At 58.4% G+C, this 56,908-nt stretch carries 53 protein-coding genes and 1 pseudogene (2 of these 54 running past the window's edge); 31 read left to right on the top strand and 23 right to left on the bottom strand.

All coding sequences use genetic code 11. The annotated features are described in order from the left end of the window. On the top strand, positions 1-757 hold the 3' portion of the coding sequence (locus tag AB4Z35_RS19270; RefSeq protein WP_442098701.1) for a hypothetical protein. Its footprint begins 458 nt before the window's first position; the window shows 757 of its 1,215 coding nt (coding positions 459-1,215); its start codon lies off the left edge, out of view; the stop codon is at positions 755-757. After that, complete coding sequence (locus tag AB4Z35_RS19265) at positions 742-2,553, top strand: Hsp70 family protein (protein WP_442098700.1); 1,812 nt, start codon at positions 742-744, stop codon at positions 2,551-2,553. Before AB4Z35_RS19270 ends, AB4Z35_RS19265 begins: the two co-directional genes overlap by 16 nt. Positions 2,554-2,795: 242 nt before the next feature. On the opposite strand, the gene AB4Z35_RS19260 is transcribed toward AB4Z35_RS19265, so the two are convergent. Continuing rightward, on the bottom strand, positions 2,796-4,901 hold the full coding sequence (locus AB4Z35_RS19260) for a hypothetical protein (protein ID WP_442098699.1): 2,106 nt from the start codon (positions 4,899-4,901) through the stop codon (positions 2,796-2,798). A gap of 306 nt (positions 4,902-5,207) precedes the next feature. On the opposite strand from AB4Z35_RS19260, the gene AB4Z35_RS19255 reads away from it, so the two are divergent. Both AB4Z35_RS19255 and dinD read left to right on the top strand, forming a co-directional pair. Continuing rightward, entirely contained in the window at positions 5,208-5,507 is a 300-nt protein-coding gene (locus AB4Z35_RS19255) for a hypothetical protein (RefSeq protein WP_442098697.1), read from the top strand. A gap of 2,313 nt (positions 5,508-7,820) precedes the next feature. Beyond that, a complete protein-coding gene (gene dinD, locus AB4Z35_RS19250) occupies positions 7,821-8,657 on the top strand; it encodes a DNA damage-inducible protein D (protein ID WP_442098696.1) in 837 nt (278 codons plus the stop codon). Positions 8,658-8,699: 42 nt separating this feature from the next. On the opposite strand, the gene AB4Z35_RS19245 is transcribed toward dinD, so the two are convergent. Then, entirely contained in the window at positions 8,700-9,416 is a 717-nt protein-coding gene (locus AB4Z35_RS19245) for a response regulator transcription factor (protein WP_442098694.1), read from the bottom strand. A gap of 169 nt (positions 9,417-9,585) precedes the next feature. Here AB4Z35_RS19245 and AB4Z35_RS19240 point away from each other — a divergent pair, with 169 nt between their 5' ends. Next, on the top strand, positions 9,586-11,118 hold the full coding sequence (locus AB4Z35_RS19240) for a sensor histidine kinase (protein WP_442098692.1): 1,533 nt from the start codon (positions 9,586-9,588) through the stop codon (positions 11,116-11,118). A 216-nt stretch (positions 11,119-11,334) separates the two neighbouring features. On the opposite strand, the gene AB4Z35_RS19235 is transcribed toward AB4Z35_RS19240, so the two are convergent. The 4 genes from AB4Z35_RS19235 to glyQ all read right to left on the bottom strand — a co-directional run bounded on the left by AB4Z35_RS19235 (position 11,335) and on the right by glyQ (position 15,745). Beyond that, positions 11,335-12,114 (bottom strand): lysophospholipid acyltransferase family protein, encoded by a 780-nt coding sequence (locus AB4Z35_RS19235; protein ID WP_442098691.1) that lies wholly within the window; start codon positions 12,112-12,114, stop codon positions 11,335-11,337. Positions 12,115-12,196: 82 nt separating this feature from the next. Continuing rightward, complete coding sequence (gmhB, locus tag AB4Z35_RS19230) at positions 12,197-12,736, bottom strand: D-glycero-beta-D-manno-heptose 1,7-bisphosphate 7-phosphatase (protein ID WP_177323285.1); 540 nt, start codon at positions 12,734-12,736, stop codon at positions 12,197-12,199. A 4-nt stretch (positions 12,737-12,740) separates the two neighbouring features. Continuing rightward, the gene (gene glyS, locus AB4Z35_RS19225; RefSeq protein WP_442098689.1) at positions 12,741-14,795 is read right to left on the bottom strand and encodes a glycine--tRNA ligase subunit beta; all 2,055 of its coding nucleotides are present in this window, start codon (positions 14,793-14,795) and stop codon (positions 12,741-12,743) included. After that, the gene (glyQ, locus tag AB4Z35_RS19220; protein ID WP_003213601.1) at positions 14,792-15,745 is read right to left on the bottom strand and encodes a glycine--tRNA ligase subunit alpha; all 954 of its coding nucleotides are present in this window, start codon (positions 15,743-15,745) and stop codon (positions 14,792-14,794) included. The genes glyS and glyQ overlap by 4 nt, the downstream gene beginning before the upstream one ends. A gap of 81 nt (positions 15,746-15,826) precedes the next feature. Here glyQ and AB4Z35_RS19215 point away from each other — a divergent pair, with 81 nt between their 5' ends. From AB4Z35_RS19215 to AB4Z35_RS19205, 3 genes are all read left to right on the top strand, one after another. Beyond that, positions 15,827-16,384: a DNA-3-methyladenine glycosylase I gene (locus tag AB4Z35_RS19215; RefSeq protein WP_442098688.1), complete on the top strand. Its 558-nt coding sequence runs from the start codon at positions 15,827-15,829 to the stop codon at positions 16,382-16,384. Positions 16,385-16,424: 40 nt separating this feature from the next. Next, positions 16,425-17,312, top strand: a complete 888-nt coding sequence (locus tag AB4Z35_RS19210) for a lysophospholipid acyltransferase (RefSeq protein ID WP_442098686.1) — start codon at positions 16,425-16,427, stop codon at positions 17,310-17,312. Between the two features lie 161 nt (positions 17,313-17,473). After that, on the top strand, positions 17,474-17,713 hold the full coding sequence (locus AB4Z35_RS19205; protein WP_033052655.1) for a hypothetical protein: 240 nt from the start codon (positions 17,474-17,476) through the stop codon (positions 17,711-17,713). Here the strand turns inward: AB4Z35_RS19205 and AB4Z35_RS19200 are convergent, their stop codons facing one another. From AB4Z35_RS19200 to def, 5 genes are all read right to left on the bottom strand, one after another. Further along, positions 17,714-18,028 carry a tetratricopeptide repeat protein gene (locus tag AB4Z35_RS19200; protein ID WP_103396113.1) on the bottom strand — a complete coding sequence of 105 codons (315 nt, stop codon included), beginning with the start codon at positions 18,026-18,028 and terminating at the stop codon, positions 17,714-17,716. It abuts the gene before it with no gap. 159 nt (positions 18,029-18,187) lie between these two features. Then, positions 18,188-19,564: a Trk system potassium transporter TrkA gene (gene trkA, locus AB4Z35_RS19195; RefSeq protein WP_007985091.1), complete on the bottom strand. Its 1,377-nt coding sequence runs from the start codon at positions 19,562-19,564 to the stop codon at positions 18,188-18,190. A 22-nt stretch (positions 19,565-19,586) separates the two neighbouring features. Then, positions 19,587-20,897 (bottom strand): 16S rRNA (cytosine(967)-C(5))-methyltransferase RsmB, encoded by a 1,311-nt coding sequence (rsmB, locus tag AB4Z35_RS19190; RefSeq protein WP_442098683.1) that lies wholly within the window; start codon positions 20,895-20,897, stop codon positions 19,587-19,589. Then, positions 20,894-21,853, bottom strand: a complete 960-nt coding sequence (gene fmt / locus AB4Z35_RS19185; protein WP_442098682.1) for a methionyl-tRNA formyltransferase — start codon at positions 21,851-21,853, stop codon at positions 20,894-20,896. Before fmt ends, rsmB begins: the two co-directional genes overlap by 4 nt. A 57-nt stretch (positions 21,854-21,910) precedes the next feature. After that, positions 21,911-22,417, bottom strand: coding sequence for a peptide deformylase (gene def, locus AB4Z35_RS19180; protein WP_008002295.1), 507 nt, complete (start codon positions 22,415-22,417; stop codon positions 21,911-21,913). A gap of 187 nt (positions 22,418-22,604) precedes the next feature. On the opposite strand from def, the gene AB4Z35_RS19175 reads away from it, so the two are divergent. From AB4Z35_RS19175 to AB4Z35_RS19165, 3 genes are all read left to right on the top strand, one after another. Next, positions 22,605-23,429 carry a hypothetical protein gene (locus tag AB4Z35_RS19175; protein WP_008002294.1) on the top strand — a complete coding sequence of 275 codons (825 nt, stop codon included), beginning with the start codon at positions 22,605-22,607 and terminating at the stop codon, positions 23,427-23,429. An 81-nt stretch (positions 23,430-23,510) separates the two neighbouring features. Beyond that, positions 23,511-24,617, top strand: a complete 1,107-nt coding sequence (dprA, locus tag AB4Z35_RS19170; protein WP_442098680.1) for a DNA-processing protein DprA — start codon at positions 23,511-23,513, stop codon at positions 24,615-24,617. Positions 24,618-24,671: 54 nt separating this feature from the next. Then, positions 24,672-25,229 carry an L-threonylcarbamoyladenylate synthase gene (locus AB4Z35_RS19165; RefSeq protein WP_007985104.1) on the top strand — a complete coding sequence of 186 codons (558 nt, stop codon included), beginning with the start codon at positions 24,672-24,674 and terminating at the stop codon, positions 25,227-25,229. A gap of 116 nt (positions 25,230-25,345) precedes the next feature. On the opposite strand, the gene AB4Z35_RS19160 is transcribed toward AB4Z35_RS19165, so the two are convergent. Further along, on the bottom strand, positions 25,346-26,323 hold the full coding sequence (locus tag AB4Z35_RS19160) for an NADPH:quinone reductase (RefSeq protein ID WP_442098678.1): 978 nt from the start codon (positions 26,321-26,323) through the stop codon (positions 25,346-25,348). Between the two features lie 163 nt (positions 26,324-26,486). On the opposite strand from AB4Z35_RS19160, the gene hemF reads away from it, so the two are divergent. After that, on the top strand, positions 26,487-27,401 hold the full coding sequence (gene hemF, locus AB4Z35_RS19155) for an oxygen-dependent coproporphyrinogen oxidase (RefSeq protein WP_442098677.1): 915 nt from the start codon (positions 26,487-26,489) through the stop codon (positions 27,399-27,401). Positions 27,402-27,414: 13 nt separating this feature from the next. Beyond that, positions 27,415-28,236: a shikimate dehydrogenase gene (gene aroE / locus AB4Z35_RS19150; RefSeq protein WP_442098676.1), complete on the top strand. Its 822-nt coding sequence runs from the start codon at positions 27,415-27,417 to the stop codon at positions 28,234-28,236. Between the two features lie 176 nt (positions 28,237-28,412). Here aroE and AB4Z35_RS19145 read toward each other — a convergent pair whose 3' ends face one another. The 3 genes from AB4Z35_RS19145 to betC all read right to left on the bottom strand — a co-directional run bounded on the left by AB4Z35_RS19145 (position 28,413) and on the right by betC (position 32,559). Then, positions 28,413-29,981: a SulP family inorganic anion transporter gene (locus AB4Z35_RS19145; protein ID WP_442098675.1), complete on the bottom strand. Its 1,569-nt coding sequence runs from the start codon at positions 29,979-29,981 to the stop codon at positions 28,413-28,415. 126 nt (positions 29,982-30,107) lie between these two features. Further along, on the bottom strand, positions 30,108-31,028 hold the full coding sequence (choX, locus tag AB4Z35_RS19140) for a choline ABC transporter substrate-binding protein (protein ID WP_442098673.1): 921 nt from the start codon (positions 31,026-31,028) through the stop codon (positions 30,108-30,110). A 16-nt stretch (positions 31,029-31,044) separates the two neighbouring features. Beyond that, the gene (betC, locus tag AB4Z35_RS19135) at positions 31,045-32,559 is read right to left on the bottom strand and encodes a choline-sulfatase (RefSeq protein WP_442098671.1); all 1,515 of its coding nucleotides are present in this window, start codon (positions 32,557-32,559) and stop codon (positions 31,045-31,047) included. Positions 32,560-32,673: 114 nt separating this feature from the next. On the opposite strand from betC, the gene AB4Z35_RS19130 reads away from it, so the two are divergent. Further along, positions 32,674-33,624 (top strand): choline sulfate utilization transcriptional regulator, encoded by a 951-nt coding sequence (locus AB4Z35_RS19130; RefSeq protein WP_008002282.1) that lies wholly within the window; start codon positions 32,674-32,676, stop codon positions 33,622-33,624. A gap of 61 nt (positions 33,625-33,685) precedes the next feature. Beyond that, positions 33,686-34,012, top strand: coding sequence for a DOPA 4,5-dioxygenase family protein (locus tag AB4Z35_RS19125; RefSeq protein WP_008002280.1), 327 nt, complete (start codon positions 33,686-33,688; stop codon positions 34,010-34,012). Here AB4Z35_RS19125 and AB4Z35_RS19120 read toward each other — a convergent pair whose 3' ends face one another. Continuing rightward, positions 34,013-34,414 carry a GFA family protein gene (locus tag AB4Z35_RS19120; protein WP_116262449.1) on the bottom strand — a complete coding sequence of 134 codons (402 nt, stop codon included), beginning with the start codon at positions 34,412-34,414 and terminating at the stop codon, positions 34,013-34,015. A gap of 418 nt (positions 34,415-34,832) precedes the next feature. Between AB4Z35_RS19120 and AB4Z35_RS19115 the strand changes: the two genes are divergently transcribed. The 9 genes from AB4Z35_RS19115 to AB4Z35_RS19075 all read left to right on the top strand — a co-directional run bounded on the left by AB4Z35_RS19115 (position 34,833) and on the right by AB4Z35_RS19075 (position 45,129). After that, positions 34,833-36,140 (top strand): CitMHS family transporter, encoded by a 1,308-nt coding sequence (locus AB4Z35_RS19115; RefSeq protein ID WP_442098669.1) that lies wholly within the window; start codon positions 34,833-34,835, stop codon positions 36,138-36,140. An 85-nt stretch (positions 36,141-36,225) separates the two neighbouring features. After that, positions 36,226-36,993: a TerC family protein gene (locus AB4Z35_RS19110; RefSeq protein ID WP_442098668.1), complete on the top strand. Its 768-nt coding sequence runs from the start codon at positions 36,226-36,228 to the stop codon at positions 36,991-36,993. Between the two features lie 287 nt (positions 36,994-37,280). After that, positions 37,281-38,939, top strand: a complete 1,659-nt coding sequence (locus AB4Z35_RS19105) for a Na/Pi cotransporter family protein (protein ID WP_442098667.1) — start codon at positions 37,281-37,283, stop codon at positions 38,937-38,939. 55 nt (positions 38,940-38,994) lie between these two features. Beyond that, entirely contained in the window at positions 38,995-40,371 is a 1,377-nt protein-coding gene (locus tag AB4Z35_RS19100) for a M16 family metallopeptidase (protein WP_442098666.1), read from the top strand. 166 nt (positions 40,372-40,537) lie between these two features. Beyond that, positions 40,538-41,566 (top strand): DUF5924 family protein, encoded by a 1,029-nt coding sequence (locus AB4Z35_RS19095; RefSeq protein WP_442098665.1) that lies wholly within the window; start codon positions 40,538-40,540, stop codon positions 41,564-41,566. 54 nt (positions 41,567-41,620) lie between these two features. After that, positions 41,621-42,769, top strand: a complete 1,149-nt coding sequence (locus AB4Z35_RS19090; protein WP_442098663.1) for an MlaE family lipid ABC transporter permease subunit — start codon at positions 41,621-41,623, stop codon at positions 42,767-42,769. Continuing rightward, on the top strand, positions 42,766-43,569 hold the full coding sequence (locus AB4Z35_RS19085) for an ABC transporter ATP-binding protein (RefSeq protein WP_442098661.1): 804 nt from the start codon (positions 42,766-42,768) through the stop codon (positions 43,567-43,569). Before AB4Z35_RS19090 ends, AB4Z35_RS19085 begins: the two co-directional genes overlap by 4 nt. Position 43,570: 1 nt before the next feature. Continuing rightward, positions 43,571-44,509, top strand: coding sequence for an MlaD family protein (locus AB4Z35_RS19080; RefSeq protein ID WP_442098659.1), 939 nt, complete (start codon positions 43,571-43,573; stop codon positions 44,507-44,509). After that, complete coding sequence (locus AB4Z35_RS19075) at positions 44,506-45,129, top strand: ABC-type transport auxiliary lipoprotein family protein (RefSeq protein ID WP_442098658.1); 624 nt, start codon at positions 44,506-44,508, stop codon at positions 45,127-45,129. Before AB4Z35_RS19080 ends, AB4Z35_RS19075 begins: the two co-directional genes overlap by 4 nt. A gap of 18 nt (positions 45,130-45,147) precedes the next feature. Here AB4Z35_RS19075 and AB4Z35_RS19070 read toward each other — a convergent pair. The 3 genes and pseudogenes from AB4Z35_RS19070 to AB4Z35_RS19060 form a co-directional block, all read right to left on the bottom strand. Then, positions 45,148-45,225: pseudogene (locus AB4Z35_RS19070) on the bottom strand (outer membrane lipoprotein carrier protein LolA); the annotation flags it as partial. Positions 45,226-45,260: 35 nt separating this feature from the next. Next, positions 45,261-45,908: an HAD family hydrolase gene (locus tag AB4Z35_RS19065; RefSeq protein ID WP_442098656.1), complete on the bottom strand. Its 648-nt coding sequence runs from the start codon at positions 45,906-45,908 to the stop codon at positions 45,261-45,263. A gap of 26 nt (positions 45,909-45,934) precedes the next feature. Further along, complete coding sequence (locus tag AB4Z35_RS19060; RefSeq protein WP_442098654.1) at positions 45,935-46,480, bottom strand: gamma carbonic anhydrase family protein; 546 nt, start codon at positions 46,478-46,480, stop codon at positions 45,935-45,937. A gap of 88 nt (positions 46,481-46,568) precedes the next feature. Between AB4Z35_RS19060 and prlC the strand changes: the two genes are divergently transcribed. Next, on the top strand, positions 46,569-48,620 hold the full coding sequence (gene prlC / locus AB4Z35_RS19055; protein ID WP_442098652.1) for an oligopeptidase A: 2,052 nt from the start codon (positions 46,569-46,571) through the stop codon (positions 48,618-48,620). After that, a complete protein-coding gene (locus tag AB4Z35_RS19050) occupies positions 48,617-48,904 on the top strand; it encodes a YheV family putative zinc ribbon protein (RefSeq protein ID WP_442098650.1) in 288 nt (95 codons plus the stop codon). The genes prlC and AB4Z35_RS19050 overlap by 4 nt, the downstream gene beginning before the upstream one ends. Positions 48,905-48,944: 40 nt before the next feature. Here AB4Z35_RS19050 and AB4Z35_RS19045 read toward each other — a convergent pair whose 3' ends face one another. From AB4Z35_RS19045 to AB4Z35_RS19035, 3 genes are all read right to left on the bottom strand, one after another. Continuing rightward, positions 48,945-49,589 (bottom strand): dual specificity protein phosphatase family protein, encoded by a 645-nt coding sequence (locus AB4Z35_RS19045; protein WP_033052651.1) that lies wholly within the window; start codon positions 49,587-49,589, stop codon positions 48,945-48,947. A gap of 130 nt (positions 49,590-49,719) precedes the next feature. After that, positions 49,720-50,268, bottom strand: coding sequence for a hypothetical protein (locus AB4Z35_RS19040; RefSeq protein ID WP_442098648.1), 549 nt, complete (start codon positions 50,266-50,268; stop codon positions 49,720-49,722). Between the two features lie 86 nt (positions 50,269-50,354). Further along, positions 50,355-50,657, bottom strand: a complete 303-nt coding sequence (locus tag AB4Z35_RS19035; protein ID WP_442098647.1) for a hypothetical protein — start codon at positions 50,655-50,657, stop codon at positions 50,355-50,357. Positions 50,658-50,885: 228 nt separating this feature from the next. On the opposite strand from AB4Z35_RS19035, the gene AB4Z35_RS19030 reads away from it, so the two are divergent. From AB4Z35_RS19030 to AB4Z35_RS19020, 3 genes are all read left to right on the top strand, one after another. Beyond that, the gene (locus AB4Z35_RS19030; protein ID WP_442098645.1) at positions 50,886-51,944 is read left to right on the top strand and encodes a PA0069 family radical SAM protein; all 1,059 of its coding nucleotides are present in this window, start codon (positions 50,886-50,888) and stop codon (positions 51,942-51,944) included. 243 nt (positions 51,945-52,187) lie between these two features. Next, positions 52,188-52,919 (top strand): carbonic anhydrase, encoded by a 732-nt coding sequence (locus tag AB4Z35_RS19025; RefSeq protein WP_008002240.1) that lies wholly within the window; start codon positions 52,188-52,190, stop codon positions 52,917-52,919. A 90-nt stretch (positions 52,920-53,009) separates the two neighbouring features. Further along, entirely contained in the window at positions 53,010-54,536 is a 1,527-nt protein-coding gene (locus AB4Z35_RS19020) for a SulP family inorganic anion transporter (protein ID WP_442098643.1), read from the top strand. An 83-nt stretch (positions 54,537-54,619) separates the two neighbouring features. Here AB4Z35_RS19020 and AB4Z35_RS19015 read toward each other — a convergent pair whose 3' ends face one another. Next, complete coding sequence (locus tag AB4Z35_RS19015; RefSeq protein WP_008002236.1) at positions 54,620-55,270, bottom strand: hypothetical protein; 651 nt, start codon at positions 55,268-55,270, stop codon at positions 54,620-54,622. Between the two features lie 370 nt (positions 55,271-55,640). On the opposite strand from AB4Z35_RS19015, the gene coxB reads away from it, so the two are divergent. Together coxB and ctaD are read left to right on the top strand one after the other, a co-directional pair. Then, complete coding sequence (coxB, locus tag AB4Z35_RS19010; protein ID WP_442098641.1) at positions 55,641-56,768, top strand: cytochrome c oxidase subunit II; 1,128 nt, start codon at positions 55,641-55,643, stop codon at positions 56,766-56,768. Between the two features lie 82 nt (positions 56,769-56,850). Then, a protein-coding gene (gene ctaD, locus AB4Z35_RS19005) for a cytochrome c oxidase subunit I (RefSeq protein ID WP_442098639.1) crosses the window boundary here: on the top strand, positions 56,851-56,908 show its 5' end (the start). 1,535 nt of this gene lie beyond the right edge of the window; the window shows 58 of its 1,593 coding nt (coding positions 1-58); it begins with the start codon at positions 56,851-56,853; the stop codon falls past the right edge of the window.

Here is a 56,908-nt window from a genome sequence, read left to right as displayed (position 1 = left end):
ATTCCTGTGCAATTCCATTGCAGCGCTATACAGCAAACGTATCGAACATGTGCGGGCTGCCCTGTCGGCTACAACACTACCGGTGACATCAGACAGCGCAACAGACACCCTTGCTGGCTCGATACTCCTGACCCCGTCCGAACTGACCAGTCAGCGCGACAATCTGCTACTGATCGGTGGGCTTTGGCTACTTGCCAAAGGCAAGAGCGATCCATCTCAGTCGATTATGTTTTTTGCAGAGCTGCTTGAGGAGCGCCAGTCACGCAATCGGAGCAATCGTGACATTGCCCTTTATATAGCCGAGCAGTATGCCAAGCACGAGAGTTTGCTGGCCGACACTCTTGATTATTTCAAGCAACAAGCCAACGAGCAGGCTACGTATGGCAAACGCCTGCAGTCCGCACTTGAGCACAGCGAACAAGAAGCTGCGCGTCTCAGGACACAACTAACTGAACACAAGCGGACGACTGAAGAGCAAGCTCAGCGAGTTTCTACAATGGAGGCGGAAATCACCCGACTGCAGCACATGCTTGAGGAGCAGCAGTTGGACGAGCGAGCCAAACGAACCCACCTGCGCGATAACACTGGGCAGGCCAAAGCAAGAGCTTTCAATCTGCTGACCGGGGATGTGCTTGAACCGCTTAAGCTTTCACTCTCGGCCTTGCAACGCGAAAAGCCAAAAACGGAAGTTGCTGCGCATCATATTGAACTGGCAGTGGAAAGCATTGAAAGGGATATCAAATGGTTCAAAGAATAGGCATTGACTTCGGTACCACCAATAGCCTGATTTCTGTCGTTACCCGCGAAAGCAAGATCTCTTCTTTCGATGATACGGGCCGCCCGCATCCCTCGGTGGTGCGCTACGAGGGCGAGCAAGTAATCTGTGGCCGGCGTGCATACGATCAGTTAGAGCATCGGAACATAGGTGTTTTGGGTAATACCGTGCGCGGCCCAAAGAAACTGCTGGGTAAAGAGCATGTGAGCGTCGATGGACGGATGATGACGCCTATTGGGGTGATTGCCGATTACATCAAACACCTAATTGAGCATGCCCGAGCTTTGGACGAAGAGCAGGTGGCCGACCTTACCCGTGCTGTCGTGACTATCCCGGTTGCCTTGGATGGACGAGGTCGTCAGGACTTGCGCGAAGCACTGCTGCAGGCGGGCGTGCATGTCGATACCTTTGTACATGAGCCGCTTGCGGCCCTCTATGGTTATTTCAAGGATCTGGATAACACTCGCGACGCCTTGTCTTTCTATGAGGGCAGGATGATCCTAGTATTTGACTGGGGTGGCGGAACACTGGATCTCACATTGTGCAAAGTAGTTAATGGTGCTCTGGTGCAGATCCTCAATCGGGGCAACAATTCGGTTGGCGGTGACTATCTGGATGATGCCGTCCTCTCCTATGTCACCGATCAGCACGCGGCCAAATTTGGTTGGACCACCGAGGACAAGCTGCCTGTCAATCCTGGCATGCGAGCCAAACTGCTGACTCAGTGCGAACGTGCCAAGATCACGCTCTCTRCACGTGAAAAAACACATGTTTTTCTACCGGATTACTATCAAGGCGATAGCACCGAAGAAACCGAAATCGATATCTGGCTCACGCGCTATGAGCTTGAAAAAGTCTGTACCAGATTGATCAACCAGGGCATCAACGAAATCGATGCGCTGCTCGCACCTGACAAGGCCGATGTCGACCCGCAAACCCTGGCGCTCTGCCTTGCAACTGGCGGTCTGGTCAACATGCCGCTCATAAAGARCAAACTTACAGAAATTTTCGGTGTTTCGGCCCTCCATATTTCCGATAAAGGCGACCGCATCATCTCAGAAGGTGCCGCCTGGATCGCACACGACAACCTTCAATTGGCATTGGCAAAACCCTTCGAACTGGTCGAGGCAAGGAATTCTTTGTTGACCATCATTCATGATGGAACACGCTTGCCACTGCGCGGTGAGTCCATCCAGAAGAAGCAGTCGATGTACTGTTCTGATCCGCGTGACGGCAAGGCCATTTTTACCTTCAAACGCCCCCAAATGGTCCAGAAGTCTGCGGCTGCAGACCCYAGAACTACCTATGGCAGCCTGGTAGTGGAAGTGAATCCGGCGTTCCCGCCGTTGGGTGAACGCATCGAGCTGACCGTGACGATTGACGACAACCTGATCCTGCATTCTCGGGCAATTGCCAGCGACCGGAAAGATTCGGTCGAGATTCAGTTCTATGATCTTGAGTTCTCGTTGGTAGTCAATGAACAGCTCGTCAATGCGGAGCAAAAAAAAAACCGCGTGAACCTGCGCATTGACACCAAAGGTCCAAAGCAACTCGTAGTTCAAGCCAACGTGACCAATGATTGTGAGCGCTGGGACACCGTCCCCGGGGAATTACTAAAGACTTATAACGACCAGCACATTTACTTGCGCAAACAGCTCTCACCCCGGCAGGAGGAGGAATATGTCAGATACCAGCCATGCTCCAACTGCGGCTCACAGTGGTCGGAAAAGTGCTGTGGGGGCAATGAAGCGAGCGCAAAGGAAGGCCTGAAACCATAATTTGGCCGCATAAACTCTGTTGCTATTTTGATGTGTTAGCTAGCAGTACCAAGTGATTTTCTGCTTAAACCCCCTTCTGCCAATATTTCCTCCAGTAGGTCCTTAGCTCTGCATCGGCCAGCACAATCAGTGGCTCCGACAGATATTCCATTCCGATAACGGTGTGGTGTTCAAGCTCGCTGAGGATGTGCCACTGACTTACTTCCTATTAATTGCCACCAGTTAAAACGTATTAAGCATTTCTAGCAAAAATCCCCGCATAGATCTCTAAATACTTGTTCGATTTTTTCCTTAGTTCTACCTGCCTCGTCAATAATATTATTTACCGCCGTCTTGCCTTCCCGAATAACATTGTCGGGCAGAGCCTTAACAGAGTCAAATGGCCGATTATAAAACTTCTCCGCCTCCTTTTTCGTTTCATCTGCTATATGTTGCCCTTCCTTGGCGGCAAACATAATGTATGACATTAATATCCCTTTGTCGGATAACGTTGGAGGGCCTAGCAGTACTTCAACATCATTGGGGTTTTCGCAATCCTTTCCTTTTATAGATTTCGATATGGCATCGTGCAGAGCCTTCTTGGCCTCTACATTATCTTCAGGTTTCTTATCAGTGGGGGAAATGTCTATACCTGACTCCAACTCTAGCCCGCCGGGCGTTACGGAAATTGTTTTAGGTGAAAGAGTCAGTAGAAAACCTTTTTCAGCAAATCCAGGCTGGTTTTCTTTTTCGTTAGGTTTTAGTGCGGAAATATATTGCGGCGTACTATCAAGCAAAATACTAGGAGCCGAATTTTCACCACCGATGACTTTCTTAAATCTAAATTTTACAGTGGCCACCTTCACAATGTCGAAATCTATTCCTTTATATGATGCGTCCGGAATGGTATCGACATCAACCGGTGTGCACTCCAATATGGTCCGCATGACAAATGCACTGCCAACCGCCGTTGAAACGGCCTCAAGCTTTAGTTGAACTGGTATTGCCGCCTCTGTCGTCCCAGCTACCGCTATATCCAAGCCAACTCCACCACCAATATTTCCTGTAGAAAGATGAGCATGGATATCAGCATTTACGTCTACTTTTGTTACCAGCTTTCCCTCAATTCCGATTGAGGGTTTCCAGTCCAACACAGGAATATCAATTAGGGCAATACCCTTTGCCAAATCGCTAGTTCTCGGTGTTATTTTTACACCCACATCTCCTAGCAAGTTATCCTTCATGATCGATTGATTTGAAATAACCCCAGTCGCGTTATAGGCATGTAGGTTCATTTCGTACTTGGATTTTGCGGGGACTTGGCCAAAGGCGATAAAGGGAAAATCTCCGACAAATCTTAAGCCGGGTACTAGCCTTGGTTTTTTTAATTCATCTAGCATCTCAACAATTGCATTGTTTGAGATTTTTGCTTTTATATTGTCAGTTTGCACTTCATATGGATTCATTTTTTCCTTTATGACGGAGCTATGGGTTTCTAGCCAATTACTCAAGCCTGCATCGTCCAGTGGAAGATTTGGAATTTCTGCCAGATTAAGGCCGCCTAGAAACCATATTCCCGTGGTTGAAATCAGTACATTGTCCGCGTTCAATAATTTCTTTTGCAGCTCACCACCCATTGACTGGCGAAGCGTGTAACCCCCTTCGACTTCAAATTTGGTATATTGTTCGGAGTTGATGTTGGTGTTTATTTCTAGGGCTGACGAAATCGTTGGTACATCGATATAAAGATTGTCATTCATTTTTTCAATAACCTGAGCAGCCGCAATCTGGGCGACCAATCCGCTTGCCTTTAGTGTTAACGGCCATACATTAACTTTTGGCGATATATAAAGAGGAACGATTCGGAAGACTTTTGTAAGTTGTTCGTTTGCTTTATCGCTTGGTGTTGTCCGTTTGCTCGGTTGTAAGATACCAACTATGTCGAACCTCACTACTGAATCAGCCCAGGCCGGTGGGTTCCCATTAGGTATGTAGCTTGCTGTGACTTGAATTGTAGGTGATAACGCCCCATCGGAAACTTTTAGGTCAAATTTGTCAACGACCAGTTTGAAATTTCCTTTTGGTTTGTTCGTGGTGCTGTCAACAGCATCAGGAATCGTGTATTCAGCCCCAATTAGGGCATTAGCTAATTTCTCTATCGCTTTGGCAGGAATGAAAATCGTGGTGGGCCAATCCTCTGGCGCTTTACCAGTTTCAATTATTTGTTCTGCGACCAAAATTGAAATTGCTCTATCGTGGCTGGCTGACTTAGAAATTATTTCCTCCTGTCGTGATGCCCACCAAAGAAAAGCACCGGCGATGATAGCGACCAGTAAAACTAAGTATTTATATTTCAATAGAATGGCCATTTTAGCCTCGTTGAATTTTGCATAGTTGTATTGGCTATCATCACACCAAGTGAAGTATAGGTTAGCCTAACAATCAAATAGCTGAGGTCATATGCGCCGGCTTACACGCAAACGTGAGGCAAAAAAGATGAATCGAAGCCGGGGTTCAGAAGTACAAACCTCAGCGGTGTCAGGTGGGGTCCAGGCAAGCTAGTTCCTGCTATTGAGCTAATCTTCAGCGCGTGCTCCGGAATAATTCATGGACGCACAACGAAACCTGCACCATCTATGTTGACGGGGYGGAGTTAAGCTTAAGAGGGGCATTCTATGGCTGTGCATTACGTGATGATCGATGGACCGGACTGGCAGTACAGCGGCGAGACCTATGTCTACCTGATGGCTACATACATGGTTGCCTGCCCGCCAGACCGAACCTGTCAAGTCGGCATGGGGGCGAACTGGTTCGGTGAACCACGTGGAGAGAAAATCAGGTTCTCAGGTGAACAAGAGATCACCGTTGCCCTAGCCGGTCAGTTGCACTTTCGGGTGGATGACGGGCAAGGGCCTTGCAAAGTGGGATTCGCCCGCAAGTCCGCCGAGCTCATCAAGTGGACCTGGGATATCTGAAATTAATACAGGGGCACTGGCGTCCCTCAAGCGGAGCATGGCGAACGAATGGCGATTCGGTCGATCAACACTTCCCGCATGACGGTGAACTTCTCTGGCCTCCCGCAATGGGCAGCAACCATCCACAGCGCATTAGACAGCGTACTGGAGGTCACGGGGGCCATCGCAGTCACTAGACGTTTCGAAGGCTCGGTTTTTGGCGCTACTGGACCAGCTTCGCCGCGAAAATGCAGTCCCAATAGCATGAGTGCTCCCAGGCCTTATCCGCATTCTCCCGTTCCCATTGCCACTGATGTAGCGGTGGAGTCAACACAGTCGTGGGGGATGGGCAGCGGACTATGATCTGACTCTTGACCGCCTCCGTTTTACCTTCCTTGAGGTAGGTAAAGAAGGCGTTGCCTGGATTCTTTTCGACGAGCCGTGCGGCTGCTACATCAAGACGTGGATCTTGTTGCCCCATGCTCTGCATTAGATACAGTGACACGCCGACCAAGTGCTGAGAATAGCCCGGCCTATTCAGTCGGGAGTCCATGTCCTCAATCGCAGGCCCATAGCCAGAAAATGTGCCTAGGTAACCACGAAGACGCCCATCAGGAAGAGCGGGAAGTCCTGCATTCTCCTGGAGGTATGAGACAGTTGCGGATAGCTGCGCAGCGTCTCCAGGCCGCATCGTGCAGCCTTTTTCCTTGGCATCGTCTGTGCAGAATCGCGGTAGGCCGTCTAACAGACAATGCCCAAAAATCTCCAGGGTGCAGGGTACGTGCGAATCGATCCAAGCCAGCCATTTTGCCGCGCGCGCAACGTCCCTAGTTTTGATGAGATACAGCTGGGCTCCTAAGGCCATGTCAGGGGAGAAATCACTCCCTCCCCGGTCATTCCCATGCTCTCGGATCCTCGGGGATCTGAACCACTGACCTGTGTCTGGGTCCTGCGCTTCGGCGACGCCCACGCACCCCAGCTCGACACCCGCCGCGCAGAGCAAACCATTGAAGAGTGTGATATCGCCATCATCGCATGGCTGGTCAGCTTCACCAGTTGGCCTACTCGGAAAGCGGACTCCACTCGGATTTGTGGTGCACACATACGCCTTAGCTTCCCAGTCTTTGAGCCAATCGGGAAGAGTGTCTGCACTTGCCGAAAGTGAGAGCAACAGAGCCGAAGGAGCGAAAATCCCGGATATGAGGACAAGTTTGAGGAACGGTAACGGGCGCAATTCATCTCTCTCCACGGATTGTATTGGCCAGCCAGAGTAGATAACTACCTCTCAAGTTAGTACGGTGCTTGGCCACCTCAGAGTAGCCACCGCCACACATACTTGCCATTCTGCGGCTGGGTGAGTGTCTGGGAGAGGGTTGAGGAAGGTGCGGATATCATTTTCTGTGAGATCAATAAGTGCCGAAGCATGCGATTCGAGTGCCCTGTTGATCGTATGAGCGTCGCTCATCCAGCCATCTGTTGACACCTATGCCGAATTGACCCACGTGCCGAGGCAAGACTGACCCATCTCCAATCCTGCACAAATCCAGCACAGACAATGATTCGTAAGGAGTCAGACTGGGTCAGTGAAATCTCGGCAACTGGGTCAATTCGGCGTCGACGCCAACAATTTTTCCTAACTTGGTCGACCGGAGCTTTCCAGTGACAACGAAGTAAGTGAAATCCTCGCCGCACGTGCGGGCAGCTTCGCGCACCAACGTGACTGGATCGCGGTTACCTTTCTTGACGCGTGGCTTCGGTATAACGGGTTGTGCCGGGCTAGGGTTGCTAAAATGCATCATGCGAGATTCCTTCTTTAGGGCTCGTGAAACCGACACTACGGGATGTCTGATTTGAGGATCAGTGGCATGCGCTATCCACCAATAAATATGCGTTTCCTTCCTTTATATACACAAACACACTGGATGGACGGTTGAGCGGCTGAAGCCTGAAGTGAGAGCGTTTCTACTCGGACGCATCTATTCTGTGATGAGAGTAGGTTTTTCTCATTTATTTTGTGAATTCCAACCGGAGGACTCACAAAAAAGATGAATTTCTGCAAGCGTTTGCAGGGGGGGCCGAATCATCTATTTTGTGACCCTACAGGTGGGGTTGTAGCTGGCCGTGATGCAAAATTAAGCCCGGAGGATCTCTGATTCACCGGGCTTTTTACTTGTGGGTGTAATTGCTTTGGAGTGACGGCGCTGTCTGTGACCACGGGGTAACTATGTTTGCATTTGTTAATGCACCATTGATTAGTTTTGGTGTCGGTGCAACGCTCAACCTGGTTGCCGAACCGAACCAGTTCTGGATATCTAATCCTGTGGAGGATTACCTTTGAGCGAGCAGCATCAGTTTTTTGAGGGCCTGAAGCACCAGTCGAACGAGGGTTTTGAATACTGGTCTGCCCGAGAGCTTGCGCCTCTGTTGGAGTACCGAGAGTGGCGGAACTTCGAGAATGTCATTGGCAAGGCTATACAGGCTTGTGAGCTCAGTAATCACCTGGTCACCAACCATTTTGTTGACACCACCAGAATGGTTTCCCTGGGGTCCGGTTCCCAGCGGGAACTGAAGGATGTTCGGCTCTCTCGTTATGCTTGCTATCTGATCGTACAGAATGGCGACCCTACCAAGCCGGTTATTGCCGCGGGTCAAACCTATTTCGCGATTCAGACTCGACGCCAGGAACTGGCAGACGACGCTACCTTTCAGAGGCTAAGGGACGATCAGAAGCGCTTGTTACTGCGTAATGAGTTGCGTGAGCACAACAAGCAATTGGTTGAAGCGGCACAGCAAGCAGGAGTTGAAACAGGCTTGGACTTCGCCATTTTCCAGAATCATGGATATCAGGGGCTATATGGCGGGCTTGATCAGAAAGCCATTCACCAACACAAAGGACTTAAAAAGAGTCAGAAAATACTGGATTACATGGGGTCAACCGAACTGGCTGCCAATTTGTTTCGTGCTACACAAGCTGAGGAAAAATTGCGCCGCGATAACGTCCAAGGCAAGCACCAGGCCAATCAGGTTCATCTGGAAGTAGGCAGAAAGGTACGAGAGACCATCGCCGAATTGGGAGGAACCATGCCAGAGGATCTACCTGTCCCGGAAAGCAGTATCAAACAAGTAGAGTCCGCCGCGAAGAAGCTTCATGGAAAGTCGGTGGAAGAATGACCAATAAGACTCAGCCTCCACCAGAACATAAATGCTCATGAGTTAATCGACTATGTGCGCCACACTCTCCAATCGATACCCATACCCATAAATCGTCAGCAACTGCCAACCGCGATCCGCCGTCAGCCCAAGTTTGTTGCGCAGGCGATAGATGTGGGTGTCCAGCGGCCGGGACGACGACATTTCTTCATGGGGCCAGAATCGTTCGTACAGGTAATCCCGCGACAGCGGTCGACCGAGGTTGCTGAACAGGCAATGCGCCAGGCGGTATTCGCGTTCGGTCATGACGATCGGTTTGCCGTCGCGGGTGACGGTCAGTTCGGCGTCGTCGAACACCAGGTCATTGAAGCTCAACCCTTCGGCAGCTATGCGCTGCTGGCCATGCCGGCGCAGTACAGCGCCAACACGGGCTTTCAGTTCATTGGGGCGGAACGGTTTGCTGACGTAGTCATCGGCGCCGGCATTCAGGGCCTGAACGATATCGCTTTCACCGTCGCGACTGGTGAGCATGATGGCCGCAGGCGGCGCTTCCATGTGTTCGCGGGTCCATAGCAGCAATGACAATCCCGTGAGGTCGGGCAGTTGCCAGTCGAGGATCAGCAGGTCGAAGGTTTCCCGACGCAGTTGGCGCAACAGGTCTTCGGCCCGTTCGAAGCTGTGCAGCGACCACGGCTGCTCCCCGGCTTCGGCCATCTGTTGCAGGGTTTGTTCAACCCGGCGCAGTTCTGCGGGCTCATCGTCCAGAATCGCAACGCGCATACACGGTGATTCCTTGTCGCTTGGGCAGCTCTTTATCGACGATAGCGGCTCAATCGACACAGTGAAAGTAAGCGGTCCGCCGTTGGTCGACCTCCGCTATGCTTTTTGGGGTCTATGTCCTCAAACCGGCAATCCATGAACCCCTTTATCCCGCCCTGCCCTATTACCCATGGATAACCTACGCCGCCCTGAAAGTCGTGAGCCGAGCCAGGTTGAGCGGTTGTTTCGGCAATTGGTGCACGAATGGTTGTGGATAAGCCTGGTGCTGCTGCCACTGACTGCGCTGTTGTCCTATCGCGCTCAGGTCAATCTGCATGACGCCTCGCCAGGCTCGAGCGCGTTGCTGTCGATTGGCTTGCTGACGTGCGTTCTCGGGTTGCTGCTGTGGCGCCCGCGATTGGCGCTCTGGCTGACGTTGATTGGCATCGCTTGCACGTTGCTGACCAGCACCGCCCTCGCGGAGCTGCAGAGATGGTGGTCGCCGACACCGGCGGCGTTGGGCATGTTGTTCGGTTATCTGATCTGGAACTGGCGTCGCCTTAGTGTGGTGCTGACCTATTTCGGTTGGGAGCTCGCGCGACTGGACAGTGAGCCGAAGGTTTTTCCGGAGCGCCGTCGGGCTCTGTTTCCCGGTGGCGATCACCTGCAAAAACAGATCATCGCCCTCGAACAAGCCATGAGCCGGGCTCGCGATACACATCGGTTCATCTCCGACGGCCTGGAGTACCTGCCGGTGGCCACGATGATCAGCGATCCCCGCGGAAAGATTTTGCTGGGCAACCGTAAGGCCCGGGACCTGTTTGGCGGAGAATTGGTTGGCGATGATGTGCTGGAGCGCCTGGTAGAGCTTGGCTACCCGAATTTGACCCGCGAGCCGGGTTCGCCTTTGTCGACGCTGCCACTGATGGAGTTTCGCGACCTCAAGGAACGCAGCCTGCGACTGGAGCGCGCCGAGTTGTTACCGGTGGATGGGGAAACCCACGTCGGCTGGTTGTGGAGCCTGACTGACCTGAGTGTCGAACGTGATGCGCAAGAGCAGCGTGCCGTCCTGTTGCGTTTTCTGTCCCATGACCTGCGGGCGCCCCACTCGGCCATTCTCGCGCTACTCGATGTGCATCGCCATCAGGTGGGCGGTGATCTGCAACTCTTCGATCAAATCGAACGGCAGGTGCGCCGGGCACTGAAGCTGACCGATGGCTTCGCTCAACTGGCGAGGGCCGAGTCCGAGGCTTATCAGTTTCAGCCGAGTCTGTTTGCGATGCTGATGCTGGATGTGTTCGATCAGGCGCTGCCCATCGCGCAGTTGAAACAGATCGAACTGGTTCATCACGTGGAAGAAGAGGCACAGGAAAGTCTGGTTCTGGCGGATCAGGCGCTGCTGACCCGGGCGTTGTTCAATCTGCTGGAAAATGCCATCAAGTACAGTGTTTCAGGTACTCGTATCCGTTTGCGCGTCAGTCAATGCGGCGGCTGGCTGATCTGTGAGCTCATCGATCAGGGCAAAGGCATCGCCGCTGAGGAGTTACCCGAACTGTTCAGCCAATACCGGCGCTTTTCTTCCGCCCAGGGTATCGATGGCGTGGGGTTGGGATTGTCGATGGTCAAAGCCGTAGTGGATCGACATGGCGGGCGAATCGAGTGTCAGAGCGAGGTGGGTCGGGGCACGACATTCAGGCTGCAATTTCCACTGTTTACAGAATGAAAGCGAGCGATACAGGTCGCCCTGTCATGTCGACGGTCAGCGATTGCTCCGGGCATAAAAAAACCGGCTATAAAAGCCGGTTTTTTTACGTCCGAAAAAAACTTATGCACGTTTTTATGGTTTTTATCATTTGAAGAAATATGTAAAAAAATCATAAGGTTACGTACAAAAAACAACAGTTTTCAATGAAACGGTACACAGGTTATCCACAGAATCTCAGACAGCCAGCTGATCGTTTGAAAGCGGCGCTTGCGGAGCCGGTGGCAGCGAGCCCATTTCCCGTTGCATTTGCTCATTCCACGCCTGGACCCGGTCGTTCAATTCAGCAATGGCTCGCGGCCCGGAGCCTTCTGCATACATCGGTGCGCCGATGATCACAGTGATGACGCCCTGCTTCTTTGCCCAACCGGTTTTCGGCCAGAACTTGCCAGCGTTGTGTGCAATCGGCAGCACCGGCAACTCGGCGTTGACCGCCAATGCGCTGCCGCCACGCGAGAACTTCCCGATGGTGCCAAAAGGAACGCGCGTGCCTTCGGGGAAGATCAGCACCCAGACATTGTCCTTGAGCAGTTCATCGCCCTTCTTCGCTACATGCTTGAGTGCTGCTTTCGGGTTGTCGCGATCGATGGCGATCGGTCGCAGCATGGCCATGGCCCAACCGAAGAACGGCACATAGAGCAATTCACGTTTGAGCACCTGGCTCAGCGGCGAGAAGTAGGCAGAGAGAAAGAACGTCTCCCATGTGCTCTGGTGGTTCGACTGAATGACGCAAGGCCGTTCAGGTACGTTCTCGGCACCCTTCACTTCGTAGCGGATACCCAGAAACACTTTGCTCAGCCACAAGGCGCAGCGGCACCAGTACACGTTGATAAAGCGGTAACGTGCCTTGAAGGGCAGAAACGGCGCGATAAAAAAGCTCAGGCTGCACCACAGCAAGGAGCTGGTGCCCAGCAGCAGGTAAAAGAGGAAGGTTCTGATGGCCTGCAGTATCGACATGGTGACGTTTACCGTGCGGGCTTTGCCCGTCTATATAAAGCGCACTTCCGATCACTCCCTGGTCAGGAGTCTCGAAAACGCTCTAATTGTGGATAAGTTCTGCGGCAATCGCCGCCAGATCGTCAAAAATCAAGGTGCCTGCTGGTAAGGTCTTGCCCAAGGTTTTTTCGCCTTTTCCGGTCTTAACCAAAACTGGCTGTGAATCGACGGCTTTAGCGGCTTCCAGGTCACCAAGGCTATCGCCGACGAACCAGAGATTAGTCAGCGATACGTTGTAATGTGCGGCGATGCTTTTCAACATCCCGGGTTTCGGCTTGCGGCAATCGCAACCTTCGTCCGGCCCGTGCGGGCAGTAGACGATCAGCCCGACTTCACCACCCTGCTCCGCCACCAGCGCGCGCAAGCGCTCGTGCATGGCGTCCAGGGTGGCGAGGTCGTAGTAGCCGCGAGCGATGCCCGACTGGTTGGTAGCGACCGCCACCGTCCAGCCGGCCTTGCTCAACTGCGCGATGGCTTCGATCGAACCGGGGAGCGGAATCCACTCCTCCACCGACTTGATGTAAGCGTCGGAGTCGTAATTGATCACTCCGTCCCGATCGAGAATCAGCAGTTTCAACAGCAGTCCCTCAACCCAGCARCGAAATGTCGGCGACGCCGAGGAACARCCCACGCAGACGCGCCAGCARCGCATARCGGTTGGCKCGSACCTTTGCGTCCTCCGCGTTGACCATAACGGCTTCGAAGAACGCATCCACCGGCTCGCGCAGGGCGGCCAGGCGTGCCAGGGATTCGCTGTACTGACGCGAGGCGGCCATTGGCTGCACAGCCTGGTCAGCCTGCTGGATCGCCGAGTACAGGGAGAACTCGTTGGCATTGTCGAAGTACTTGGCTTCCACGACGGTAGGCACCGAACCTTCGAGTTTGCTCAGCAGGTTCGATACACGCTTGTTCACCGCGGCCAGGGCAGCGGCTTCCGGCAATTTGCGGAAAGCTTCTACCGCTTGTACGCGCTGGTCGAAGTCCAGGGCCGAGCCTGGTTTCAGGGCACGTACCGACAGGTAGGTCGCGACATCCACGCCTTCGTCTTCGTAACGGGCACGCAGTCGGTCGAAGATGAACTCCAGCACCGAGTCATTGAGGCCGGCAGCCTTGACCTTGGCACCGAACGCGTCCACGGCGAAGGCCACGGCGTCGGTCAGGTCCAGGTCCAGTTGCTTCTCGATCAGGATGCGCAACACACCCAGCGCTGCACGGCGCAGGGCATACGGGTCTTTGCTGCCGGTCGGCAGCATGCCGATGCCGAAAATGCCGACCAGAGTATCGAGCTTGTCGGCAATGGCCACGGCCGCGCCGGTCAGGGTGGACGGCAGTTCAGCGCCGGCACCGCGCGGCATGTACTGCTCGTTCAGGGCCAGGGCGACATCTTCCGGCTCGCCGTCGTTGAGGGCGTAGTAGTAACCGGCGACGCCTTGCATTTCCGGGAACTCGCCGACCATCTCGGTCGCCAGGTCGCACTTCGACAGCAGGCCCGCACGAGCGGCCCACGCAGCGTTGCCGCCGATGCGCTGAGCGATGAACGCAGCCAGTCTGGATACGCGCTCGGCCTTGTCGTAGACGCTGCCGAGTTTTTCCTGGAACACCACGTTTTGCAGGCGCAGGTTGAAGTCTTCGAGTTTCTGCTTCTTGTCTTGCTTGAAGAAGAACTCGGCGTCGGTCAGGCGTGGGCGAACCACTTTCTCGTTACCGGCGATGATCTGCTGCGGGTCTTTGCTTTCGATGTTGGCCACGGTAATGAAACGTGGCAGCAACTTGCCGTCGGCGTCCAGCAGGCAGAAGTACTTCTGGTTGTCCTGCATGGTGGTGATCAAGGCTTCCTGCGGCACATCGAGGAAGCGTTCCTCGAACGAGCACACCAGCGGCACTGGCCATTCGACCAGCGCGGTCACTTCGTCGAGCAGGGCTGGTGGAACGATTGCTGTGCCTTCCTGACGGGTGGCCAGTTCTTCGGTGCGCTTGCTGATGATCTCGCGACGCTCGTTGGCATCGGCCAGCACGTAGGCGGCACGCAGGTCGGCCAGGTAGCTGGACGGCGAACCGATGCGCACGTTTTCCGGGTGATGGAAGCGGTGACCACGGGAATCGCGGCCGGACTTCTGGGCGAGGATGGTGCAGTCGATGACCTGGTCACCGAGCAGCATCACCAGCCATTGGGTCGGACGAACGAACTCTTCCTTGCGCGCGCCCCAACGCATGCGTTTCGGGATCGGCAGGTCGTTCAGGGAATCTTCGACGATGGTCGGCAGCAGGCTCACGGTCGGCTTGCCGGCGATGCGCTGGCTATAACGCAGTTTCGGGCCGCTCTGATCGATTTCGCTCAGTTCGACGCCGCACTTCTTGGCAAAACCCAGTGCCGCTTGGGTCGGGTTGCCTTCGGCATCAAATGCCGCCTGACGTGGCGGGCCGTCGAGGTTGATGCTGCGATCCGGTTGCTGGGTGGCCAGTGCGGTGATCAGCACGGCCAGGCGGCGCGGCGCGGCATAAACGGTTTTGGTCTCGTAGTTCAGGCCGGCTGCTTGCAGGCCCTTGTCGATACCGGCGAGGAACGCCTCGGCCAGGGTGTTCAGGGCTTTGGGTGGCAGTTCTTCAGTGCCCAGTTCAACCAGAAAATCCAGAGCACTCATTGTGCAGCCTCCAGCTTGGCCAGTACTTCATCACGCAGGTCCGGGGTCGCCATCGGGAAGCCCAGCTTGGCGCGAGCCAGCAGGTAGGCTTGCGCAACGGAACGCGCCAGGGTGCGTACACGCAGGATGTATTGCTGACGCGCAGTCACCGAGATTGCCCGGCGCGCATCCAGCAGGTTGAAGGTATGGGAGGCCTTCAACACCATTTCGTAGCTCGGCAACGGCAGCGGCTGGTCGAGTTCGATCAGGCGCTTGGCTTCGCTTTCGTAGAAATCGAACAGTTCGAACAGTTTCTCGACGTTGGCGTGTTCGAAGTTGTAGGTCGATTGCTCCACTTCGTTCTGGTGGAACACGTCGCCGTAGGTCACCTTGCCGAACGGACCGTCAGCCCAGACCAGGTCGTAGACCGAGTCCACGCCTTGCAGGTACATGGCCAGACGCTCGAGACCGTAAGTGATTTCGCCGGTTACCGGGTAGCACTCGATGCCGCCCGCTTGCTGGAAGTAGGTGAACTGGGTCACTTCCATGCCGTTGAGCCAGACTTCCCAGCCCAGACCCCAGGCGCCGAGGGTCGGCGATTCCCAGTTGTCTTCAACGAAACGGATGTCGTGCACCAATGGGTCGAGGCCCACGTGCTTGAGCGAGCCCAGGTACAACTCCTGGAAGTTGTCCGGGTTCGGCTTCAGGACTACCTGGAACTGGTAGTAATGCTGCAGACGGTTCGGGTTTTCGCCGTAGCGGCCGTCAGTCGGACGGCGGCTTGGCTGCACGTAGGCGGCGTTCCAGGTTTCCGGGCCGATGGCGCGCAGGAATGTTGCAGTGTGGAAAGTGCCGGCGCCTACTTCCATATCGTAGGGCTGAAGTACCACACAACCTTGCTCGGCCCAGTATTGCTGGAGGGCGAGGATCAAGTCTTGGAAGGTACGCACGGCTGGCGTAGGCTGGCTCACGAAATTCACCTGTTTCTTGGGCTGCGATTTAAAGAGCGGGAGTATACCCGATTCATTGCTGCGCACGCCCCCTGGAGCCTTATGCCACGCTGCTTTTGGTGTTCCGAAGATCCGCTGTACATGGCTTATCACGATAAGGAGTGGGGCACGCCGCTACGCGATGCGCAGGGATTGTTCGAGTTACTTTTGCTCGAAGGGTTCCAGGCCGGGCTTTCCTGGATCACCGTGCTGCGCAAACGCGAGCATTATCGTCAGGTGATGTTCGGTTTTGATGTCCAGCGTGTGGCGCAGATGAGCGACGCCGAAATCGACGAATTGATGCTCGATCCGGGCATCATCCGCAACCGCCTCAAGCTCAACGCTGCCCGGCGCAATGCCCAGGCCTGGCTGGCGCTGGAGGACCCGGTGGGATTTCTCTGGTCCTTTGTCGGTGGCACACCTGTGATCAATCATTTCAAGGATCGCAGCGAAGTGCCGGCCGTCACGCCGATCGCCGTCGAGATGAGCAAAGGCCTGAAAAAAGCCGGTTTCACCTTCGTCGGGCCGACCATTTGCTACGCGTTGATGCAGGCCTCGGGCATGGTCATGGATCACACCCGGGACTGCGACCGCTACGCGCAGCTGGCGAACGGCGGTTAGAATGGCCGCCTCGCGCACAGCACAAGATCAGGAGTGAACTGTGGATAAGTTGAAAGGCGCCTTGCTGGTAGGCGCTCTGCGGCTGTTTGCCCTGCTTCCGTGGTGGGCCGTGCAGGCCGTGGGCTCGGCGATTGGCTGGGTCATGTGGAAAACCCCGAACCGTTCCCGCGACGTGGTACGGATCAATCTGTCCAAGTRCTTTCCGGAGATGGACGCCGCCGAGCGTGAGCGCCTGGTGGGCCAGAGCCTGAAAGACATCGGCAAGTCCCTGACCGAAAGCGCCTGCGCGTGGATCTGGCCGGCCCAGCGTTCCATCGACCTGGTGCGCGAAGTCGAAGGCCTCGATGTGTTGAAAGACGCCCTCGCTTCCGGCAAAGGCGTGGTCGGCATCACCAGCCACCTGGGAAACTGGGAAGTGCTCAACCACTTCTATTGCAGCCAGTGCAAACCGATCATTTTCTATCGTCCACCGAAGTTGAAGGCAGTGGATGAATTGCTGCAAAAGCAGCGGGTGCAGTTGGGCAACAAGGTCGCCGCTTCCACCAAGGAAGGCATCCTCAGCGTCATCAAGGAAGTGCGCAAAGGTGGTGCAGTGGGCATTCCCGCTGACCCGGAACCGGCCGAGTCCGCCGGGATCTTCGTGCCGTTCTTCGCCACCCAGGCGCTGACCAGCAAGTTCGTGCCGAACATGCTGGCCGGCGGCAAAGCGGTCGGCGTGTTCCTGCACGCCCTGCGCCTGCCCGACGGTTCAGGCTACAAGGTCATCCTCGAAGCTGCGCCCGAGGCCATGTACAGCACCGATACGGCGGAATCCTGTGCGGCCATGAGTAAAGTGGTCGAGCGTTATGTCGGGGCCTACCCGAGCCAGTACATGTGGAGCATGAAGCGCTTCAAGAAGCGGCCACCGGGTGAAGAGCGCTGGTACTGACTTACTTGGCACACTCTGTGGATAACCTTGTAGGAGCGAGCTTGCTCGCGATGGACGTTAACGATGATGCGGGCTGCCTGGCTGAACGCGGCGCCCTTGCATCCATCGCGAGCAAGCTCGCTCCTACGCGTATCCACAACCCGTTCTCAAGGGCGCACAAGATGTCCGAACACCGCAAGTCATTGCGCATCAAGATCAGTCACGAAAGCATCGGCGATTGCCTGGGGCAGACGCGCAACCTGTCGACCACCGGCGTTTACGTCAAGCATCCGCTACTGTCGGCGCTGCCCCGGGGCGCGGTGGTCTACGGGCAGGTGCAGGACTTACCCACAGGCGCGCCGCGGGTGCGCATGGAAGTGGTGCTGGTGGATGCCGAGGGCATCGGTTTGCGTTATCTCTGATCAGTGCGCCTGACGCTCGAGCTTCTTCAGGAACACCGTCATTTCCTTCTCTGCCTGCTTGTCGCCATGGCCGCGAGCAGCTTCCAGGCCTTGTTCCCAAGCCTGCCGCGCGGCCGCAAAGTCCGCCAGCGCCAGATGGGCCTTGCCCAGTAGTTTCCACGCCGCCGAATACTTCGGATCGAATTCGACGCAGCGTTGAAAATGCTCGGCAGCCTTGGCGTTTTCCCCCAGATCCAGATAGCCCTTGCCCAGGCCGAAGCGCAGCAAAGAGTTATCCACACCCTTGGCGAGCATTTTTTCCAGGGATTCGATCATCTTTTGTGCCTTGGCTTATGTGGTGGTTGTGAGATTGCCTTCGCGGGCAAGCCCGCTCCCACAGTAATTGAAGTGAACATACATCTTGTGTACGACCGAAACTCCTGTGGGAGCGGGCTTGCTCGCGATGAGGTCAGTCTGATCACCGAAAAATCCGGATCAGAAGAAGCTCAACCCCACATGGAACAACTTCTCCACATCGCGAATATGCTTTTTATCCACAAGGAACAGAATCACATGGTCGCCAGTTTCGATCACGGTGTCGTCATGGGCGATGATTACTTCCTCATCGCGGATGATCGCGCCGATGGTGGTGCCCGGTGGCAGGCCGATGTTCTCGATGGCCCTGCCGATCACCTTGCTCGATTTCGCATCGCCATGGGCAATCGCCTCGATGGCTTCTGCCGCGCCCCGACGCAGTGAGTGCACGCTGACGATGTCGCCACGGCGCACGTGGGCCAGCAAGGTGCCGATGGTCGCCAGTTGCGGGCTGATGGCGATGTCGATGTCGCCGCCCTGGATCAGATCGACATAGGCAGGGTTGTTGATGATGGTCATCACTTTCTTCGCACCCAGGCGCTTGGCCAGCAGCGACGACATGATGTTGGCTTCGTCGTCGTTGGTCAGGGCGAGGAACAGATCCGCATCGGCGATGTTTTCTTCCAGCAGCAGGTCGCGGTCCGAGGCACTGCCCTGCAACACCACGGTGCTGTCGAGATGGTCCGAGAGATGGCGGCAGCGTGCCGGATTCATCTCGATAACCTTTACCTGATAACGGCTTTCGATGGCCTCGGCCAGGCGCTCGCCGATCTGCCCGCCACCGGCAATGACGATGCGTTTGTAAGTCTCGTCGAGACGGCGCATTTCGCTCATTACTGCGCGAATGTTCGCTTTGGCGGCGATGAAAAACACTTCGTCGTCGGCCTCGATCACCGTGTCGCCCTGGGGCAGGATCGGCCGGTCACGACGGAAAATCGCCGCGACGCGGGTTTCCACGTTCGGCATGTGTTCACGCAACTGCCGCAGTTGCTGGCCCACCAGCGGCCCGCCGTAATAAGCCCGCACGGCCACCAGTTGCGCCTTGCCTTCGGCGAAGTCGATCACCTGCAAGGCGCCGGGATGCTGGATCAGGCGCTTGATGTAGTTGGTGACCACCTGCTCGGGGCTGATCAGCACGTCCACCGGAATCGCTTCGTTCTGGAACAACTGCTCTTCGCGGGTCAGGTACGCGGCTTCGCGCACCCGGGCGATCTTGGTCGGTGTGTGGAACAAGGTGTGGGCGACCTGGCAGGCGACCATGTTGGTTTCATCGCTGTTGGTCACGGCGACCAGCATGTCGGCGTCATCGGCCCCGGCCTGGCGCAACACAGTCGGGAATGAGCCGCGACCTTGTACGGTGCGGATGTCCAGGCGGTCGCCGAGATCACGCAGGCGTTCGCCATCGGTGTCGACCACGGTGATGTCGTTGGCTTCGCTGGCCAGGTGTTCCGCCAGCGAACCGCCGACCTGCCCTGCTCCGAGGATGATGATTTTCATCCAGTCACTCCATTGAATCCATTTAACCGCGAGCGGCGGCGATCTTGATCAGCTTGGCGTAGTAGAACCCGTCGTGACCGCCTTCCTGGGCCAGCAACTGGCGACCATGGGGCTGCTTGATGCCGGCTGTCGTGGCGAGGTCCAGCTCACGGGCGCCCGGCGTGCGGGCGAGGAAGGCTTCGATGACTTCGGTGTTCTCGGTCGGCAGCGTGGAACAGGTGGCGTACAGCAGGATGCCGCCCACTTCCAGCGTGTTCCACATGGYGTCGAGCAGCTCGCCTTGCAGCAGCGCCAGCGCGGCAATGTCGTCGGGTTGGCGGGTCAGCTTGATGTCCGGGTGACGACGGATCACGCCGGTGGCCGAGCATGGCGCGTCCAGCAGGATGCGCTGGAATGGCTTGCCGTCCCACCACGCCTGAGTGTCGCGGCCGTCGGCGGCAATCAGTTCGGCGCTCAGCTTCAGGCGTTCGAGGTTTTCCCGCACCCGCACCAGCCGCTTGGCTTCCAGGTCTACCCCCACGACGCCGGCCAGTTTTGGCTCGGCTTCGAGAATATGGCAGGTCTTGCCGCCCGGTGCACAACAGGCGTCGAGCACCCGTTGACCGGGGGCCAGGTCGAGCAGATCAGCGGCCAGTTGCGCGGCTTCGTCCTGCACGCTGATCCAGCCCTCGGCGAAACCCGGCAGGCTGCGCACATCGGCGGCGGCGTCGAGCACGATGCCGTCGCGGCTGTAGACACAGGGTGTGGCGGCGATACCGGCGTCGGTCAGCAAACCGAGGTAGACATCCCGGGTGTGATGGCGACGGTTGACCCGCAGAATCATCGGCGGATGCGCATTATTGGCCGCGCAAATGGCTTCCCATTGCTCCGGCCAGAACGCCTTCAGGGATTTCTGCAACCAGCGTGGGTGGGCGGTGCGCACCACCGGATCACGTTCCAGCTCGGCGAAAATCGTTTCGCTTTCGCGCTGAGCGTTACGCAGCACAGCGTTGAGCAACGCCTTGGCCCAAGGCTTTTTCAGCTTGTCGGCGCAACCGACGGTTTCACCAATGGCGGCATGGGCCGGGACACGGGTGTAGAGCAACTGATAGAGACCGACCAGCAACAGTGCCTCGACATCGGCGTCGGCGGCCTTGAACGGTTTCTGCAGCAGCTTGGCCGCCAGCGCCGACAGCCGTGGCTGCCAGCGTGCCGTGCCGAACGCCAGGTCCTGGGTGAAGCCGCGATCTCGGTCCTCGACCTTGTCCATCTGCGTGGGCAGAGAACTGTTCAGGGAGGCTTTTCCGTTCAGGACAGCAGCGAGTGCCTTGGCGGCGGCCAGACGCGGATTCATTGAGCGTCCGCCGCTTGACCGAGGACAGTGCCGGTGGCGAATTTCTCGCGGCGGCTGTTGAACAGATCGCTGAAGTTCAGCGCCTTGCCGCCGGGCAATTGCAGACGGGTCAGGCACAAGGCCTGCTCGCCGCACGCGACGATCAGACCGTCCTTGCTGGCGCCGAGGATTTCACCCGGGGCGCCTTTGCCTTCGGCGAGGTTGGCGGCCAGCACTTTCAGTGCTTCGCCATTCAAGGTGCTGTGGGTGATCGGCCACGGGTTGAAGGCACGGACCAGACGCTCCAGCTCAACCGCCGGGCGACTCCAGTCGATGCGTGCTTCGTCCTTGTTCAATTTGTGCGCGTAAGTGGCCAGGCTGTCGTCCTGCACTTCGCCTGCCAGGGTTCCGGCGGCGAGGCCGGCAATCGCCTGGATCACGGCCGACGGTCCCATTTCGGCCAGACGATCGTGCAGGCTACCGCCCGTGTCTTCGGCGCTGATCGGCGTGGCGACCTTGAGCAGCATCGGCCCGGTGTCGAGGCCGGCCTCCATGCGCATCACGGTCACGCCGCTTTCCGCATCGCCGGCTTCCACGGCGCGCTGGATCGGCGCCGCACCGCGCCAGCGCGGCAGCAGTGAGGCGTGGCTGTTGATGCAACCCAGTCGCGGAATGTCCAGCACCACTTGCGGCAGGATCAGGCCGTAGGCGACCACCACCATCAAGTCCGGCTTCAGTGCAGCCAGTTCAGCCTGAGCATCTTCGTTGCGCAGGGTCGGCGGTTGCAGCACCGGGATATTGTTTTCCAGCGCCAGCTGCTTGACCGGGCTTGGCATCAGTTTTTGCCCGCGACCTGCCGGACGATCCGGTTGGGTGTAGACGGCGACGATCTCGTAAGGGCTGCTCAGCAGGACCTTGAGGTGTTCGGCGGCGAATTCCGGGGTGCCGGCAAAGACAATGCGCAGTGGCTCAGTCATGGGTGACGTCTCTTGAAAAGAAAAAGGCTTGCCGCAGCAAGCCTTTGAAGATGGGCATCAGGCGTTCTGGCGATGAAGCTTTTCCAGTTTCTTCTTGATGCGGTCGCGTTTGAGCGTGGACAGGTAATCGACGAACAATTTGCCGTTGAGGTGGTCGCATTCGTGCTGGATGCACACGGCGAGCAAATCTTCGGCGATCAGTTCGTAAGGTTGGCCGTCGCGGTCCAGCGCCTTGACCTTGACCCGTTGCGGGCGATCGACGTTTTCGTAGAAGCCTGGCACCGACAGGCAGCCTTCCTGATACTGACCCATCTCGTCGGTCAGCGGTTCGAACTCGGGGTTGATGAACACTCGCGGTTCGGTGCGGTCCTCAGAGAGGTCCATCACGACGATACGTTTGTGCACGTTGACCTGGGTCGCGGCGAGGCCGATGCCAGGCGCTTCATACATTGTTTCAAACATGTCGTCGACCAACTGACGCACTTCGTCGTCCACTACGGCCACTGGCTTGGCGATAGTGCGCAGACGCGGATCAGGGAATTCGAGGATGTTTAAAATGGCCATAAGCTTGATTAGTGCACGTGTGAAGTAAGGTCGGGTCGATGGCCTGGCGGGTCCGAAGAAATGCAGGCTACCGTTGTAAAACGTAGCTCCCTTCTGTTGACAAGCAAGTTTTGACAAGCAAGCCGGGAGCGAGCCACTGAGGGCTCTGGCGTTTCACGCGAACGTACATAATAAAGGGATTCACCGCATGAGGAAATCACTACTCGCCCTGCTACTCCTGGCCTCGGCCGGTTTGGCCCACGGGCAAGTGCCGCTCAGGGAAGATATTCCCACCATAAAGCTGTCGCCCCAGGTGCGCAGCAGCCCGGTGACCGAGACGATCCCCGGTATTGCGCTGAAATCGATCAACAGCTTTCTGCTGAGCAACCGCATCGTCGACAAGGCCGAGGATTTCGACAAGGCACCCTACATTGTCGCCGGCGATGCCGAGCGCGTGCTCAGCGGCGCCGGTGACCGCATCTTTGCCCGCGGCCATTTCGATCCGGCGCAACCGGTGTACGGCATCTTCCGCCAAGGCAAGGTCTACACCGATCCGCAGAGCAAGGAAATTCTGGGGATCAATGCCGACGACATCGGCGGCGGCGAGGTCGTGGCCATCGAAGGCGACGTCGCCACCCTGGCGTTGCAACGCACGACCCAGGAAGTCCGCATCGGCGACCGCCTGTTCAGCGGCGAAGAGCGCTCGATCAATTCGACCTTCATACCCAACGCGCCGGGCACCGAGATCAACGGCTTGATTATCGATGTGCCGCGCGGGGTCACGCAGATAGGCGCACTGGACGTGGTCACGCTGAACAAGGGGCAACGCGACGGCCTGGCCGAAGGCAATGTGCTTGCGGTGATGAAGACCGGTGAAACCGTGCGCGACCGGATCACTGGCCAGCCGTTGAAAACCCCCGATGAGCGCGCCGGTCTGCTGATGGTTTTCCGTACCTACGACAAACTCAGCTACGGGCTGGTGCTCAATGCATCGCGCTCGCTGGCGGTCATGGACAAGGTGCGAAATCCGTAAGTGTGCTTCACAAGTTACCAACAGAGTTATCCACAGCTTATTCCCGTTTGTACGGGTGCTCATAACGATCAAGGATGATCCATGTCGCTGTCTGCCGTTACACCGGTTTCCCCTGCGGAACTGGAAGCCCGCTTGCGTTTGCATCGACTGCCGGAACTCGGTCCCGCGCGTTTCAAAAAATTGCTCGAGGCCTTCGGTTCGGCATCCAAAGCTCTCAGTGCGCCCGCCAGTGCCTGGCGTGCACTGGGCCTGCCGCTGGCGTGTTCGCAGGCTCGACGTTGCGCTGACATTCGCGATGGCGCGAGCCATGCATTGGCCTGGCTGGAGCGTCCGGGTCAGCATTTACTGATGTGGGACCAGCCGGACTACCCGGCACTGCTGGCACAAATCAGCGATGCACCACCGCTGTTGTTTGTCGCTGGCGATCCGGACATTCTGGAAAAACCACAGCTGGCGATGGTCGGCAGCCGTCGCGCGTCCCGGCCAGGGATGGACACCGCTGCCGCGTTTTCCCGCAGCCTGGCGGGTGCCGGTTTTGTCATTACCAGCGGCCTGGCCCTGGGCATTGACGCCGCCGCGCACCAGGCCGCGCTCGATGTCGGCGGGCAAACGGTCGGTGTGCTTGGTACGGGGCTTGAGAAGTTTTATCCACAGCGAAATAGACGCCTGGCGGACGCCATGATCGCTTCGGGCAGTGCGGTGCTTTCGGAGTTTCCGCTGGATGCAGGCCCCAGCGCCAGCAACTTCCCTCGGCGCAACCGGATCATCAGTGGTTTGTCGCTCGGGGTGCTGGTGGTCGAAGCCAGTGTCGCCAGCGGTTCACTGATCACCGCGAGGCTGGCGGCGGAACAGGGGCGCGAGGTGTTTGCGATGCCCGGGTCGATCCATCATCCCGGTGCCCGCGGCTGCCATCAGTTGATCCGCGACGGTGCGGTGCTGGTGGAAACCATCGAGCATATCCTCGAAGCCTTGCGCGGCTGGCAACGACTGCCGTTATCCACAGAATCCTTTACCCCTGAAACGACTCACCCGCTGTTGAAGTTGCTGCATGCCGCACCTCTGACCAGTGAAGCGCTGGCCGATGCAAGCGGCTGGGCCTTGCCGAAAGTGCTGGCGACGTTGACGGAACTGGAAATGGACGGTCGCGCTATTTGCGAAAGCGGGCGCTGGTTTGCACGGGTGAGCTAGGTTTTATAAACAAGATCGGTAAACTGCGCAGAGCCTTATTCTGGAGTGTTTTTCATGGTCAACAGTTGGCGTGTGCAACAAGCCGCGCAAGCAATTCGCGCCGGGGCGGTGATTGCCTACCCAACCGAAGCAGTCTGGGGCCTGGGTTGCGACCCGTGGGACGAAGAAGCGGTCGAACGTTTGCTGCTGATCAAGGGCCGGTCTGTGGACAAGGGCTTGATTCTGGTCGCCGACAACATCCGTCAGTTCGATTTCCTTTTCGAAGACTTCCCCGAGTTGTGGATGGACCGCATGGCCAGTACCTGGCCGGGGCCGAACACCTGGCTGGTGCCGCACCAGAACCTGCTGCCGCAGTGGATTACCGGCGTGCATGAAACCGTGGCGTTGCGGGTCAGCGATCACCCTCTGGTGCGGGACTTGTGCGCGCTGGTCGGGCCGCTGGTGTCGACGTCGGCCAACCCRCAGGGGCGCCCGGCGGCACGTACGCGGATTCGCGTCGAGCAGTATTTCCGTGGTCAGGTGGATCTGGTGCTGGGTGGCAATCTGGGCGGGCGCAAGAACCCGAGCGTGATTCGCGATCTGGCGACCGGCAAGGTTGTGCGCCCGGATTGAGACCGGGTTGACCTCATTCGCGAGCAAGCCCGCTCCCACACTGGATCTGTGTCGTTCACAAATCCAGTGTGGGAGCGGGCTTGCTCGCGAAGGGGCCCTACCAGTCAACTACCCATTCAGGGCAACAGAACAACCGAACCCGTTGTGCGTCGCGCCGACAACTCGGTCTGCGCTTTCGCCGCGTCAGCCAGTGGATAACGCTGGCTGATGTCCACCGTCAGCTTGCCGCTGATGATCATCTCGAACAGTTCGTCGGCCATGCGTTGCAGGTTCTCGGCGTTGTTCGCATAAGTGCCCAGGGTTGGCCGGGTCACGTACAGCGAACCTTTGCCCGCGAGAATCCCCAGGTTCACGCCGTCCACTGCGCCGGACGCATTGCCGAAGCTCACCACCAGCCCCCGCGGCGCGGCGCAGTCGAGTGAAGTCAGCCAGGTGTCCTTGCCGACGCCGTCGTACACCACCGGGACTTTTTTGCCGTCGGTCAATTCCAGCACGCGTTGTGCGACGTTTTCATGGCTGTAGTCGATGGTCGCCCAGGCCCCGTTGGCCTTGGCCAGTGCGGCTTTCTCCGCCGAGCTGACCGTGCCGATCAGCTTCACGCCCAAGGCCCTGGCCCATTGGCAGGCCAGGGAACCGACCCCACCGGCCGCGGCATGGAACAGGATGGTTTCGCCGCCTTTGAGTTCATAGGTCTGACGCAGCAGGTACTGCACGGTCAGGCCCTTGAGCATCACACCGGCGGCCTGTTCGAAACTGATAGCGTCTGGCAGTTTCACCAGATTGGCCTCGGGCAAGACGTGAACATCACTGTAGGCGCCCAATGGGCCGCTGCCATAGGCCACGCGATCGCCGACCTTGAAGCGGGTCACGTCGCTGCCCACCGCTTCGACCACGCCCGCGCCTTCGGAGCCGACACCCGATGGCAGGGACGGCGGCGGATACAGACCGCTGCGGTAATAGGTGTCGATGAAGTTCAGACCGATCGCCTTGTTGGTCACGCGCACTTCCTTCGGACCTGGCGCGGCGGGCTGGTAGTCCACATATTCGAGCACTTCGGGGCCGCCATGGGCGCGGAACTGGATACGCTTTGCCATCTGAACTCTCCATAGGTCGTTTTACCAAGCTCCCTATCGGACTCCTAAGCTTGATCTTCGTCAACTGCGACGGGTCGACTTGCGATGGTATGCTACGGGCCCATTTGCGCAGGCTGAGCTCCAAGGGAGCACCGCGTAGTTTTGCCCGATTCAAGGTGATGACATGACGACCCGCACCGAGGCCGTAAAGGCCTACCTGCTCGACCTGCAAGACCGTATTTGCGCCGCTCTGGAAGCCGAAGACGGTGGCACGCAATTCGTCGAAGACGCCTGGACCAGGCCGGCCGGCGGTGGCGGTCGCACCCGCGTGATTGAAAACGGCGCGGTGATTGAAAAGGGCGGCGTCAACTTTTCCCACGTCTTCGGCAGCGGTCTTCCACCGTCTGCCAGCGCCCACCGGCCAGAACTGGCGGGCCGTGGCTTTGAAGCCCTGGGCGTGTCGCTGGTGATTCACCCGCACAACCCGCATGTGCCGACTTCCCACGCCAACGTGCGTTTTTTCATCGCCGAAAAAGAAGGCGAAGAGCCGGTGTGGTGGTTCGGCGGTGGCTTTGACCTGACGCCTTACTACGGCAATGAAGAAGACTGCATCCACTGGCACCGCGTTGCCGAACAGGCCTGCGCGCCGTTCGGTCCTGACGTTTACCCGCGTTTCAAGGCCTGGTGCGACAGCTACTTCCAAATCAAGCATCGCCACGAGCCGCGCGGCATCGGCGGGCTGTTTTTCGACGACCTGAACGAGTGGGATTTCGACACCAGCTTTGCTTTCATGCGCGCCATCGGCGATGCGTACATCGACGCCTACCTGCCAATCGTGCAGCGCCGCAAGAACGATGCGTTCACCGCCCGGCAGCGTGAGTTCCAGGAATTCCGCCGTGGCCGCTACGTTGAATTCAACCTGGTCTATGACCGCGGCACGTTGTTCGGCCTGCAATCGGGAGGGCGTACCGAGTCGATCTTGATGTCGCTGCCGCCGCAAGTGCGCTGGGGTTACGACTGGAAGGCCGAGCCTGGCAGCGAAGAAGCGCGCCTGACCGAGTACTTCCTGCAAGACCGCGATTGGTTGGCCGAAGCCTGAACGAGGAATCCTGATGGACCGTTATGTCGTATTCGGTAACCCGATTGGCCACAGCAAGTCGCCGCTGATCCATCGTCTGTTTGCTGAGCAGACCGCGCAGAAGCTGGACTACAACACGTTACTGGCGCCACTTGACGACTTTTCCACCTGTGCCCGGACGTTTTTCCTCGAAGGACGCGGCGCCAATGTGACGGTACCGTTCAAGGAAGAGGCCTATCGACTGGCGAACAACCTGACCCCGCGGGCGCAGCGGGCGGGTGCGGTCAATACCCTGAGCAAGTTGGTCGATGGCAGTCTGCTGGGCGACAACACCGATGGTGCCGGGCTGGTGCGCGACCTGACGGTCAATGCCGGATTCAGCCTCAAGGGCAAACGCATCCTGCTGCTCGGTGCCGGCGGTGCGGTGCGCGGTGCTTTGGAGCCGTTGCTGGCCGAGCAACCTGCGTCGGTGATCATCGCCAACCGCACGGTGGACAAGGCCGAGTTGCTGGCGGAATTGTTCGGCGATCTGGGGCCGGTATCGGCCAGCGGTTACGACTGGTTGCAGGAGTCGGTGGACCTGATCATCAACGCGACGTCGGCGAGCCTTACGGGCGATGTGCCGCCGATTGCACCCAGCCTGATCGAACCGGGCAAAACGGTGTGCTACGACATGATGTACGGCAAGGAGCCGACCTCGTTTTGCCGCTGGGCCAGCGAACACGGCGCGGCGGTGGCGATGGATGGTTTGGGAATGCTTGCCGAACAAGCGGCGGAAGCGTTCTTCCTGTGGCGCGGGGTGCGCCCGGATACGGCGCCGGTGCTGGCAGAATTGCGTCGGCAGTTGGCTCTTTAAAAGCTTCGCGAGCAAGCCCGCTCCCACACTGGATCTGTGTCATGCACAAAACCAATGTGGGAGCGGGCTTGGTCCGGGCGGCGTTCCGACGATGACGGCGGTACATCCAGCATTGATGTGCCAGAAATACCGCTATTGCGAGCAAGCTCGCCCACAGTGATCAGAGTGAAGTCGGGTCAGTCCTCAAACCGGATCGGGCATTTCTCCGCCCCTTCGAGCTTCCTCAACTCTTCCACCACCTGCGGCCGCGCCCGGCGCAAGGTCAGGCTGCGGTCCTGACGCAACAGGCGCCGCGCTTCCTGATGCAGCATTTCCACCCCTGAATAATCGATGAAGTTGATCTGCTGCGCCTCGATCACCACCCGCACGCCATGCATCCGTTGCAGACGCACTTGCAGGTAGTGGCTGGCACCGAAAAAGATCGAACCGCCCACCCGCAGAATATCCTCCTCGCCATCTCGTACATGCTGCACCCGGGGTTGCGATGTGCGTTTGAGGTAGAAAAAAAGCGAGGCCAATACGCCGGCGTAGATCGCCGTTTGCAATTCCAGCAGCAGCGTGGCGACGCAGGTCAGCGCCATGACCACGAATTCAGCGCGGCTGACCCGCAACAACGCGCGAATGCCGCGATGGTCCACCAGTCCCCAGGCGATCAACAGAATACTGCCGGCCATGGCCGGAATCGGGATGTGCGCGATCAGGCTCGCGCCGAAGATCGCAAACAGCGCCACCCACAATGCCGAAAAGATCCCGGCCAGTGGCGAACAGGCCCCCGCTTCATAGCTCAGGCCTGAGCGAGTGAAGGAGCCGGCCGACAGCGATCCGGAAAAAAACGCCCCGACGATATTCGACAAGCCCTGGGCACGAACTTCCTGGTTCGCGTCGAGTAATTGCTGCGAACGTGCAGAAATCGAGCGGGCAATCGACAGGCTGGTGACCAGCCCGAGCATTCCGACCGCCACCGCGCTGGGCAGCAGGCGCAGGATCAGGTCGAGGTCCAGCGGCAACGGACTGAAGGGCGGTAATTGGCCGATGAATGCGTTGACCAGTTGTACGTGCCCGAACATCGATGGCCAGAGCCAGACGAGCAATCCACCAAGGATCAGGGTGATCAACAGCGTCGGCCAGCGTGGCAGCAGCAGTTTGAGGGTCACGCCCACCACCACCGTCGCCAGCCCCAGCACCAGCGAAGGTTTGTCCACTTCGCCGAGATGGCGCAACAACGTGATGAAACTATCCAGCGCGGTGGCTTGGCTGGGCAAGTCCAGCCCCAGCAGGTTAGGCAATTGACCGATGGCAATCACCACGGCAGCACCCAGGGTGAAGCCGAGTACCACCGAGTGCGAGACGAAATTCACCAGCGCGCCAAACCGCAGCAAACCCAGCAGCCACTGAAAGATGCCGGCAAGAAACGTCAGCAACAGGATCAACATGACGTAGTCCTGCGTGGCCGGAACGGCCAGAGGACTGACGCTGGCGTACAGGACAATCGAGATGGCCGCCGTAGGACCGCAGATCAAATGCCACGACGAGCCCCAGAGGCAGGCGATCAGCACGGGGATGATTGCGGCATAGAGGCCGTATTCCGGTGGCAGGCCGGCAATCAGCGCGTAGGCAATGGATTGCGGCAACGCCAGAATCGCGCCGCTGAGGCCGACAATCAGGTCACGACCGACGCTGGCGCGGGTTTGCTTGGGCAACCAACTGAGGAATGGAAAGAGTGAATGGCGGCTTGGCAGGGCCATGGGGCCTCTCGGTGAATAAACGGCGAAAATGTCAGGGTGGTGGGTCAGAACCAGGGCAAGCCCGCTCCCACAAGGATCTCCGAAAACCTGTGGGAGCGGGCTTGCCCGCGATGGCGTCCTTGAACGTTACAACTTGGCTTTCACCGCCGGCAACGCATCCTGCCCATCCACTGTCTTCACCCCATCGAGCCACTTGTCCAGAACTGCGGGGTTGGCCTTGATCCATGCCTTGGCTGCGTCGGTATTGCTGACTTTCTTGTTCACCACCTCGGCCATGATGCTGTTCTCCATGTCCTGGGTGAAACTCAGGTTGGTCAGCAGCTTGCCAATGTTCGGGCAGGCCTGTGCATAACCTTTGCGGGTCAGKGTRTRAACACTGCCSGTGTCRCCGAAGTAYTTCTCGCCRCCCTTSAGRTAATGCATTTTCARCTGCACGTTCATCGGGTGTGGSGTCCAGCCGAGGAAGGTTACGAATTTCTGTTTTTTCACCGCGCGGGACACTTCCGCCAGCATTGCCTGCTCGCTGGATTCGACCAGTTTCCACTGGCCCATGTCGAAATCGTTTTTCTTGATGATCTCTTGCAGCGAGATGTTCGCCGGTGCGCCGGAACCGATGCCGTAGATCTTGCGGTCGAACTTGTCGGCGTATTTGTTCAGGTCGGAAAAGTCATGCACACCCGCGTCCCACACGTAGTCCGGTACGGCGAGGGTGAATTCGGTGCCGTCGAGGTTTTTCGCCAATTGGGTGACATCGCCGCTGGCGACGAATTTGTCGTAGAAGCCCTGCTGCGCCGGCATCCAGTTACCCAGGAACACATCAACCTGGCCATCCTTGAGCCCGCCAAAGGTGATCGGCACCGCGAGGGTGTCAACTTTGGCCTTGTAGCCCATGCCGTCCAGCAAAAACCCGGTGATGGCATTGGTCGCGGCAATGTCGCTCCAGCCCGGGTCGGCCATCTTCACCGTCTCGCAACTCTGATCGGCAAACGCCGATGCACTGCCCAGAGCCAGGAGCCCGACCGTCAGTACTGTGGATAACCTTTGCATGGACTTCCCCTTAACATTATTGGTTTTGGCAGGGTTGTGGATAACGTGCTTTACGCTCCAGATCGTCGAGGTCGATGTGGTTGCGCATGTACTGTTGACTGGCGTCCACCAGCGGCTGGTGATCCCAGCTCTTCAGCTTGCCGAGGGTCAGCGCCTCGGCCACGAACCGCCGACGCCGCTGGCTGGCGAGCACCTGCTGGTGAATCGCCGGGATGTTCCATTTGGTCCGCGCTTCGGCAAGAAAATCGTCGAATAGCCGGCGATGTTGCGGCGAGTGGCTGAGTTCTTCCAGTTCGCGAGGGTCGTTGTGTACGTCGAAGAGTAGGCAAGGGTCGTCTTCGCTGTAGATGAATTTGTAGGCGCCGCGGCGGATCATCATCAACGGACTGATGGTGCCTTCGGCCATGTATTCGCCGAACACTTCGTCGTGACCACCCTGGCCTTGCAGGTGCGGCACCAGCGAACGCCCATCCAGCGGCAAGCCAGGTTCCAGTGAGCCGCCGGCCAGTTCAACGAAGGTCGGCAACAGGTCGGCGGTCGAAACGCTGGCGCTGACCCGGCCGGCACCGAATTGTCCCGGTGCGCTGATCAGCAGCGGCACCCGTGCGGCCATTTCATACCAGTGCATTTTGTACCAGAGTCCACGTTCGCCGAGCATGTCGCCATGGTCGCCGGAGAAGACGATGATGGTGTCGTCGATCAACCCGGTATCTTCGAGGGTTTGCAGGAGTTTGCCGACGTTACTGTCGATATAGCTGCACGCTCCGAAATAGGCGCGGCGGGCATCGCGGATCTTATCCACAGGCAGTGGCTTGTCCCACAGGTCGTAAACCTTGAGCAAACGCTGGGAGTGTGGATCGAGTGAATGCTGATCCGGGGCTGTAGGCAGCGGGATGTCGGCATCGTCGTACAAATCCCAGAAGGCTTTGGGAATGGTGTACGGGTCGTGTGGGTGAGTCATCGAAACGGTCAGGCAGAACGGCTGGTCTCCATCTTCGCGGATATGATCGAACAGGTATTGCTGGGCCTTGAACACCACCTCTTCGTCGAAATCCAGCTGGTTGGTGCGCACGCACGGGCCGGCTTGCAGCACCGACGACATGTTGTGATACCAGGTCGGGCGCACATCCGGTTCATCCCAGTTCACTGCCCAGCCGTAGTCGGCCGGGTAAATGTCACTGGTCAGGCGTTCTTCGTAGCCATGCAGCTGGTCCGGTCCACAGAAATGCATCTTGCCCGACAGGGCGGTGCGGTAGCCGAGGCGGCGCAAGTAATGGGCATAAGTCGGTACGTCGGCGGGGAAATCGGCGGCGTTGTCGTAGGCGCCGATCTTGCTCGGCAACTGGCCGCTGACCAGGGTAAATCGCGACGGCGCGCACAGGGGGCTGTTGCAATAAGCAGAATCGAACACCACGCCTTGTGCGGCGAGGCGGCTGAGATGGGGCAGCTTGATGGGCGACGGGCCGTAGAACGGCAACATTGGCGCGGCCATTTGATCGGCCATGATGAAAAGAATGTTCTTGCGCTTCATGTGATCGCGGCATTCCATAGTGGATGTTTATGCGAGAGTGCTGGCTTCGAGAATGAAACCCTCACGCTTTGCGGTAAAGCCCATGCACGGCAATGACTAGGATAAGCACAGCTTATGTATGACGCCCTTGGTGACCTGTCACTGGATCTGCTTCGCGCCTTCGAAGCGGCGGCCCGCCAGCGCAGCTTCACCGCAGCGGCGGTTGAACTGGGCACGACGCAACCGGCCATCAGCCAGCAGATCAAGCGCCTGGAAGAACAATTGGCGACCCGCCTGTTCGACCGCATTTATCGTGGAATCGGACTGACCGAGGCCGGGCAGATTCTTTTCGAGCAGGTTCAGCTCGGATTGCAGAATATCGACGCAGGATTGAGCGCAATCAGCGCACAGCAACAGCATGAAGTGCTGCAAGTTGCCACGGATTTTGCCTTCGCAGCCTATTGGTTGATGCCGCGTCTGCACCGTTTTCACGCGGCCAATCCGCAGGTAGATGTCAGCCTGGTCACCAGTGAACGCAGTCATAACATGCTACGTACTGATATCGATGTGGCAGTGCTGTTTGGCGATGGCCGCTTCAAGCAGGGTGAAAGCCATTGGCTGTTCAGCGAGGAAGTGTTTCCGGTGTGCAGCCCGCAGTTGTTGAGCGAGCGGACCTTACCCTTGCCGGCCCAGGCATTGCTGGAGTTTCCGTTGCTGCACCTGCGTGGGGAACACAGCAGTAACTGGTTCGACTGGAGTGGTGTGTTCCGCGAGCTGGGCATCACCTCGCCCCCGGCGCCCGGACAGTTGCGCTTCGACAACTACACCCTGCTGATTCAGGCCGCGATTGGCGGTCAGGGCGTGGCCATTGGTTGGCGGCACCTTGTGGATAACTTGCTCGCGCAAGGGTTGTTGTGTCGGCCGATCGGCGAAACGGTGATGTCGAGGCTGGGCTACTACGTGGTTCTGCCCCAGCGCAAACGGCGTGGAGCTTTGATCCAGCAGTTTGTGGATTGGTTGATGGCCGAGCAGGCCAGTAGTGCGGAGTCGTTGTCGGGGTTGTCATTGCCTTCGATTGCGGTGTGAAACGTGAAACGATCACAACTTGTGCCGCGTGATCTGCTCGACCGGATATAGGGGATATCAAATGCAACACATAACGGGCTACCACGCCCATGTCTATTTCGACGCCAGCACCATCGATCAGGCGCGAGCCTTGTGTGAACAGGCGGCGCAATTGTTTCCACTGAAAATGGGCCGCGTGCACGAGCGTCCGGTCGGTCCGCACCCGGACTGGAGCTGCCAGTTGGCGTTCGAACCGCAGGTTCTGGGCGACGTGTTGCCGTGGCTGGCGCTGAACCGCAAGGGTCTGGTGGTGTTCCTGCACCCGGACACCGGCGACGATCTGCTCGACCACACCGAGCACGCGATCTGGATGGGCGCGATTCGGCCGTTGGATCTGTCTATTTTTTGATCAGAGTGTTTCTTCAGCCTCGCCGGGCAAGTGTTCGTCCAGGTGCAGCCACGGCAAGCGGCTGTCGGTCCAGATGTGCCGCTCGGCCGGTGCTTGCTCGGGATGGTCGAGGGTGGCGATGGTCAGGTCGATGGTTTCCGGGCTCAGGTGCGTCACTACCGCCAGTTGCGCCCCACAGTGGCCGCAGAAGTATCGCGCGCAGGTGGATGAAGAGTCGTACCGCGACGGTGTCCCGGCCAACCATTGAAAGGCGGATGCCGGCACGGTGATCCAGGTGGTCACGATGCCGCCGCTGACCCGTCGGCAAATCGAGCAATGGCAGTGGACGATATCGTGCAGCGGCCCGCTGAATTGATAGCGCAGTTGCCCGCAATGGCAGCCGCCGGTGTGAATTTTGTTCATGGCACTTCTCCTGATGCGTCATTACTGACGCCTTCGCGAGCAAGCCCGCTCCCACATCAGCTTTGTGTACGACACAGAACCAGTGTGGGAGCGGGCTTGCTCGCGAAGGCTGTAACCCGGTTCACCTCCCAGCCCCGGTCCGACGACCGGTCGTGCATCCGGTCAAAGCTTTCATCACCGAAAGCTGGCTGAAAGCTTCCCCGATTAGGATCGCCCCCACTACCGGCAACAGACCGGTTGGCCAATGCCAGCGTGTTATCGCTCGCACAGCCCATTTAACAACAACAATGGTGATTCTGATGTCCTCTTCTACCCGCCGCTTCGCTGCAACTCCACCCGTACGCCTCGTGCTTTCCGTTCTGCGCTGATCACGCCCGATCCGCCCATTCCCTAGCCGCGCTACGCCTGGAGTATTCCCATGCTGACTTTCCTTGGCTTCGCCATGGTCATCACGTTCATGTTCCTGATCATGACCAAGCGCCTGTCCGCGCTGATCGCCCTGATCATCATCCCGATCGTTTTCGCGCTGTTTGGCGGTTTTTCGCCGAAGATTGGCCCGATGATGCTCGAAGGCATCACTAAGCTTGCGCCAACCGGCGTGATGCTGATGTTCGCTATCTTGTACTTCGCCCTGATGATCGACTCCGGCCTGTTCGACCCGGCCGTGCGCAAGATCCTCAAACTGGTCAAGGGCGACCCGCTGAAAGTTTCGGTCGGTACCGCCGTACTGGCGCTCGTCGTTTCCCTCGATGGTGACGGCGCGACCACTTACATGATCTGCGTGGCCGCCATGCTGCCGCTCTACAGCCGTATCGGCATGAGCCCGCGGATCATGGCCGGCCTGATCATCCTCGCCGGTGGCGTGATGAACATGACCCCATGGGGTGGCCCGACCGCTCGCGCTGCCAGTGCGTTGCATGTGGATCCGTCCGACATCTTCGTACCGATGATTCCTGCGATGCTGGCCGGTGTGGTGGCGATCCTGGTCATTGCCTACTTCTACGGCAAGCGTGAACGTGCGCGCCTGGGTGAACTGCATCTGGTGGGCGATGAAATCGACCACAGCGAAATCAGCGTTTCGCAGTTCCCGGATGCCCGTCGTCCGAATCTGATCTGGTTCAACGGCGCCCTGACCCTGGCCCTGATGGGCACCCTGATCGCCGGCCTGCTGCCGTTGCCGGTGCTGTTCATGGTGGCGTTCAGTATTGCCATGATCGTCAACTATCCTTGCCTGCAGCAGCAGAAGGATCGCGTCGCGGCTCACGCCGGTAGCGTGCTGGCGGTAGTCGGGCTGATCTTTGCGGCCGGTATCTTCACCGGTATCCTGACCGGCACCGGGATGGTCGACGCCATGTCGAAAAGCCTGCTGGCGGTTATTCCGGACTTCCTCGGCCCGTACCTGGCGGTGATCACGGCGCTGGTCAGCATGCCGTTCACCTTCTTCATGTCGAACGATGCATTTTATTACGGCGTGTTACCGGTTCTTGCCGAGGCCGCCAGCCATTACGGTATAACCGCGGTGGAAATGGCACGTGCCTCGATCGTCGGTCAGCCCGTCCACCTGTTGAGCCCGCTGGTTCCATCGACTTATTTGTTGGTGGCCCTGGCCGGCATCGATTTCGGTGACCACCAGCGCTTCACCCTGAAGTGGGCAGTGCTGGTTTGTATCTGCATACTGATTGCTGCACTGCTGTTGGGGACTTTCCCGATGTTCAGCACTCTATAAGCCCAAGACTCACCACTTCGGGTCCAGGCTTCGCTGTTTGAAGCCTGGGCCCTTTGTGGTTTAACAATCGCTCAAAGGAATACACATGGAATGGCTGACCAACCCTGAAATCTGGGTTGCCTTCTTCACCCTGACCGCCCTGGAAATCGTCCTGGGCATCGATAACATCATCATGATTTCGATTCTGGTCAGCCGCATGCCCAAGCATATGCAGGCGCGCACCCGGATTTTCGGCCTGGCGCTGGCCATGGTCACGCGAATCCTGCTGCTGCTGTCGATCACCTGGGTCATGCGCCTCACGGCGGACCTGTTCGTGGTATTCGGTCAGGGTATTTCCGGGCGCGACCTGATCCTGTTCTTCGGTGGTCTGTTCCTGCTGTGGAAGAGCTCGCAAGAGATGTACCACGCGCTGGAAGGTGAAGACGAAACCAGCGACGAGCCAAGCGGCAAGGGCGGCAACTTCCTCTACACCATCATCCAGATCGCGATCAYCGACATCGTGTTCTCGCTGGACTCGGTGATCACCGCGGTCGGCATGGTCTCCCACGTACCGGTCATGGTCGCGGCGATCATCGTGGCGGTGCTGGTGATGATGTGGGCATCCGGCACCATCAGCGAGTTCATCGACAAGCACCCGTCGCTGAAGATGCTGGCGCTGTCGTTCCTTTTGATCGTCGGTACTGTGCTGATTGCCGAATCCTTCGACGTGCATATCCCTAAAGGCTACGTCTACTTCGCCATGGCGTTCTCGCTGGCAGTGGAAGCGATCAACATCAAGATGCGTACCGCGATTGCGAAAAAGAAGAAGCAGCAGGATCCGGTGAAACTGCGCAAGGACATTCCGGGTCAGTAACCCGGTAGTACGCAACACCCTGTGGGAGCGGGCTTGCTCGCGAAGGCGGAGTGTCAGTCAGCATCAATGTTGCCTGGTACACCGCTTTCGCGAGCAAGCCCGCTCCCACTTTGTTTTGGGCGGGTTGCATGAACGGGATTTCATGACGGTTTTGTTTCAATCCCTTCTTTGGCTATGCGATGCTGGCGCGCAGACCGTTAGCCAACTACAGCTTAAGTACAGAACGTAGAACGTCGCGCGGTACCGTCAACTTGCTCCTTTGGGGCGCTACACCACAGGGGGTCATTATGCTCACCCTGCTCAATTTACTTTCTGCCGTGGCCCTGCTGATCTGGGGCACGCACATTGTCCGAACCGGCATTCTGCGGGTCTACGGCTCCAATCTGCGCCATGTCATTGGCCAGAACATGTCCAAACGCTGGTTGGCTTTCGTCTCCGGGATCGTTGTGACAGCGATGGTCCAGAGCAGCAACGCCACCGCCATGCTCGTCACTTCCTTTGTCGGCCAGGGCCTGATGCTGCTGACCCCGGCGCTGGCCACCATGCTTGGCGCGGACGTCGGTACGGCGCTGATGGCGCGGGTGCTGACGTTCGATCTGTCGTGGCTGTCGCCGTTGCTGATTTTTGTCGGGGTGATTTTCTTTCTGTCGCGCAAGCAGACCCGACTCGGGCAGTTGGGCCGTGTCGCCATTGGCTTGGGGTTGATAATTCTGGCGCTGCAACTGATTGTCGAAGCGGCGCATCCGATTACCCATGCCAAAGGGGTGAAGGTGATTTTCGCCTCGCTCACCGGCGACATCCTGCTCGACGCCCTGGTCGGTGCGCTGTTCGCGATGATTTCCTATTCCAGCCTGGCCGCTGTGCTGCTGACCGCGACCCTGGCGGGTGCCAACGTGATCAGTCTGCCGGTGGCCATCGGACTGGTGATCGGCGCCAATATTGGCAGCGGCGTGCTCGCCTTCCTCAGCACCAGCATGCAGAACGCCGCCGGGCGCCAAGTGGCGCTGGGCAGCCTGCTGTACAAACTGATTGGTCTTTTATTGATCATACCGGTGCTCGATCCGCTAGTGCACTGGCTCGATGGCTTCGATTTCAGCCCTCAGGAAATGGTCATTGGCTTTCACCTGCTCTACAACACCGCGCGCTGCCTGATCCTGCTGCCCAGCATCGAGCCGATGGCCAGGTTTTGTGCCTGGGTGCTGCCGGAGCGCCCGCAGGCCAACGGCACGGCCAAGCCCCGGCATCTTGACCCCACTGCGTTGGTTACGCCCGGTTTGGCGCTGGCCAACGCGGCCCGGGAAACCCTGCGCATGGGTGACCTGATCGACAGCATGCTCGAAGCCATGCTCGACGTGTTGCGCGGCAAGCAAACCGCCGTCACCCAGGAAATTCGACGCCTGACCGACGATGTGGAAGCGCTCTACAGCGCGATCAAGTTGTATCTGGCGCAAATGCCCCGGGAAGATCTCAGTGATCAGGACAGCCGGCGCTGGGCGGAAATCATCGAACTGGCGATCAACCTGAAACTCGCCAGCGACTTGATCGAACGCATGCTGCGCAAGATTCAGCAGCAGAAAACCTCGCAGCGCCGGTCGTTTTCCGAAGTCGGGCTGGACGAGTTGACCGGGCTGCATACTCAGCTGATTTCCAGCCTTCGGCTCGGGATGTCGGTGTTTCTCAGTGGCGACCCGGAAAGTGCCCGTCAACTGGTGCGTGAAAAACGTCGGTTTCGTGCACAGGAACGGCGTCTGGCCCATGCCCATGTCAGCCGCTTGCAACGTAAAATCGTGCAAAGTATCGAAACCAGTTCGTTGCACCTGGAGCTGATCGCCGACATGAAGCGCCTGAATTCGCTGTTTTGCAGCAGTGCCTACGTGGTGCTGGAAACATCGGACACCGGCGCGCTGGTGGTCGACGATTTGAGCGACATCACTCATTCACCCTGAACGTCCACAGTTGCCTGAAGTCTGTTGAACTTACGCTGGCCGTATGGAACCCGTTATGCGTTGTCTGTTGCTCGCCTGCCTGTTGCTTGGTTCATTCCCGTCATTCGCCCTGGATCGCTTCCAGGTCGAGGGCTACACCCTGCGCAATGGTTTGCAGTTGCTGCTCAAGCCCGGCACCGACCATGGGCATGTGGCAATCCGACTGGTGGTCGGTGTTGGCCTGGACGATTTCAACTGCGAAGAAAAGGAGTTGCCGCATTTGCTGGAACACCTGCTGTTCAGCGGCATCGACGCCAGCGGCGAAGGTGGCCTGGAAGAGCGCATGCAGGCCTTGGGTGGTGAGTGGAACGCCTACACCAGTAACGCCGATACGACTTTCGTCATCGAGGCGCCGGCGAAAAACCAGCGCAAGGTGCTCGATCTGCTGCTGGCGCTACTGACCCAGACCCGCTTCGACGACTACGCCATCAACGCTGCCAAGCAAGTGGTCGAGCGTGAAGACGGCGGCCACTACTCGCACCTGCAACGCTGGCTCGATCGTCAGGACCTGGGCCACACGGCCAGCAACCAGCTGGCCGTGGAACTGGGCCTCAAATGCCCGGAGCGTGCGCAAGTCGATGACCTGACCCGTGAGCAACTGGAGCAGGTGCGCAAGGACTGGTATGCGCCGAACAACATGACCCTGATCGTGGTCGGCGACCTCGACAAGTTGCTGCCGGCCTATCTGGAGCGGGCGTATGGCGAGCTGGAAGCGATTACCCCCGGCGAGCATCCGCCGCTGCCGCAAATCCAGGTCAGCGCCGCCCACGAGCGCACCCTGCCCCACGGTTTGGTCGGCAACGGCGCCAAATTGCACTGGCTGGTGCCGGAGCCAGTGCTGGAAGATGGACACGACGAAACCTTCGATTTGCTCAAGGATTATCTGGATTGGGCGCTCTATCGCCAGCTGCGCCTGACTCACGGTTTGTCCTACGGCCCGTGGGCGGAACGCGAGGTGTTCGGCGGCGTGGGTTTCATGAGCCTCAATGCCGATCTTGAGCGCGACGACGTGGCCGCTGCCGAACACGTGCTCGATGACTTGAAGGCCGAACTGCTCAAGGACGGCCTCAATGCCGACACCTTCAACCGCCTCAAACAGGCCGCGATTGCCCGTCAGGCCTGGGCCGTACAAGGCAACAGTGCGTTGGCCGACTACTATTGGAGCGCCATCGGCGACTACCAGGACGGCCGTTTCGCCAACCCGGCCCGGGAGCTGCAAGGGGTGACGCTGGAAGAAGCGAACAAGGCTGTGCGTGAGTTGCTCCTGCAACCGGGCTATTTGCGGATCGAGAAGCCTTTGTTCAGTTATGACCAATTGATGTGGTTGGTGGTCGGGGTGTTGGGGTTGCTGGTGTTGAGTGTGGTGGGCTGGCGTTTGCATCGCAGGAAGTAACCACTCTGTTTGGCAGGAAAACTCCTTGTGGGAAACACAATCCCCCTGTGGGAGCRAGCTCGCTCCCACAGGTTGCGTGGTGTCACTGACCGTGAACCCTCGCCACAGCGCCGCGCCAACTGTACCCTGTCGAGGTTTTTTCCTACGACGACTGTGAACCCGCCGAATGCAAAACCTGACCCTTTTCGTACAGCGCATCCTCGAATTGATGAAGCGCTACCCTGGGGTCATTGCGCTCTGTGGTTTCATCTCCGGGGTGGGCAGTTTCATTCTGGTCGATCGCCAGCAAGGCCTGGCGAGCTGGATCACCACAATCATGCTGATCAGCTGGATCTGGTTGATGCTGGAAAACAGCCTGACCAAGCTGTTCACGCGCATATTCAAACGAGAAATCCCGGAGCCGTTGCTGCGTTACGCGACGCAGATGATCCATCAGGAAAGCCTGTTCTTTGTCCTGCCGTTCTTTTTCATCACCACGACGTGGAACAGCGGCCAGTTGGTGTTCACCGGGCTGTTGGGTATCGCGGCACTGATTTCGATTATCGACCCGCTCTACTACAAATGGCTGGCGCCACGGCGCTGGGCGTTTCTGGCCCTGCACACCCTGACCTTGTTTGCCGCKTTGCTCACCGCGTTGCCGGTGATCATGCACCTGACGACCGCGCAAAGTTTCAAATGGGCGCTGGGTATCTCGGTACTGTTGTCGTTCCCGAGCCTGGCGTCGATCTTCCCGATTCGTACCGTACGCAGTGCGTTGGCGATTTTGAGTATCACCCTGGGCATCGGTTTCGTTGGTTGGGAACTGCGCTCGTGGGTGCCACCGGCGACGCTGTGGATGACCGATGTGGCCATCAGCACGCAAATGCAGGACCGCACGCCAGGCGCCAGCCTCGACGAAGTCAGCGCCGAGCAGATTCGCAATGGCGGGCTCTACGCGTACACCGCGATCAATGCCCCGCGTGGCCTGGACGAACGGATTTATCACGTCTGGCAATTCAACGGAAAGGAGGTCGATCGCATCGCCCTGGATATTCGCGGCGGGCGCAAGGAAGGTTACCGGGCCTGGACCCACAAGCAGAATTTCCCGGGCAACCCGGCCGGCAAATGGCAGGTTCGGGTGCTGACCGAAGATGGCCAGGTCATCGGCGTACTGCGTTTTGAAGTCACGGACAGCACAGCGATCAAAGAAAAGTAGTGCGGTTCGTGCTATTACGTAGAGCTGCGTAATCACTGAACAAGCACGGAGCTTATGATCAGCAGCACGATGGCCGGCAACGCCAGATTAGATACGTCGATTACCCCTGCGCGGTTGCGGGTGACGGGCGACTGGACGCTTGCCCATTACGCTGAACTCAAGCTGTTGAGCGAAAAACTCCATGGCCAGTACGATGCCAACACCCCCATCGACCTCAACGGACTGGGCACCCTCGACACCGCTGGTGCCTCGCTACTGGTCGAGCTGCTCGGCTCCGAGCGCCTCGGCCGCTCCGCCGAACATCCGGATTGCACGCTCTCCACCGCCGACCGGGCGTTGCTGCAAACCGTCTACTGCTCGTTGACCGACTTCTGCGTACCGATCAAGGAACCGGAAGTCAGCGTATCCATTCAGTTGCTGACCCGCATTGGCCGCGCGGTGGACGCCGTCTGGCAGGACACCCTGCAACTGCTGGGTTTCGTCGGCCTGATCATCGAAACCATCGTCCGCGGCCTGTTCCGGCCCAAACGCTGGCGCGTCACACCAATGATCGCGCACATCGAACAGACCGGCCTCGATGCCGCCCCAATCGTTGCCCTGCTGACCTTTCTAGTGGGCGCCGTCGTGGCATTTCTCGGGTCGACGGTGCTGGCGACTTTCGGTGCCACAGTCTTTACCGTGGACCTGGTGGGATTCGCCTTCCTGCGCGAATTTGGTGTGCTGCTGACCGCGATCCTGATGGCCGGGCGCACCGCCAGTGCGTTCACGGCGCAAATCGGTTCGATGAAAGCCAACGAAGAAATCGACGCCATTCGCACCCTGGGCCTCGACCCCGTGGAGTTGCTGGTGGTGCCGCGGGTCCTGGCGTTGCTGATCGCCCTGCCGATGCTGACCTTCCTGGCGATGCTGTCGGGGATTATCGGCGGTGGCGTGGTCTGCGCCGTGGCGCTGGATATCTCTCCGGCGATGTTCATATCGCTGCTGCAAACCGACATCGGCGTTCAGCACTTTCTGGTGGGGATCGTCAAAGCGCCGGTTTTCGCCTTCCTCATCGCCGCGATTGGTTGCCTCGAAGGCTTCAAGGTCAGCGGCAGCGCCGAGTCCGTCGGTGCCCACACCACGTCGAGCGTGGTGCAGTCGATTTTCGTGGTGATCGTGATGGATGCGATAGCCGCGATGTTTTTCATGGAGATGGGCTGGTGAGTCGTATCCCCCGAGCGCCCTCCGAGGCGGTGATTGAAGTGCGTGGATTGTGCAACCGCTTTGGAAGCCAGAGCGTGCACGAGAACCTCGACCTGGACTTGTACAAGGGGGAGATCCTCGCCGTGGTCGGCGGCTCTGGCAGTGGCAAATCGGTGTTGCTGCGCAGCATTGTCGGGTTGCGCGAACCCAGTGAAGGCGTGGTGAAAGTCTTCGGGAAAAACCTGCCGACCTTGTCCGAGCACGAGCGCTCGCTGGTGGAGCGACGCTTTGGTGTGCTGTTCCAGAAAGGCGCGCTGTTCTCTTCGCTGACGGTGACCGARAACGTCGCCCTGCCGCTGATCGAACACGCCGGATTGAGCCGCAACGACGCCGAGCACCTGGCGGCGGTGAAAATGGCCCTGGCCGGATTGCCACTGTCGGCGGCGGAGAAGTACCCCTCGTCGCTGTCCGGCGGCATGATCAAGCGTGCCGCACTGGCCCGGGCATTGGCACTGGACCCGGACATCCTGTTTCTCGACGAACCCACCGCCGGTCTCGATCCGATTGGCGCCGCCGCGTTCGACCAATTGATCCTGACCCTGCGCGATGCCCTGGGCCTGAGTGTCTTTCTGGTGACTCACGATCTCGACACGCTCTACACCATCACCGACCGGGTGGCAGTGCTGGCGCAGAAAAAAGTGCTGGTGGCGGACGCCATCGACAAGGTGTCGGAAACCGACGATGCGTGGATTCACGAATACTTCCATGGCCCTCGCGGCCGCGCGGCATTGACGGCCGCCCAACAGCTCAAAGAGGTCTGACATGGAAACCCGAGCCCATCATGTATTGATTGGCCTGTTCACCGTGATTGTGGTGACGGCCGCGCTGCTGTTTGGCCTGTGGCTGGCCAAGTCCAGTGTCGACACCGAGTTCAAGGACTACGAGGTTGTTTTCAACGAGGCGGTCAGCGGTTTGTCCAAGGGCAGTTCGGTGCAGTACAGCGGGATCAAGGTCGGCGACGTGATCTCACTGCGCCTGGACCCCAAAGACCCGCGCCGGGTGCTGGCGCGAATTCGCCTGGCTGGCGATACCCCGGTCAAGGAAGACACCAATGCCAAGCTGGCCCTGACCGGTGTCACCGGGACCTCGATCATCCAGCTCAGCGGCGGCACGCCACAGAGCCCGACACTCAAGGGCAAGGACGGCAACCTGCCGACCATCGTCGCATCGCCCTCGCCCATCGCCCGCCTGCTCAATGACAGCAACGACCTGATGTCCGGCGTGAACATCCTGATGCAAAACGCCAACCTGATGTTCTCCACGGAAAACATCGAGCGCATCAGCAACACCCTGGAGCATCTGGAGCAAACCACCGGGACCATTGCCGAGCAGCGCGGCGATATCCGTCAGGCCATGCAGCAACTGGCCTCGGTCGGCAAACAGGCCAACAACATGCTGGAACAGACCACGGCGCTGATGCGCAATGCCAACGGGCTGCTCAATGAGCATGGCAAGGAGACGCTGGGCAGCGCCGAGCAGGCGATGAAGTCGCTGCAGGAAAGCAGCGCCACCCTCAACAAATTGATAACCGCCAATCAGGACTCGCTCAACAGCGGCATGCAAGGCCTCAATGGCCTGGGCCCGGCCGTGCGCGAGATGCGCGAAACCCTGTCCTCGTTGCGCGTCATTACCAAACGTCTGGAGGCCAACCCCAGCGGTTACCTGCTGGGCAGTGAAAAGACCAAGGAATTCACGCCATGAAGCTGACTCGGATTGCCCTCCTCGCTGGCTTCACACTGATCAGTTCGTGCTCGATCCTGCCCAAGCCCGAGCCCTTCGAAGTCTATCGATTGCCGTCGGCCCAGAGCGCATCGGCCAGCCACGGCACGCCGCAGCGCTGGTCGCTGCGCCTGAGCAAATTCCAGTCCAGCGAAGTGTTGAACAGTCCGAACATTGCAGTGATTCCTCAGGGCGATGTGATCAGCCACTACAAGGGTTCACGCTGGAGCGACCCGGCGCCGGTGCTGGTGCGCAATCGCCTGCTGGACGGTTTTCAGCATGACGGGCGGGTGCCGCTATTGAGCACCGATGACAGCATTTTCCAGACCGATCTTGAATTGGGCGGCAGCCTGCAGGCGTTTCAGACTGAATACCAAGGTACGAATGCCAGCGCGGTGGTGCGTCTGGATGCGTTGCTGGTGCGCAGCTACGACCAGCGAATCCTCGCCAGCCGTCGCTTTGAAGTGCGCCAGCCACTCAGCGATGTGCAGGTCCCGGCGGTGGTGGCCGGGTTTGGTCAGGCGAACGATCAGTTGACCGCGCAGGTGGTGAACTGGGCGGTTGAGCAAGGACAGAAACTCGTCCCGCCACCTCGGCCTTGAAGGCCTGCGCAATTCCTTTGTAGGAGCGAGCTTGCTCGCGAAAAACCTGAGAGCGCCGCGGGGCGTCAGGCTTCCAGCGTTATCGTTCACGACCATCGCGAGCAGGCTCGCTCCTACAGGGAGACGTCGTATCAGCGCAAAAACGCCCGATGCAGCTCTTCCAGCGTTTCAAAGTGATACGCCGGCGCTTCGGCGCTCAATTCTTCGTGGCTGCCGAACCCGTAACCCACCGCCGCCGCATCCAGTCCATTGCTGCGTGCGCCGATCAGGTCGTGCTTGCGGTCGCCGATCATCAGGGTGTTGGCCGGGTCCAGGCCTTCTTCGGCCATCAGGTGTGCGATCAGCTCGATTTTGTTGGTCCGGGTGCCATCCAGTTCACTGCCGTAAATCACTTTGAAGTGCCTGGCAAAATCGAAATGCCGGGCGATCTCCCGGGCGAACACCCACGGCTTCGAAGTGGCGATGTACAGCTGTCGCCCTTGTCCGACCAGCGTTTCCAGCAGTGGTGTGACGCCATCGAACACGCGGTTTTCGTAGAGGCCGGTGACCTTGAATCGCTCGCGGTAGAAATTCACCGCTTCCCAGGCGCGGGCTTCGTCGAAGTCGTAGAACTGCATGAACGCCTGCAACAGCGGAGGGCCGATGAAGTGTTCGAGTTTGGTCAGGTCCGGTTCATCGATACCCAGTTTGCTTAAAGCGAACTGGATAGAACGGGTGATGCCCTCGCGCGGGTCGGTCAGGGTGCCATCGAGGTCGAACAAAACGGTTTGGTAATGCATGTTGAATCCTGAATAAGGAGGCTGGGTCAAAGCTGGTCGTAACCTTCGGCCAGATGCAGGTCCTTGAGCTTCACGTAGTTCGCCGCGCTGTAGGTGAAAAAGGCACGCTCCTTGTCAGTCAGCGGACGGATCTGCTTCACCGGGCTGCCCACATACAGGAAGCCGCTTTGCAGGTGCTTGCCCGGTGGCACCAGGCTGCCGGCACCGATGATCACGTCATCGTCGACCACCGCGCCGTCCATGACGATGCTGCCCATGCCGATCAAAACCCGGCTGCCCACCGAACAGCCATGCAGCATGACCTTGTGGGCGATGGTCACGTCATCGCCGATCAGCAACGGAAAGCCATCGGGGTTGAACGGCCCGGCGTGGGTGATGTGCAACACGCAGCCATCCTGCACGCTGGTGCGCGCGCCGATGCGTATGCGGTGCATGTCGCCACGGATCACCGTCAGCGGCCAGACCGAGCTGTCTTCGCCGATTTCAACGTCGCCGATCACCACCGCCGAGCGGTCGACAAAAGCGCCTTTGCCAAGCAGCGGCGTGTGGTTCTGATACTTGCGAAGGTTCACGATAGGGTTTCTCTCTGTCGCTGATAGCTGCGGTGAGTGCCGATTGTAATTAAGATGGCTGCATGTTTCTCCAGCCAAGGTATCAACCGTGAGCGTGAACAACCCTCTTTTGCAGTCGTACGACCTGCCGCCGTTCTCCGCCATCCGCGCCGAACACGTACAACCGGCCATTGAACAGATCCTGGCTGACAACCGTGCCGCCATCGTCGAGATCCTCAAGACCCAGGCCAAACAGCCAACATGGGCTGGCCTGGTGCTGGCGATGGATGAGCTCAACGACCGCCTGGGCGCCGCCTGGAGCCCGGTCAGTCACCTCAACGCCGTGTGCAACAGCGCCGAACTGCGTGAAGCCTACGAGTCGTGCCTGCCGGCGTTGAGCGCCTATGCCACCGAATTGGGCCAGAACCGCGAACTGTTCCAGGCCTTCGAAGCCCTGGCCAGCAGCCCGCAAGCCGCCGGTTTCGACGTGGCGCAGAAAACTATCCTGGAACACTCCCTGCGTGACTTCCGTCTGTCGGGTATCGACCTGCCGGAAGCCGAGCAGAAGCGTTACGCCGAAGTGCAGAGCAAGCTGTCCGAGCTGGGCAGCCGTTTCTCCAACCAGTTGCTCGACGCCACGCAGGCGTGGACCAAGCACATCACCGATGAAGCCGCCCTCGCCGGCCTGACCGATTCGGCCAAGGCGCAAATGGCCGCCGCAGCTCAGGCCAAGGATCTGGACGGCTGGTTGATCACCCTGGAATTCCCGAGCTATTACGCGGTGATGACCTACGCCCAGGACCGCGCACTGCGTGAAGAGGTCTATGCCGCGTACTGCACCCGTGCGTCGGACCAGGGGCCGAATGCCGGCCAGAACGACAACGGTCCGGTCATGGAAGAGATCCTCGACTTGCGTCAGGAACTGGCAAAACTCTTGGGGTTCAGCAGTTTCTCCGAGCTGAGCCTGGCGACCAAAATGGCCGAATCCAGCGATCAGGTGCTGAGTTTCCTGCGCGACCTGGCCAAGCGCAGCAAGCCATTCGCCACCCAGGACCTGGAACAGCTCAAGGCCTATGCAGCCGAGCAAGGCTGCCCGGATCTGCAAAGCTGGGACAGCGGTTTCTACGGCGAAAAACTCCGTGAACAGCGTTACAGCGTTGCCCAGGAAGCCCTGCGCGCCTACTTCCCGATCGACAAGGTGCTCAGCGGCCTGTTCGCCATCGTCCAGCGTCTGTACGGCATCGAGATTGCCGAGCTCAAAGGTTTCGACACCTGGCACCCGGATGTTCGCCTGTTTGAAATCAAGGAAAACGGCCAGCATGTCGGCCGCTTTTTCTTCGACCTCTACGCCCGCGCCAACAAGCGCGGTGGTGCCTGGATGGATGGCGCCCGCGACCGTCGCCGCACCGCCGGCGGTGTACTGCAAAGTCCGGTGGCGAACCTGGTGTGCAACTTCACCCCGGCCGACAGCGGCAAGCCTGCGCTGCTGACCCACGACGAAGTCACCACCCTGTTCCACGAGTTCGGTCACGGCTTGCATCACCTGCTGACCCGCGTCGAGCATGCTGGCGCGTCCGGCATCAACGGCGTGGCCTGGGATGCGGTCGAACTGCCAAGTCAGTTCATGGAAAACTGGTGCTGGGAGCCGGAAGGTCTGGCGCTGATTTCCGGTCACTATGAATCCGGCGAACCACTGCCTCAGGACCTGCTCGGGAAAATGCTCGCGGCGAAAAACTTCCAGTCTGGCCTGATGATGGTCCGCCAACTGGAATTCTCGCTGTTCGACTTCGAGCTGCACGCCACCCACGGCGACGGCCGCAGCGTGCTGCAAGTGCTCGAAGGTGTGCGCGACGAGGTTTCGGTCATGCGTCCGCCGGCCTACAACCGCTTCCCCAACAGCTTTGCGCACATCTTCGCTGGCGGTTATGCCGCGGGTTACTACAGCTACAAATGGGCTGAAGTGCTGTCGGCCGATGCGTTCTCGAAGTTTGAAGAAGAAGGTGTGCTCAACGCCGACACCGGTCGTGCGTTCCGCGAAGCGATCCTGGCGCGTGGCGGTTCCCAGGAGCCGATGGTGCTGTTCGTCGACTTCCGTGGCCGTGAGCCATCGATTGACGCACTCTTGCGCCACAGCGGCCTGAGTGAGGACGCGGCAGCATGAGTGAGGGACCTGTGATTACGAAAAAACGCTTTATCGCCGGGGCGGTCTGCCCGGCATGCAGCGAGCCGGACAAGTTGATGATGTGGAACGAAGACCTGGTCCCGCACCGAGAGTGCGTGGCCTGCGGTTACTCCGACACACTCAATGAACAAGGGCTGTCGGTGCCCAAGGAGCTAGGTACGCGGGTCAATGCGACTGCGCCGAAGCCAGCGGACACCAAGGTTCAGGCGGTTCAGTTCTTCCCGAACCCRAAACTGAAGAAAAAGCCTGACGAACAGCACTGAGTGAAAAAAAGCCTCCGTTGCGCAATGCAACGGGGGCTTTTTATTCGATATGAGCGGACTTGAACCAGCTCTTCATCGAGCACGCGGCGAACGGGCTGGTGCTGCAATCGCCATTGGCAAGGGCCGTGCGCAGTTTTTCCACGTCGGCCTGCATCATGTAGCGAATTCCGTCCTTGAAATGGGTGCTGTCGCCAAAGCCGCCCTGGGTCATTTCGTTAAGGGCCTCTTCCTTGGTCCAGCCCTGGATGACAACCCGGTACATGGCCGCCATCAGGCCGGTACGGTCGGAACCGTGTTTGCAATGCATCAACACCGGGCCTTTGGCTTCGGCAGACTTGATGGCGCGCAAGGCCTTGAGCACATCGGCGTCATCCACGTGGTTGGTGCGATAAGGCAGCTGTACTTGAGTGATCCCCGGCGTGGACAACCAACTGGAGTCCGCTTCAGGCAGGAAGTTGATTACCGTCCCGACCTTGAGTTTTTCCAGCAGCGGCACCGCCCCTTTGTCCGGCAAGGCGCTGCGATAGAGAGTTGGCGACATTTGAAAGAGGTTGTATTGCTTCTCGATCGGTTGAGCCCAGTCTGCCGGACGGTGCATCGTGCTGTCGTCAGCAAATGCCGGTGTCAGGTTAACGAGTGCGACCAGCGACAGGCATATTGCAGATAAAAATCGTGATAGAGGCATGCTTGAGCGACCGTTCAGAAAGGGACGGGAAGATGCTGACAAGAATCAGCCATGCGCGGTCAAAGGCCTGTGAGCGGACCGTCAAAGAATCGTGAAGCCCCTGCCCGGAAGTCGCTACGCCTGACCGAGCCTACAGTTCCATCTTGATGAATGCCTTGAGCAATGCCTCCAGGGCCGTCCCGTAGTCATAAATCTGGCCTGTCAGAGGGTTACGGCGCGCGCCTTGAAACCGGGAGCCGGAATCCAGAGACTCGGTTTCGAAAACATCGTAGCTGTAGAATTTTTCATCATCTTCATCAAACTCCAATATCTCGACGCCTATTCGAAACTCGGGCGGGTCAGTAGGAAGGCGATAGAGATATCCTGCGAATTCAGAAGTTATTATTGTTTGATGAAAATAGGCGAGCGCGAGATCTGTCACGATGCCGATATCTTTTTCGTCAATGTTACTGTCTGAATTAACATTGATGTCACACCATGGGTCAAAGTCCAGCTTTACTGTTTTTCCGTCATCGTTTACATGGAGTGTCAGAGTTGGTGCGTGGGTGAGGGTATCGCGGTTTGGTTGATTTACTGCGTCGAAATAGTTGTTTGGTCTTATTAGTTTTATAATTACTTGTACATCGCTTGATGTTTCTATTCGTTGCAAGAAAGCGCCTGTCTTGGTGAATATTGGCATTTTATCCTCGCGATTATCTTGAATGCATGCAGTCGTCCACATGCATCCGAAACGACTCGTTGACAGCTGAAATCAACGGTCAGGAGTCAAGGGTTGACGATACTGGCGTAGGCCTTGGCCAGCGCCTGCAGCTTGGCTTTGTCCGATGCGCCAATGACGCCGTATCCGTCTACATCCTTTCCGACAGTCCTGATACTGAAAGAATCACCCAGGTCTGTAGAAGTGGCCGTGAAAAAAACCGAGTCGACCAGTTTTTCAACTTGTTGTTCATTTTCCGCATCCCAACTTGATTCCTTGCGAGCAAGTTGCAACGAAACAAGTGTGTCGGGCTCCGAAGGGCTTGGTTGCATAAGTTGCAGGAAGATGCCGCGCTGATTGAAGAAAGACATTAATAAATCCTTTTATTTGTTTGCTGTTGAGGGTGTTGCTGGTTGGGTTGAATATACGGGCGGGTATTGAATCCAGCCACTGACTATATGTTTCCTTAGTTTTCTATTCGTTTATTGAACAAGTAAGTTCATGACAACAACCCAACTGTCAAATGAAGGGCTGAGCGGTACTGGTCGCCAGGTGCGACGTCGGTTACTGTATGGATATACAGATACAGGAGTACGCCGATGATTAGCTCTCTGCCTCCCCGAGGCCGCGGCACCGCAACCAACCCGCACAACCGCTTCGCCCCCAGCCATTCGGTGGCAGAGGACGACGGCTGGTACCAGGAAGTACCGCTCACCCAGGGCACCGAGGTGCGCATTGAAACGGCGAAAACCATCATTACCCGTAACACATCGCCGGATTTGCCCTTCGACCGTTCGATCAATCCCTATCGCGGCTGCGAGCACGGCTGCATTTATTGCTATGCACGCCCCAGTCACGCCTATTGGGACATGTCACCAGGGCTGGATTTCGAAACAAAACTGATCGCCAAGACCAACGCCACGGATGTGCTGGAGGAGCAGCTGTCCAAGCGTGGCTATCAATGCGCACCGATCAACCTCGGTTCCAACACCGATCCGTATCAGCCGATCGAGCGTGAATACAAGATCACCCGGCAAACCCTCGAGGTACTCCTGCGATACCGGCACCCGGTGACAATCGTCACCAAGGGCTCGCTGATTCTTCGTGACCTGGACCTGCTGACCGAGCTTGCCAGCCAAAGACTGGTGGCGGTAATGATCAGCCTGACCACCCTGGACGACGAACTCAAGCGCATCCTCGAACCCCGCGCCGCAGCGCCCAAGGCCCGGTTGCGGGCGATCAGGGTCATGCGCGATGCAGGCATTCCGGTGGGCGTGCTGTGTTCACCGATGATTCCGATGATCAACGACAGTGAGCTCGAAAGCCTGCTCACCGAGGCCCATGTAGCCGGGGCGCAAAGCGCTGCTTACATGATGTTGCGCCTGCCGCTGGAAGTGGCGCCGCTGTTCGAAGAATGGCTGGGCGCCTACTATCCGCAACGGGCGGCACATGTGCTGAGCCTGATTCGCCAGAGCCGTGGCGGTGAACTCTACGACAGCCGCTTTGGCGCTCGAATGCGCGGCGAAGGCCCCTTCGCCGACCTGCTGGCGCAGCGCTTTGCCAAAACCATCAAACGCCTGGGGCTCAATCGAGGGGAAGGCTTTAACCTGGATTGCGACGCCTTTTGTCCGCCGGGTCGCCAGATGTCGTTGATTTGAGGACAATTGGCCTATGGTTGAGTACTGAGGAGCGCGCTCACGCATTAGGCTGGTCACGTTTTTTGTGACCTGGAACACACGTCCTAGAGCGTTTCATTCAGTTTCAATTAAGATTCAACCGCTAACTTGTTCATCGAGTGACTGATGGGTCGAGCTGTTTGACCTGGATGTTTTTCAACCAGCCACTGGCTTCACACCGGACAACACGGGATGGCTCCCTGAGCCCGTCAATGAGGATGAATCATGAGTGATAAGGATAAACAGCCGTTGGCTGCATCGGCTTCGCCCGAACCCGAAGCGGAAACCGCCGATGCAGCGTTGCAGCATATCGTTGACGGCTTTTTGCATTTTCATCATGAGATCTTTCCGCAACAGGAAGAACTCTTCAAGAAACTCGCCACCGCCCAGCGGCCGCGAGCGATGTTCATCGCTTGCGCCGATTCGCGCATCGTTCCCGAATTGATTACACAGAGCTCCCCCGGCGATCTGTTCGTGACGCGCAATGTCGGTAACGTCGTGCCGCCTTACGGGCAAATGAACGGCGGTGTTTCCACAGCCATCGAATACGCCGTGCTGGCTCTGGGGGTTCATCACATCATCATTTGCGGGCATTCCGATTGCGGCGCCATGCGTGCGGTGCTCAACCCGGACAGTCTGGAAAAAATGCCCACGGTCAAAGCCTGGCTGCGGCATGCCGAAGTGGCGAAGACCATGGTGCAGGAGAATTGCAACTGCTCTAGCGAAAGCGAAAGCATGCACATCCTCACCGAAGAGAATGTGATCGCCCAGTTGCAGCATCTGCGCACCCATCCGTCGGTGGCCTCGCGTATGGCCAACGGTCAGTTGTTCATTCACGGCTGGGTCTACAACATCGAAACCAGCGAAATCAAAGCCTACGACGCCGATAAAGGCTGTTTCCTGCCGCTCAATGGCAGCCTGCCAATTCCCGTGGCGACGCCCAAAGCGCGCTTCTAAATCCCCCTAAATCGTTGTGTGGTTCAGCCGAGGCTGCCGTTCAGGCAGCCTGGCTTTGCCATGCCTGAAGAAAACTTCGGGAGACTCACCATGCGTGCTGCTCGACTCAAAGCTGTTCTGCCACGGGAGCTGCTGGCTTCGGTGGTTGTGTTTCTGGTCGCCCTGCCCCTGTGCATGGGCATTGCGATTGCCTCGGGACTGCCCCCGGCCAAAGGTCTGATCACCGGCATCATCGGTGGTCTGGTAGTCGGTTGGTTGGCCGGTTCGCCGTTGCAAGTCAGCGGCCCGGCGGCGGGCCTGGCGGTTCTGGTATTCGAACTGGTCCGCCAACACGGCATCGCCATGCTTGGGCCCATTCTGGTGCTGGCGGGTTTGCTGCAACTGTTGGCCGGTCGTTTGAAGCTGGGCTGCTGGTTTCGGGTGACGGCGCCGGCGGTGGTGTACGGCATGCTGGCCGGGATCGGCGTGCTGATCGTCCTGTCTCAGGTGCATGTGATGCTGGATGCCGTGCCCAGACCCTCGGGCCTGGATAACCTGGCAGCCTTCCCGGCCGTACTGGCTCAGGCATTGCCCACGCTTGGCTGGCAAGCCGGTTTGCTCGGGTTATCGACCATCGCCGTGATGTGGCTATGGGAAAAACTGCGCCCGCATTCCCTGCGCTTTATTCCGGGCGCCTTGCTCGGCGTGGGTCTTGCCACTACCGCCAGTCTGCTCATGTCGTTGCAGGTCAAGCGGGTGGAAGTGCCGGCCAATCTGGCTGAAGCCATTGATTGGATGCGACCGGCAGATTTGCTCAATCTGGCAGACCCTGCCCTGCTCATCGCCGCCTTTGCCGTGGCCTTCATCGCCAGCGCCGAAACCCTGCTCTCGGCTGCCGCAGTAGACCGGATGCACAGCGGCCAGCGCTCGGACTTCGATCGGGAACTCTCGGCGCAAGGTGTCGGCAACATGCTCTGCGGCCTGCTCGGCGCACTGCCGATGACGGGCGTGATCGTGCGCAGCTCGGCTAACGTCCAGGCAGGCGCCACCACCCGTTACTCGACGATTTTCCACGGCCTGTGGCTGCTGGTGTTCGTGTTGTTGCTGTCCAGTGTCCTGCAAAGCATTCCGGTAGCGAGCCTGGCGGGCGTGCTGGTGTACACCGGTTTCAAACTGGTGGACCTCAAGGTCTTTCGTGGCTTGGGCCGGTATGGCCGGGCGCCGATGTTCACTTACGCGGCAACTGCGCTGGCCATCGTTTTCACGGACCTGCTGACTGGCGTGTTGATTGGCTTCGGCCTGACGCTGGTGAAACTGGCGCTGAAAGCTTCGCGATTGAAAATCAGCCTGATCGACCTGCCTCAGGAAGGGCAAATGGAATTGCGCCTGGTGGGTGCGGCGACCTTCCTCAAAGTGCCGGCGCTGACCCGGGTGCTGGACAGCATTGCGCAGGGTACGACCGTGCATGTGCCGCTCAATAACCTGAGCTACATCGATCACTCGTGTCTGGAGCTGCTGGAGGAATGGGGTCGGGCGAATGCGGCCAAGGGGTCGAAGCTGTTGATTGAATCGCGGGGATTGAAGCGTCGGCTTGAGGGACGGGTGCGTACCAACACAGGAATTGGTGCGGCTGGCTGAGGCGAAAGCGGCGTGTCAGTCGACATCAACGTTGAATGATTGACCGTATTCGCGAGCAAGCCCGCTCCCACAGGTTTCAGGGATCAAGCCGCCGGCTGATCCAGCTCCAGGCCTACGCCCAAACGGCGGGACATGCACGGCCAGCGTTTCCATGCGGCGCCGGTGTCCGGGCTGCTGAGCTTGTCGCGGTAGGTTTCCACCGACTCCAGCGCAAAACTCTCTTCGTTGAGCATTTCGTCGATGGCGTGATGCACCGCTTCGTCCAGTTGGTTGGCGAACGACTCACCGATCAATTGGTGAGCAATCAGGTTGGCGACAGTCATGTCCAATGGGATCAGTGGCTGGCCGAAATGCTTGATGTACAGGTCGTTGACCTCTTCGACAAACCGGTGCGCCAGATAGGCTTCATCCAGCAGGCTGTCGAGCCCGACATGGCCGGCCATGATGGCTGGCGGCTGGAGAAAGTACTGTTCGGCGATTTTCAGCACCGGTTTGATCTGTGACTCAATGCCCGCTTCCCTGGCGACTTCATTGGCTGCATCCAGCAGATCGGGCACTTCTTCGATGTAGGCGGCGACAAAACGCGTCAGCACGCCATTGGCGTCCGCTTCCGGCAATTGGATCGCCGGGTGTAGGTGAGGCAGTTTACTTTCCAGCTGACGCGTCAGCAGGCCGGTCTCGGCTTCGTGTTGTTGGGCTTTTTGGATCTGCTCGCGCAATGCGGCGGTGTTCATGAAAACTCCAGGAAACAAGGCAATGAAATAGGGAAGACATAACTTAGCTGGCTTACGAAAAATGCTAAGACGCATTTGTCATAATTATTTCATCCTTGAGACGGTCCCGTTATATCGATTGGCCACCACTCGTCTGCATCCTTCTCCATTCGTGCCCTGCAAAGCAAGTTAATGCTGTTTCAGATGATTTACGCCTTCGCGTTGCGAGGTCAGAGGTGCTGTCTATACTCGGGTTGGAATGGAGTTAGCTGATGACGCCCGACTGCATATGCAGCAAGGCACGGCGATTCAAGTTCGTAGTCTGATGCAGCCGCTCCCTTGCCGCAGGTGAAAGCCGGCGGGATAACAAGAACGATAAGGGGAACCCGCAATGATGCGACATCCACATGTCTGGATGGGCCTCCTGCTGTGGTCGATTTTCAGTCAGGCGCAAGCGGCCTGGACTGTGAATATGGCGCCTGGAGCGACTGAAATCAGTCACGCAGTATTCGACCTGCACATGACCATTTTCTGGATCTGTGTGGTGATCGGCATCATCGTTTTTGGTGCCATGTTCTGGTCGATGATTCTCCACCGCCGCTCGACCGGGCAGGTGGCTGCCAAATTTCATGAAAGCACCACTGTCGAAATCCTCTGGACCATCGTGCCCTTCCTGATCCTGGTGGCCATGGCGGTTCCCGCTACCGCGACCCTGATCAAGATGTACGACGCCAGCGAGCCGGAAATCGATATCCAGATCACTGGCTACCAGTGGAAGTGGCACTACAAATACCTGGGCCAGGACGTCGAGTTCTTCAGCAACCTGACCACCCCTCAAGATCAAATCCACAACAAGGAAGCCAAGGGCGAGCACTATCTGCTCGAAGTCGACAAGCCATTGGTGCTTCCGGTCGGCACCAAAGTGCGCTTTCTGGTGACCTCCGCCGACGTGATCCACTCCTGGTGGGTGCCGGCTTTCGCGGTCAAGCGCGACGCGATTCCTGGGTTCGTCAACGAAGCCTGGACCCGCATCGACAAGCCCGGCATCTACCGTGGCCAGTGCGCCGAGTTGTGCGGCAAGGATCACGGCTTCATGCCGACGGTGGTCGAGGTCAAGGAAAAGGCCGATTACGAAAAATGGCTGGCCGATCGCAAGGTCGAGGCCGCGCAACTCAAAGAGCTGACCAGCAAGGAATGGACACTCGACGAGCTCAAGGATCGCGGCGACAAGATCTATCACACCACCTGCGTGGCCTGTCACCAGGCCGAAGGCCAGGGCCTGCCGCCGATGTTCCCGGCACTCAAGGGTTCGAAAATCGCCACCGGGCCGAAAGAGGCTCACCTGAGCATTGTCTTCCACGGCAAGCCTGGCACCGCGATGGCGGCGTTCGGCAAGCAACTCTCGGAAGTCGATATCGCGGCGGTCGTGACCTATGAACGTAATGCCTGGGGCAACAACAAAGGCGACATGGTCACGCCTAAAGAAGTGTTGGAGCTGAAACAGGCGGAAAGCAAATGACCCGGTCTATTGCGCACGTACGGAACCGGTCGGGGCTATGCACCCCGGCCTGCCCAGCCCATCTGTTTGCAGGAGACAGGACATGACTGCTGTAATCGATGAACATGTTCATACCGCCACCGACCACGCCCACGGCCCCG

It is taken from the genome of Pseudomonas sp. KB_15, assembly GCF_052114525.1.
Lineage (GTDB): Bacteria > Pseudomonadota > Gammaproteobacteria > Pseudomonadales > Pseudomonadaceae > Aquipseudomonas.
This window is presented reverse-complemented; position numbering and strand designations above follow the sequence as displayed.

Excerpts from the sequence above, each read along its gene's own strand:
- AB4Z35_RS19080 (WP_442098659.1), top strand. The coding sequence starts at position 43,571 with ATGGAAACCCGAGCCCATCATGTATTGATTGGCCTGTTCACCGTGATT.
- trkA (WP_007985091.1), bottom strand. The coding sequence starts at position 19,564 with ATGAAAATCATCATCCTCGGAGCAGGGCAGGTCGGCGGTTCGCTGGCG.
- AB4Z35_RS19030 (WP_442098645.1), top strand. The coding sequence starts at position 50,886 with ATGATTAGCTCTCTGCCTCCCCGAGGCCGCGGCACCGCAACCAACCCG.
- AB4Z35_RS19215 (WP_442098688.1), top strand. The coding sequence starts at position 15,827 with ATGCCACGCTGCTTTTGGTGTTCCGAAGATCCGCTGTACATGGCTTAT.
- hemF (WP_442098677.1), top strand. The coding sequence starts at position 26,487 with ATGACGACCCGCACCGAGGCCGTAAAGGCCTACCTGCTCGACCTGCAA.
- AB4Z35_RS19260 (WP_442098699.1), bottom strand. The coding sequence starts at position 4,901 with ATGGCCATTCTATTGAAATATAAATACTTAGTTTTACTGGTCGCTATC.
- aroE (WP_442098676.1), top strand. The coding sequence starts at position 27,415 with ATGGACCGTTATGTCGTATTCGGTAACCCGATTGGCCACAGCAAGTCG.
- coxB (WP_442098641.1), top strand. The coding sequence starts at position 55,641 with ATGATGCGACATCCACATGTCTGGATGGGCCTCCTGCTGTGGTCGATT.
- AB4Z35_RS19025 (WP_008002240.1), top strand. The coding sequence starts at position 52,188 with ATGAGTGATAAGGATAAACAGCCGTTGGCTGCATCGGCTTCGCCCGAA.
- AB4Z35_RS19245 (WP_442098694.1), bottom strand. The coding sequence starts at position 9,416 with ATGCGCGTTGCGATTCTGGACGATGAGCCCGCAGAACTGCGCCGGGTT.
- fmt (WP_442098682.1), bottom strand. The coding sequence starts at position 21,853 with ATGACTGAGCCACTGCGCATTGTCTTTGCCGGCACCCCGGAATTCGCC.
- AB4Z35_RS19235 (WP_442098691.1), bottom strand. The coding sequence starts at position 12,114 with ATGTCGATACTGCAGGCCATCAGAACCTTCCTCTTTTACCTGCTGCTG.
- AB4Z35_RS19130 (WP_008002282.1), top strand. The coding sequence starts at position 32,674 with ATGTATGACGCCCTTGGTGACCTGTCACTGGATCTGCTTCGCGCCTTC.
- betC (WP_442098671.1), bottom strand. The coding sequence starts at position 32,559 with ATGAAGCGCAAGAACATTCTTTTCATCATGGCCGATCAAATGGCCGCG.
- AB4Z35_RS19175 (WP_008002294.1), top strand. The coding sequence starts at position 22,605 with ATGAGGAAATCACTACTCGCCCTGCTACTCCTGGCCTCGGCCGGTTTG.
- AB4Z35_RS19090 (WP_442098663.1), top strand. The coding sequence starts at position 41,621 with ATGATCAGCAGCACGATGGCCGGCAACGCCAGATTAGATACGTCGATT.
- AB4Z35_RS19040 (WP_442098648.1), bottom strand. The coding sequence starts at position 50,268 with ATGCCAATATTCACCAAGACAGGCGCTTTCTTGCAACGAATAGAAACA.
- AB4Z35_RS19045 (WP_033052651.1), bottom strand. The coding sequence starts at position 49,589 with ATGCCTCTATCACGATTTTTATCTGCAATATGCCTGTCGCTGGTCGCA.
- AB4Z35_RS19205 (WP_033052655.1), top strand. The coding sequence starts at position 17,474 with ATGTCCGAACACCGCAAGTCATTGCGCATCAAGATCAGTCACGAAAGC.
- AB4Z35_RS19020 (WP_442098643.1), top strand. The coding sequence starts at position 53,010 with ATGCGTGCTGCTCGACTCAAAGCTGTTCTGCCACGGGAGCTGCTGGCT.
- AB4Z35_RS19120 (WP_116262449.1), bottom strand. The coding sequence starts at position 34,414 with ATGAACAAAATTCACACCGGCGGCTGCCATTGCGGGCAACTGCGCTAT.
- AB4Z35_RS19075 (WP_442098658.1), top strand. The coding sequence starts at position 44,506 with ATGAAGCTGACTCGGATTGCCCTCCTCGCTGGCTTCACACTGATCAGT.
- def (WP_008002295.1), bottom strand. The coding sequence starts at position 22,417 with ATGGCCATTTTAAACATCCTCGAATTCCCTGATCCGCGTCTGCGCACT.
- AB4Z35_RS19145 (WP_442098675.1), bottom strand. The coding sequence starts at position 29,981 with ATGGCCCTGCCAAGCCGCCATTCACTCTTTCCATTCCTCAGTTGGTTG.
- AB4Z35_RS19115 (WP_442098669.1), top strand. The coding sequence starts at position 34,833 with ATGCTGACTTTCCTTGGCTTCGCCATGGTCATCACGTTCATGTTCCTG.
- AB4Z35_RS19105 (WP_442098667.1), top strand. The coding sequence starts at position 37,281 with ATGCTCACCCTGCTCAATTTACTTTCTGCCGTGGCCCTGCTGATCTGG.
- dprA (WP_442098680.1), top strand. The coding sequence starts at position 23,511 with ATGTCGCTGTCTGCCGTTACACCGGTTTCCCCTGCGGAACTGGAAGCC.
- AB4Z35_RS19065 (WP_442098656.1), bottom strand. The coding sequence starts at position 45,908 with ATGCATTACCAAACCGTTTTGTTCGACCTCGATGGCACCCTGACCGAC.
- AB4Z35_RS19160 (WP_442098678.1), bottom strand. The coding sequence starts at position 26,323 with ATGGCAAAGCGTATCCAGTTCCGCGCCCATGGCGGCCCCGAAGTGCTC.
- AB4Z35_RS19255 (WP_442098697.1), top strand. The coding sequence starts at position 5,208 with ATGGCTGTGCATTACGTGATGATCGATGGACCGGACTGGCAGTACAGC.
- AB4Z35_RS19035 (WP_442098647.1), bottom strand. The coding sequence starts at position 50,657 with ATGTCTTTCTTCAATCAGCGCGGCATCTTCCTGCAACTTATGCAACCA.
- AB4Z35_RS19200 (WP_103396113.1), bottom strand. The coding sequence starts at position 18,028 with ATGATCGAATCCCTGGAAAAAATGCTCGCCAAGGGTGTGGATAACTCT.
- AB4Z35_RS19240 (WP_442098692.1), top strand. The coding sequence starts at position 9,586 with ATGGATAACCTACGCCGCCCTGAAAGTCGTGAGCCGAGCCAGGTTGAG.
- AB4Z35_RS19125 (WP_008002280.1), top strand. The coding sequence starts at position 33,686 with ATGCAACACATAACGGGCTACCACGCCCATGTCTATTTCGACGCCAGC.
- AB4Z35_RS19100 (WP_442098666.1), top strand. The coding sequence starts at position 38,995 with ATGCGTTGTCTGTTGCTCGCCTGCCTGTTGCTTGGTTCATTCCCGTCA.
- AB4Z35_RS19015 (WP_008002236.1), bottom strand. The coding sequence starts at position 55,270 with ATGAACACCGCCGCATTGCGCGAGCAGATCCAAAAAGCCCAACAACAC.